Here is a 57,526-nt window from a genome sequence, read left to right as displayed (position 1 = left end):
GATGGTGCCATTGCGGATGATCAGGTCGTAGGTCATCTAAATAATCTACGACCGCGCCGGTGCGTCGTGCCAGGATCTCTTCCGTGATCGACCACATCGGAATCAACTGCGCCGACTACGCAAAATCGCAGGAGTTCTACGACACGGTCCTGGCCACGCTGGGCTTTTCGCGACAGCTGGACGTCGGTCCGGCCATCGGGTACGGGCGCGACGGCAAGCCGACATTTTGGATCGCGGATGGGGCCGGGATGGGGTCCAATCGGGAGGTCCACGTCGCCTTCGAGGCCGGCGACGAGAACGCCGTGCGCGCCTTCCATCGGGCGGCCGTGGAATGCGGCGCCGAGTCGTTGCACGAGCCGCGCCTGTGGCCCGAGTACCACCCGGGTTACTTCGGCGCGTTCGTGCGCGACCCGGACGGCAACAACGTCGAGGCGGTCTGGCACGGGCGCCCGTAATGTCGCGGGTATGCCAAACACCTCCAGCACCGACGCCGCCGCCCAGGAGCTGCTTCGCGACGCGTTCACCCGATTGATCGAACACGTCGACGATCTGACCGACGGGTTGACCGACGAGCTGTCCGCTTACCGGCCGACCCCGGACGCCAACAGCATCGCCTGGCTGATCTGGCACAGCGCCCGGGTGCAGGACATCCAGCTGGCCGATGTGGCCGGCGTCGAGCAGGTGTGGACCCGCGACGGCTGGGTGGACCGGTTCGGGCTCGACCTGCCCCGCAACGACACCGGTTACGGGCACGGACCCGACGAGGTCGCGAAGGTCCGGGCGCGCGCGGACCTGCTCTCCGGCTACTACCACGAGGTGCACAAGCTGACGCTGTCCTACGTCGCCGGGGTGACGGCCGCCGAGCTGTCCCGCGTGGTGGACACCAACTGGGATCCGCCGGTGACCGCCGGCGCGCGGCTGGTGAGCATCGTCGACGACTGCGCCCAGCACCTCGGGCAGGCGGCCTATGTGCGGGGGATCGCACCGATCGCGCAGTAGGTTCTGCATTTTGAGGACGCTCGGCAGGTGAATTGTCGCGCGGCAAGGGCTAACTCAGGGGCAGCTCGGCCAGTATCGGGGTGGTCGGCTGCGGCGACCCGGCGCCGGGTTCGACGGTGAACGCCAGCGCCGTCGACGACCCGAGGTTGGTCAGCGTCGCCTTCGTCGACGGCGACACGGCGGCGGCGCCCATCGTGCCCGCCGACGCCGGGCGGTTGGCCGAGATCAACCACATCTGATAGACGGTGCCCGGGGACGGCGGCGGCACGTTGTTCATCACCAGCACGCCGGCGTTGCGGTCGCGGGAGAACATCACTGTGGCCGTCCCGGTGGCGAGCGGGCGCGAGACCGTCCGCACGTCCGGGGCCGCCAGGACCTGTTCGGCGACGGTCGACGGCGCCGGCGGCCGCATCAGCACCCCGATGCCGAACGCGGCGGCACCCACCACGATGGCCGCCGCCGCGGACACCAAAGCGGCTGCCCGCCAACTCAATTGGCGCCAGTCGCGGGCTTTCACCGCCCCCAGCGTGGCGGCACGCAGGCGCGCCGGCGGTTCGGCGGCGGTCGCAGCGGAGACGACGGCCATCGTCTCGCGGACGGCGCGGACCTCGTCGGCGAAGGCGGCGGCCACCGGTGACGGCGCGGCCGCCACCCGCCGCTCGACGTCGTCGCGCTCCTCGTCCGACATGGCGTGCAGGGCGTACGGCGCGGCCAGCTCGAGCAGTTCGAAATCGGTCGGGTCGGTCATGACACGTCCAGGCAGTTGCGCAGGCCACGCAGCGCGTCTCGGATGCGCGACTTGATCGTCGACAAGTTGGCGGCCAGCCGCCGCGACACCTCGGTGTACGTCAGGCCGCCGTAGTAGGCCAGCTCGAGGCACTGCCGCTGCGCGTCGGTCAGCGCCTCCAGGCATTCGGTCACCCGGCGACGTTCGTCGCCGGCGATCGCGGAGTCGGCGACGACATCGGCGGCCGGGTCGACATTGGCTGCGCCATAACGTGATTCCCGACGGCTGCCGGCCTGCTCGGCGCGTACCCGGTCGATGGCGCGCCGGTGCGCCATCGTCATCAGCCAGGCGAGCGCGGAACCCTTGGCGGGGTCGTAGTCCGACGCGGTTCGCCACACCTCGAGATAGATGTCCTGGGTGGTTTCCTCGCTGTAGCCGGCATCACGGAGCACCCGTACCACCAGCCCGAACACCCGGCCCTTGGTGAGGTCGTAGACCGCGGCGAAGGCGTCGCGGTCCCCGCGCGCGACCCGGCGCAGCAGGCCGTCCAGGTCGTTGCTCATCGACGGGTAGCCTATCGCCCATCGTCGACCGATCTGGGTGGTCGAGGGAAGAAAAATGCCGTCCGTTGCCGGTATTCGTCGAAGCCCGGACGGCCGGCCATCAACTTCTCGGTGAGCCGGGCGCCGGTGACGAACACCAGGAAGTACGTCATGAGCAGCGGCGAGCCGACGGTGGCCAGCGACGCCCAGCCGTTGATGGTGATCAGCCACAGTCCCCACCAGACCGTGGCGTCGCCGAAGTAATTGGGGTGGCGCGTCCAGGCCCACAGGCCGCGGTCCATCACCACACCGCGGTTGGCCGGGTCGGACTTGAAGACCCTCAACTGCCGGTCGCCGACCGCCTCGAAGGTCACGCCGACCGCCCACACGGCCACGCCCAGCACCGTGACGACCGCCAGCGGCCCCGGGGTGGGACCGGTCACCGCCGACAGCTGCAGCGGGAACGAGACGAACCAGGTGATGAAGGCCTGCAGCACAAAGACTTTGCGGATGACGCCGAACAGCGACGCGCCCCGCAGCAGGGCGGTGTAGCGCGGATCCTCCCCCTTGCCCGCGGTCTTGCGCTGGATGTGCCAGCTCAGCCGCAGACCCCAGATCGCCACCAGCGCCAGCAGCAGCCAGCGCCGGGTCGCGTCGCCGCGCCCCAGCGTCGCCGCGACGGCGGCGATGGCCACGAAGCCCACGCCCCAGGCGACGTCGACGACGTTGTAGCGGCCGACCCGCCGGCCGATGGCGAACGCGACCGAGTGCACCACCGCGAGGGCCAACACCGAGGCGCCGGACACTTGGAGGAGGTTGGTCAGCTGAGCTGGATTCATCGGCGGCCCTCGCGTGTGAACGTCCACTGGTAGACGTCAAGATAGCCCGACCGGAACCCCGCCTCCGAGTACGCCAGGTACAGCTCCCACATCCGGGCGAACACCTCGTCGAAGCCCAACCGCGCCACCTCATCCCGGTGCCGCGCGAACCGCTCCCGCCACAGCCGCAGGGTTTCGGCGTAGTGCTGGCGCAGCGACGTCATGTCGACGGTGCGCAGGCCGGTGTGCCGCCGGTTGATGTCGGAAATGGCGCGGGTCGAGGGGAGCAGGCCGCCGGGAAAGATGTACTTCTGAATCCAGGTGTGGGTGTTGCGGGTGGCCAGCATCCGGTCGTGGTCCATGGTGATCGCCTGGATCGCCACCCGGCCGCCGGGGCGCACCAGGTTTTCGAGCGTGGTGAAATACCGCGGCCACGCGTGGTATCCCACGGCCTCGATCATCTCGACCGAGACCACGGCGTCATAACGCCCGTCGACGTCGCGGTAGTCGCAGAGGTCGATCCGCACCGCGTCGGACAGCCCCGCCGCGGCGACGCGACGCCGCGCCAGGCGCTGCTGCTCGGCCGACAGGGTCACCGACCGGACGTGCGCGCCGCGGGCGCCCGCGCGGATGCACAGCTCACCCCACCCGGTGCCGATCTCGAGAACCCGGCTGCCGGGCCCGACTTCGGCCGCATCGAGCAGCCGGTCGATTTTGCGCCGCTGCGCGGCGGCGAGATCGTCTGGGGCGGCGGGTAATTCGGCGAACAGGGCGCACGAGTAGGTCATGGTCTCGTCGAGGAACGCGGCGAACAGCTCGTTGGACAGGTCGTAGTGCGCGGCGACGTTGCGGCGCGCCCGATCCCGGCCGGTGGCCCGCCAGCGCGGCCGAAACGCCGGGGCGATCGGCCGCAGCCGCTGCAACGTGCGCGGCACCAGGTCGGTCACCGAGGCGGCGAGGACCGTCAGCAGCGCGGGCAGGTCGTCCGACGACCATTCGCCGGCCATGTAGGACTCGCCGAATCCGATCAGACCGTGTCGCCCGATGCGGCGGGCCAGCGCCTCGGGTTGATGGACGACCAGGGTCGGCGCCGCCGGGTCGGCCGCGCCGACGACGGTGCGGTCGGGGTATGCCAGTCGCAGCGGCAGGCGCGCGGCCGCGCGGCGCAGCAGCCGGTGCGCCACGACCGCCGACGCCGCGGCGATCGGGCCCGACGGCACCGCCGCGACCGCCGGCCAGCGCTCCGAATCGACTGCCGCCAAGGCTCTTTGGATGGTATCTAGCGTCATCGCGGCACCACCGGAACTCGACGTAACCACAACTTGATCCCCTGTACCCGAATCCGCGCGCCCACCACCAACGGCGCCAGCGGCGAAATGAAGTGCATGATCGCGACCTGTCTGGTGGTGGCCGGCCGGCGTGTGCCGCGTAGGTTTGCGAGAAACGTCGGTCGGTCGTCGCGGTGCAGCGCCACGCTGATCTTGACCTCGTTGCCCGGTCGCGGCGCTTGCACCAGGTAGTAGCCGTCCACCGGGTTGAACGGCGAGACGTAAAAGGTCTTTGCCGTCACGACGGGCAGATCGGCCGGGGGCAACAGGTAGGCGTGCCGCTCGCCGTAGGTGTTGTGCACCTCGGCGATCACATGGCACAGCCGCCCGTCGCGGTCGTGGCACCAGAAGACGCTCAGCGGATTGAAGACATAGCCGAAGACGCGCGCCTGCAGCAGGGCCGTGACGGGGCCGTCGGGGAGGGCCAGCCCGCGGTCGGCGAAGAAGACGGCGAGCCTCTCGCGCAGTGACCCGTGCGCCGGCTCGGCGAAGTGGTCGTCGGCGCGAAAGCGTGCGAACGGTCGCAGCCACCGGGGCAGGCGGGGGAGGTCGTCGACGTCGACATACCAGCTGTAGCTTCGGTATTCGAACGAGTGGCGCACCGGGACCCGCCGAGTGTGGGTGATCGTGGTGCGGTAGATCGCCGGCGTCAGCACGGGGCCACCTCCTCGCGCCGGGCGGCGACGGGCCAGTCGGCGCCGAGCCGGCGGGCCGCGCGCAGCCCCGACGCGGCGCCGTCCTCGTGGAACCCCCAGCCGTGGTAGGCGCCGGCGAACACCACTCGGTCGTCGTCGAGCGTGGGCAAAAGGCGTTGGGCCGCAACGGATTGCGGTGTGTACAGCGGGTGGCTGTAGGTCATCTCGGCGAGCACGGCATCCGGCGCCACCCGGTCGTGACCGCCCAGGGTGACCAGGTAGCGGCGCCTCGTGTCGAGGCGCATCAGCCTGCTGATGTCGTAGCTGACCACGACGTGGTCCCTGTCGGGTGTCACCAGGTAGTTCCACGAGGCACGGGCGCGACGATGCCGCGGCAGCAGCGAGGCGTCGGTGTGCAGCTGGGCGCGGTTGGTGGAGTAGGGAATCGCGCCCAGCACGGCGCGCTCCCGCGGGGCGGCGCCGTCGAGCAGCAGCAGCGCCTGGTCGGGGTGGACGGCGACGACGGCGGCGTCGAAGAGCCGCGCCGGGCGGCCCCCCGCCCGCACCAGCACCCCGTCGGGCACCCGCCGCAGCGTGTGCACCGGCGTCGCCGTGCACACCTCGTCGAGCCGGGACGCGATGGCCCGCACGTAGGTCGCCGAACCCCCGGTGACGGTGCGCCAGGTCGGGGAGCCGAACACCGACAGCATGCCGTGGTGGGCGAGGAAGACGAACAGGTAGCGGGCCGGATAGCGCAACGCGTCGTCGCCCGCGCAGGACCACACCGCCGCCACCAACGGGGTGATGAAGTAATCGACGAAGTACGACGAGAACCGGTGCCGGCTCAGGAAGGCGTCCAGCGTGTCGAGACCGTCGGCGCCGTCGTCGCGCAGCAGTCGGGTCGCGGCGCGGTGGAAGTGGACGATCTCGGCGAGCATCGCCAGATAGCGCGGCCGCAGCGACTGCCGGCACGCGAACAGACCCGAAACCCCAAGGGCCCCGGCGTATTCGAGGCCGATGTCGTCGGCGCGCACCGACATCGACATCTCGGATTCCTGGGTGGCCACCCCGAGAACGGCGAACAGCCGGCACAGTGTCGGATAGGTCCGGTCGTTGTGCACCAGGAAGGCCGAGTCGACGCCGACGACCCGCCCGTCGCCGTCGTCGACGAAGTGGGTGTGCGCGTGGCCGCCGAGCCGCGCGTCGGCCTCGTACAGGGTGACGCGGTCGCGCCCGGACAGGACGTAGGCGGCGGTGAGGCCGGCCACGCCGCTGCCGATCACCGCGACCGAGCGCTCGTATGGCTGATCCACACCCGCTATTCGGAGCCGTCGGCGCGGCGGACGGGGTCAGTCCGTATAGGCGAGGGAAGGGTGCGGCTCGACCGGCCGCGACGGAACCCGGGCGGGGCGGGAACGCACCCGCATCGGCCACCAGAACCAGCGGCCCAGCAGCGCGGCGATGGACGGCGTCATGAAGGCGCGCACGATCAGCGTGTCGAACAGCAGGCCCAGGCCGATCGTGGTGCCGACCTGCCCGATCATCCGCACGTCGCTGACGACCATGGACGCCATCGTGAACGCGAACACCAGGCCCGCGTTGGTCACCACCTTGCCGGTGCCGCCCATCGAACGGATGATTCCGGTGTTCAGGCCGGCGTGGATCTCCTGCTTGAACCGGGAGACCAACAGCAGGTTGTAGTCGGAGCCCACGGCCAACAAGACGATGACCGACATCGCGAGCACGATCCAGTGCAGTTGGATGCCCAGGATGTGCTGCCAGGCCAGCACGGACAGCCCGAAGGAGGCACCCAGCGAAATCGCCACCGTGCCCACGATGACCGCGGCGGCGACCAGGGCGCGGGTGAGGATCAGCATGATGATGAAGATCAGGCACAGCGACGAGATTCCGGCGATCACCAAATCCCATCTGGCGCCCTCGGAGATGTCCTTGAAGACGGCCCCGGTTCCGGCCAGATAGATCTTCGCGTCCTCCAAAGGCGTTCCCTTGGTTGACTCTTCGGCCGCGGTGCGGATCTTGTCGATGCTCGCGATGCCCTCCGCCGACGCGGGGTCCCCGCGATGCAGGATGATGAAGCGCGCCGCGTGTCCGTTCGGTGACAGGAAGCTGTTCATCGCGCGCTTGAAGTCCTTGTTCTTGAAGACCTCCGGCGGCAGGTAGAACGAGTCGTCGTTCTTCGACGCGTCGAAGGCGTGGCCCATCGCCGTCGCGTTGTCGCTCATCTCGTCCATCTGGGCGAAGATCCCGGACATGGTGCTGTGCATGTCGAGCATCATGGTCCGCATGTTCGCCATGGTCGCGATCATCGGCGGGAACTGGGCGATCATCTGCGGCATCAGCCGATCCAGATCCTTGATGTCGCCCACCAGCGTGTCGAGCTTGTCGGTGATCTCGTCGACGCCGTCGAGCGAGTCGAATATCTGCCGAATCGACCAGCAGACCGGAATGTCGAAACAGTGCTTCTCCCAATAGAAATAGCTGCGGATCGGACGCCAGAAATCGTCGAAGTCCGCGATGCGGTCGCGGAGCTCCTTGGTGATCTGCTGCATCTCTTCGGTGTCGCCGACCATGCGGTGCGTCGTTGCGACGAGCTGTGTCATCAGGTCGTACATCCGTTGCATGGTCGCGATCGTCTTGGTCATCTCGTCGGCCTGCTTGAGCATGTTGTCCATCTGGTCGCGCTGGTATTTCATGCTCTGCGTCTGAGCGGCGCTCTGCATGCTCAACTGGAACGGAATCGACGTGTGATCCATCGTGGTTCCGTCGGGCCGCGTTATCGCCTGCACGCGGGAGATTCCCGGCACCCGGAAGATGCCCTTGGCCAGCCTGTCGAGAACCAGGAAGTCCGTCGGATTGCGCATGTCGTGGTCCGCGTCGATCATCAGGATCTCCGGCTTCATCCGGGCCTGCGAGAAGTGGCGATCCGCGGCCATCAGGCCCGCGTTGGCGGGGATGAAGTCGGGCAGGTACCCGCGGTCGTTGTAGTTGGCCTTGTAGCCGGGCAGGGTCAGCAGGCCGACGAGGGCGATGGCGAACGTGACGGCCAGAATCGGCAGCGGCCAGCGGACCACCGCGGTGCCGACCCGCCGCCAGCCGCGAACCCCGAGCTTGCGCTTCGGGTCGAACACGCCGAACCGGCCGGCGACGATCAGCACCGCGGGGCCGAGCGTCAGCGCGCACGCCACCGCGGTCAGCATCCCGACCGCACACGGGACGCCGAGGGTGTGGAAATACGGCATCCGGGCGAAGCTGAGGCAGAACGTCGCCCCGGCGATGGTCAGGCCGGAGCCCAGGATGACGTGCGCGGTCCCGCGGTACATGGTGTAGAAGGCCGTTTCCCTGTCCTCGCCGGCCTGGCGGGCCTCCTGGTAGCGGCCGACGATGAAGATCCCGTAGTCCGTGCCGGCCGCGATCGCCAGCGAAGTGAGCAGGCTGACCGCGAAGGTGGACAGCCCCAACAGGCCGAAATGGCCCATCAGCGCGACGGCTCCTCGCGCCGCGGTCAATTCGAGTCCGACCGTGACCAACAGCAGAACCACGGTGGCGATCGATCGGTAGACGAGCAGCAACATGATGAGGATCACCGCGATCGACGTCGCGGTGATCCTGAGCATGGACTTGTCGCCGCTGTGGTGCAGGTCGGCGGCGAGCGCCGCCACCCCGGTCACGTAGACCTTGACCCCGGGCGGCGGCGGGATGCTGTTCACGATCGCGCGGACGGCGTCGACGGACTCGTTGGCCAACTGCTCGCCCTGATTGCCGGCGAGGTTCACCTGGACGGTGGCAGCCTTGCCGTCGTTGCTTTGCGCGCCCGCGGCCGTGAGCGGATCGCCCCAGAAGTCCTGGATGCTCAGCACGTGCGTTTTGTCGTCGCGCAACTTGCGGATCATCGCGTCGTAGAACTTGTGCGCGTCGTCACCCAGGGGCTGGCTGCCCTCCAGCACGATCACGGCCGAGCTGTCGGTCTCGCCCTCGTTGAACGCGTGGCCGATGCGCTGCAGCGCCACGAACGACGGCGCGTCCCTGGGGCTCAGCGACACGGACCGCTCCTGCCCGACGACTTCCAGCGACGGAACGAACAGGCTGAGGACGATCGCGATCCCCACCCAGAACAGGATGATCGGCACCGCGAGGCCGTGGAGCATCCTGGCAAGGAACGGACGTTCGGCGTGGGTGTCGGCGGCGCTGGCGAATGGCGTGGTCACGCGGACTTCACCAGGCAGAAGGTGTAGGCGTGGACCTCATTGGCGATTCTTTCGGCCTTGACCACGTCGTCGACGGTGATGCGGCAGCCGACGCTGTCGCCGCTGGCGCGCGCCACCAGGTTGCCCATGACGGCAGCCTTGTCGGTGGTGACGCGCAGCGACCAGGGCAGCGCGGCCCCGTCGACGCGTTGGGGGTCGCCGTTGACGTCGAAGTAGCTGATGTCCGCGGTCGTGCCGGGTGGGCCGAAGACCTCGTAGACGATGCGTTTCGGGTTGAACGGCTTGGGGGGCTGCAGGTTGCTGTCGGCGTAGGATTCCCGCTTCGCGGAGCCGAAGTAGCCATGCACCCGGAACACGATGAATCCCCCGATCACCAGTACCGCCACGATGACCAGTGGGATCCATGTCCGGGACAGCACCTTGAAAATTCGGAATCCCTTTCAACGGTCGGCCCGAGTGCGAAGCAGTAGCGGTGGGACCGTTGACTCCTTCCCCTCGCGCGCTGGAGTGTAACGCTTACCACGTGCGTAACAGAGGGCTCGGTGTGGGCTCGGTGTGGGCCAGCGCAAATCACACGATGTGCGTTATACAAATCACACGATGTGCGTTATCCTCACCCGGTGGCGCAACTCACATTTCAGCGCGCCCGCACCGAGGAGAACAAGCGTCAGCGTGCGGCGGCCCTCGTCGAGGCCGCGCGCTCGCTGGCGCTCGAGACCGGCGTCGCCTCAGTCACTTTGACCGCGGTCGCCGGCCGCGCCGGGATCCACTACTCCGCGGTGCGCCGCTACTTCACCTCGCACAAGGAGGTGCTGCTGCACCTCGCCGCCGAGGGGTGGGCGCGCTGGTCGGCCACCGTGTGCGAGGAGTTGGCCAAGCCGGGGCCGATGACGCCGGCGCGGGTGGCCGAGACGCTGGCCAACGGGCTGGCCGCCGACCCGCTGTTCTGCGACCTGTTGTCCAACCTCCACCTGCACCTCGAGCACGAGGTGGAGATCGACCGGGTGGTCGAGATCAGGCGCAACATCGCCGCCGCCGCGGTCGCGCTGGCCGACGCCATCGAGCGCGCGCTGCCCGCGCTGGGCCGTTCCGGCGCCTTCGACATCCTGATCGCCGCCTACTCGTTGGCATCGGCCTTCTGGCACATCGCCAACCCGCCGGAGCGGCTCACCGACGCCTACGCCGAGGAGCCCGACGCCCTTCCGCCGGAGTGGAACATCGACTTCGCGTCCGCCCTCACCCGAGTGCTGACGGCCACCTGCATCGGCCTCATCTCGGAGTCGGAGTCGGAGTCGTCATGAACAGGAAAGGTGACCAAGGTGCTGTGGCTTGGCGAATTGCAACCCGTGCGAACGATGCCGAGCTGTCCGAGCGCGACGCCCGGGTGGAGGAGGGCCGTCGAAGGTGGAGTGCGGTGGCCAACGCGTTCAAGAGGGTCATCGCTAGGGTTACGCTTAGGCCAACTAATGTTTCGGCCCGTGGGGGAGGACTTGAAGCGCCCATGACGACGACTGAGCCAAGGACCGAGCCGCTGAGGAAGCAGGACTCCGCCCGCGGCGAGGGCAACAAGGTCGCCCCGCAGCGCACCAAAAAGGGGTTGCTGAGCCGTTTCTGGCTGGTGCTCACGATCGCAGCTGTCGTCGCGGTATCGGGATTCGTGGTGTACCGGTTGCACGGCGTCTTCGGCGTTCACCGCGGTTCGTTCGGCGGCGGCACCTCGGGCGAGGTCCTCGACGAGTTCAACGCCAAGACGATCACGCTTCAGGTCTGGGGCCCACCGGGCAGCACGGCAACCATCAACTACCTCGACGAGAACTCCCACCCGCAGCAGGCCCTCAACGTGCCCCTGCCCTGGAGCAAGGTATTGAGTTCAACCAAGCCCGGCATCCCGGCAAACCTGGTGGCGCAAGGAGACGGCAGTTGGATCGCCTGCCAGTTCGTGGTGAACAAGCACGACGGGAGTGGTGACGTCATCAAGACCCCGAATCGCTCGGATCCCAGCCAAACCGTGAACGCCTTCGTCTACTGCCTGGACAAGTCCGCATGAGCGAGCCGGGCGAGGCTCCGCCGCGCGTCGATCAGCCGCTGATCCCGCCGTTCCTGCCGCGGATGATCCATCGGCTGGCCCTGCCGATCGTGCTGGTGTGGCTGGGCATCGTGTTCGTCACCAACACCGTGGCGCCGCAGCTGGAGGTCGTCGCCAAAACCCACTCGGTGTCGATGAGTCCGACCGACGCGGCATCCTTTCAGTCGATGATGAAGGTCGGATCGACGTTCAAAGAGTTCAACTCCGACAACTCGGCCATGATCCTGCTGGAGGGCGACAAGCCCCTCGGGCCCGAAGCGCACCGCTACTACGACGAGATCGTCAGGCGCGTCGAGCAAGACAAGAAACACGTTCAGCACGTCCAGGATTTCTGGAGCGATCCGCTGACGGCGGCGGGTTCCCAGAGCCACGATCAAAAGGCCGCGTACGTCCAGGTTTACCTCACCGGCAACATGGGCGGCGGGCAGGCGACCGAGTCCGCCTTGGCCGTCCGCAAGATCGTGGACTCGGTGCCCGCGCCGCCGGGAATCAAGGCCTACGTCACCGGGGCGGGTCCGCTGTTCGCCGATCAGTCCCACGCGGGTGAGAAGGGCGTCGCGACGGTCACGCTCGTCACCTTCCTCGTCATCGTGTTGATGCTGCTGTTCGTCTACCGCTCGTTCGTCACCATGCTGATCATGCTGACGATGGTGTTCATCGAGCTGGCGGCGGCCCGCGGTGTCGTCGCGACGCTCGGTAACTACGGCGTCATGGGGCTGTCGACCTTCGCCAACAACATGCTGGTGCTTATGGCGATCGCCGCCGGGACGGACTACGCGATCTTCGTGGTCGGGCGCTATCACGAGGCCCGTGGTCTGGGCGAGACCCGCGAACAAGCGTTCTACACCATGTTCCACAGCACCGCGCACGTAGTGCTGGGATCGGGCCTGACCATCGCCGGCGCGATGTATTGCCTGAGCTTCTGCCGGCTGCCGTACTTCCAGTCGCTGGGGGTGCCTTGTGCGGTCGGCATGCTGGTCGCGGTGCTCGCGGCCTTGACGCTGGCTCCGGCGATCCTGACGGTGGCGTCATTCTTCAAGCTCCTGGATCCGAAGCGAAAGCTGCAGACTCGGGGCTGGCGCCGGATCGGCACCGCGGTCGTCCGCTGGCCCGCACCGGTTCTCGCGGTGACCATCGGGGTCGCGCTGGTTGGTCTGCTCGCCCTGCCCGGTTACAAGACGGACTACGACAACCGCCACTTCCTGCCGGCGGACACCCCGGCCAATGTCGGTTATGCCGCCGCGGACCGGCACTTCGACCAGGCCCGGCTCAACCCCGAGCTGTTGATGATCGAGACCGATCACGACCTGCGTAACCCGGCCGATTTCCTGGTCCTGGACAAGGTTGCCAAGGCGGTGTTCCACATCCCCGGCATCGGCCGGGTGCAGACCATCACCCGGCCGTTGGGCACGCCGCTCGACCACAGCACCCTCGGTTTCCAGATGAGTGCACAAGCCGCAGGGCGGATCCAGACCCAGCACTATCAGGAGGAGCAGGCGGCAAACCTGCTCAAGCAGGCGGACGAGCTGCGCAAGACGATGGCAACGCTGCGTGAGCAGATGCAGGTGACCCAGGATCTCAGCAACACGACGCACGAAACCACCAGGCTCACCAAAGAAACCGTGCGGATCACCGAGGCGTTGCGCGACGACATCGCCAACTTCGACGACTTCTTCCGGCCGATCCGCAGCTACTTCTATTGGGAGAAGCACTGTTTCGACATTCCGGTCTGCTGGGCGCTACGGTCGGTCCTGAACGCGCTCGACGGCATCGACCAGGTGGCCGAGAACATCGTGGAGCTCAGCGCGAACCTGGACAAGCTGGATCGGATCCAGCCGCAGCTGGTGGCGCTGATCCCGCCGCAGATCGAGAGTCAGCAGCACAACCTCGACACCATCATGTCGAACTATGCGATCACACAGGGTCTCAACGACCAGGCGAAAGCGCAGGCCGACAACGCCACCGCCCAGGGCGATGCCTTCGACAAGGCGAAGAACGACGACACGTTCTACCTTCCGCCGGAGGCGTTCAAGAGCCCGGACTTCGCCCGGGGTCTTAAAAATTTCATCTCGCCCGACGGCCACGCCGTCCGGTTGATCATCTCCCATGAGGGCGACCCGGCGAGTCCTGAAGGCATCAAACACATCGAACCGATCAAGCAGGCCGTGCACGAGGCGATCAAGGGCACGCCCTGGGAGGGCGCCAAGGTCTACCTCGGCGGCACCGCCGCGACGTACAAGGACATGCACGACGGCTCCAACATCGACCTGCTGATCGCCGGAATTGCCGCAGCCACACTGATTTTCATCATCATGCTGGTGATCACCCGAAGCGCCGTGGCCGCCTTTGTGATCGTCGGTACGGTGTTGCTGTCGCTGGGCGCCTCGTTCGGACTCTCCGTGCTCCTATGGCAGTACATCCTGGGCATGAAGTTGCACTGGATGGTGCTGGCAATGGCGATCATCCTGCTGCTGGCGGTCGGCTCGGACTACAACCTGCTGCTGATATCGCGGTTCAAGGAGGAAATCCACGCCGGGCTCAGAACGGGGACGATCCGCGCGATGGCCGGTTCGGGCTCGGTGGTGACCTCCGCCGGTCTGGTGTTCGCCGCGACCATGGCCACGTTCATGTTCAGCCCGCTGCTGGTGATGGCCCAGGTGGGTACGACGATCGCGCTGGGTTTGTTGTTCGACACCTTGGTTGTGCGGGCGTTCATGACACCGTCGCTGGCCACCCTGCTCGGGCGCTGGTTCTGGTGGCCGCAGCATGTGCGTCCACGGCCGGCCAGCACCATGCTGCGACCGTACGGACCGCGTCCCGCGGTGCGCGATTTGCTCCTCAAGGACGTCGAGGAGCGCCCGGCGGGCGGGGTGGTACAGGCGCGCTGATCCTTGCATTGACAGCGTCGCCGGCATAGCAGAACGTAGACCACCATGGCGTGGGACTTCTCGACCGATCCGGACTTTCAGCGCAAGCTCGACTGGGTCGAGGAGTTCTGCCGCGAGGAGATCGAGCCGCTGGGGTTGGTGTTCCCCTACGCGGTCCGCTCGCCCGACCCCGCGGTGAAGGCCTACGTCCGCGGCCTGCAGCAGCAGATCAAGGACCAGGGGCTGTGGGCGATCTTCCTCGACAAGGAACTGGGCGGCCCCGGCTTCGGGCAACTGAAGCTGGCGCTGCTGAACGAGGTCATCGGCCGCTATCCGGCCGCCCCGCAGATGTTCGGCGCCGCCGCCCCCGACACCGGCAACATCGAGATGCTCGCCGCCTACGGCACCGAGGAGCAGAAACGGCGCTGGTTGCGGCCGCTGCTCGACCAGGAGATGTTCTCGGCCTACTCGATGACCGAGCCCCAGGGCGGGTCCGACCCCAACCTGTTCAAGACGCGCGCCGTGCGCGACGGCGACGAGTGGGTCATCACCGGGGAGAAGTGGTTCACGTCGGCGGGCCGCGTCGCCGACATCCTGTTCGTCATGTGCACCAACGGCATGTTCGTCGTGCCGCGCAAGACGCCGGGGGTGGAGATCCAGCCGGAGCCGCGCAACCACAACCACATCGTCTACCGGGACGTCCGGGTTCCGCTCGACCACCTGCTCGGCCCCGAGGACGGGGCGAAAACCCTGGCGCAGCGCCGCCTCGGCGGCGGGCGCATCCACCACGCAATGCGCACCATCGCCCAGTGCAAGCTGGCGTTCGACATGATGTGCGAGCGGGCGCTGTCGCGGGAGTCGCACGGCAAGGTGATCGCCGAGCACCAGATGGTGCAGGAGAGGATCGCCGACTCCTACGCCGCGATTCGCATGCTGCGGCTGCTGGTGCTCGAAACCGCTTGGAAGATCGACAATTCCAGCACCAAGGACGCCCGCACCGACATCGCGACCGTCAAGTTCACGATGGCGAGGGTGCTGCGCGAGGTGTCGTTCAACGCCCTGCACATCCTCGGGTCACTCGGCACCACCGACCTCACCCCGTTGCAGGCGATGTATGCGGGCGCACCGGCGATGGGCCTGGCCGACGGCGCCGACGAGGTGCACAAGGCCACCGTGGCCCGCCGCGTGCTTCGCGACTACCGGCCGCAGGAGCACCCGTACTGGCCCACCGAGTACCTCCCCGCCAAGCGCGCGGCGGCGTGGGCGAAGTTCGAGTCGAAGTTTGCGGCCGACCCCGAGTTGCGCGCGGCGGCCGAGACCTACCAGAAGTACTTCGCCGGCCGGCGCTGACGCGGGCGTCTCGCGGGATCGACTGTGAATGCTGGGCTTTGAGGGTGAACCGACGGCGGGATCCGGACGATTTTCCCGCCCTGGGCGCACGCCCGAAGCCCACGATTCACGCTCAACGGCTGCGGGATCGACTGTGAATGCTGGGCCTTGAGCGTGAGCTGACGGCGGGATCCGGGCGCCGTCACCGCATTACTGAGGAGGAGCCGCCAGACCCTTGGGAGGTCCAGGCCACCCAGGCGGACCGGTCGGCTCGGCCCAGTCCCAGACCGACATGTCGCCGGGCGGGTACTGGTTGCAGATGTCGGTGGCCTTGGCGACGACGCCCTTGTTGTTGAAGAAGATCTTCATGTGGTTGGGCCAGGCCAGCCACAGCGGATCGGACTGGGGCGCATAGAAGTTCTCGGAGTAGTTCCTGCGGTCCGCCGGCGACAGCGAGAGGAACCAGTGCGCCTTGTCGATCGTCGCCTGCTGGACGTTCGGGTGGTTGTCGAAGTCGATCATGTAGCGCTGGTAGTACACCGGGCTGGTGTCCCGCGCGGCCGCCAGGTATTGCTCGGCGTCGCAGGTGGTGTTGATCATCCGGCGCGGGATCGGGAAGTCTTCGGTGGAATCGGCCGTGGCGGTCGTCGGGAAAATCGCAGCGGCGACGCCCAGGGCGAGAAACATGGTGCCTGCACGCAGGCTGGTGCTGAGCCGAGACATAGAGGCTACGGTAGCACTTTCCAGGTGCCCGCGAACAGCGGATCGAAAATTCGTAACCTAGCTTACTAAGCACCGCTATCAGGGATGATGACGTGCGACGGGTCCGGCCGCAGCTCCGCGGGGGCCTGGCTGTAGTCGCCGAACGGGCCGTCGCGGCGCTCGACCGCGGCCCGCACACCACGCGTTTCGGCGGTGTTGATGAAGTCGAGCGCGTCGGGGGTGTTGCGCATCAGGCCGTCGAGGATGCCGCCCAGCGTCTGGGTCGACGCCAGGCCCATGTTCTCGTAGGCCTGGTTGACGATCAGCTTCTGCGCCTGCAGCTGGGACAGCGGGATCCGGGCCAGCTCGGCGGCGATCTCGGCGACCCGCGCCTCGAGGCGCTCGAACGGCACCGCCTCGTTGATCAGCTCCACCTCGGCGGCCTGCACCCCGGTCAGCGGCCGGCCCGTCAGCGAGTGCCATTTCGCTCTGGCCAGGCTCAACCGGTACAGCCACATCCCGGTCAGGTAGGCACCCCACATCCGGCTGTACGGGGTGCCGATCACGGCGTCCTCGCTGGCGACGACGATGTCGGCGCACAGCGCGTAGTCGCTGGCCCCGCCCACGCACCAGCCGTGGACCTGCGCGATCACGGGCTTGGACGCCCGCCAGATGGCCATGAACTTCTGCGTCGGCCCGGTCTCGCGGGCGGTGACCATCGCGAAATCCTTGCCCGGGTCCCACCGGCCGTCGGTCATCATGGCATCGCCCCAGTGCTGGAAGCCGCCGCCGAAGTCGTAGCCGCCGGAGAAGGCGCGGCCGGCGCCGCGCAGCACGATGACCTTGATGTCGGGGTCGCGCTCGGCGCGCCCCACCGCCGCCTCGATGTCGTCGGGCATCGGCGGGACGATCGTGTTGAGCTGGTCCGGGCGGTTCAGCGTGATGGTGGCGACCGGTCCGGCCGTGCTGTACAGCAGCGTCTCGAAGTCTGGCTGTTTCATAGCGCCAAGTGTGGGGTCAGGGCTCCGGGGCGGGCGGATCGGGTTCGCGGTTTTCCGGGTCCGACGCGTAAATCCGGTCACCGATCTTCAGGTAGGGCGTCGTCAGGTAGGCCGTCAGCACGACGATGGCGCCGAAGATCAGCGTCGTCATGACACCGTTCGGCCAGAGTTGGCCGGTGCCGAAGGCGAAAAAGAGGATGCCCAGGGCCGACACCCCCCAGTAGAAGTAGCGGCCCTTGCGGCGGTCGGCGATGAAGCGAAACCGCGACTGCGCCCAACCGGCGAGGATCAGGACCAGCCCGGCGACGATCAGGCCGAGTTCGATGACGTCGAGGATCTTCACGCTTGGCCTCCCAGCATCCGCCACAGGAACGAGAAACTCAGCGCCGACTTGAACGCGACCTGCTCGTTGTCGGCCGCGCCGGCGTGCCCGCCCTCGATGTTCTCGTAGTACCACGCCCGGTGGCCGGCGGCCTGCAACGCCGCCGCCATCTTGCGAGCATGGCCCGGGTGCACCCGGTCGTCGCGGGTGGACGTGGTGAACAGCACCGGCGGGTACCGCCGCGTCGGCGAAATGTTCTGGTACGGCGAGTATTTCGAGATGAACGCCCAATCGTCCGGGTTGTCCGGGTCGCCGTACTCGGCCACCCAGGAGGCGCCCGCGAGCAGCAGGTGGTAGCGCCTCATGTCCAGCAGCGGCACGTCGCACACCAGCGCGCCGAACTTCTCCGGGTACTGGGTGAGCATGATGCCCATCAGCAGCCCGCCGTTGCTGCCGCCGCGGGCGCCGAGCTGCTCGACGGTCGTGATGCCGCGGCTCACCAGATCGGTTGCCACCGCGGCGAAATCCTCGGCCACCTTGTGCCGGCCCTCGCGCATCGCCTGGGTGTGCCAGCCGGGCCCGTACTCGCCGCCGCCGCGGATGTTGGCCATCACGAAGGTTCCGCCGCGGGCCAGCCACAGCCGGCCCAGCACGCCGTCGTATCCGGGCGTCCTGGCCACCTCGAACCCGCCGTAGCCGCTCAGCAGGGTGGGGCCCGGGCCGTCGGCGTCGCGGGGCCGCACCACGAAGTAGGGGATGGACGTCCCGTCGTCCGACATCGCGAAATGCTGTGCCACGGACAGGTTTTCGGTGTCGAAGAACGCCGGCGCGGATTTGATCGGCTCCAGTTTCCCGTCGCCGGCGCCGCGCATCAGCCGCGACGGCGTGACGAACCCGCTGGAGTCGAGGAAGAACTCGTCGCCGGTGTGGTCGGCGGCGGCCACGACGGTGTTGGTGGCGGGAGGAATGCCCGGCACCGGCTCGCGCCGCCACTCGCCGGGCGTTGCGATCTCCACGCGGCTGGCCACGTCGGCCAGCGTGACGATCAGCAGCCGATCCTTGGTCCACGCGTAGTGGTTCAGCGCGGTGTGCTCGTCGGGCTCGAACACCACCCGCAATTGCACTGTGCCGGCGAGGAATTCGTCGTAATCAGCGGCCAGCAGCGAACCCGCGGCATACACCGCGTCGCGGAAGTACCAGTCGCTGCGCAGCTCGATCAAAATCCACTCGCGGTGCACCGACACGCCTGCGTCGGTGGGCGCGTCGATGCGGATCAGCTCCGGGCCCCGCAGCTCGTAGACCTCGTCGTTCCAGAAGTCGAGCGCGCGCAGCAGCAGGGTGCGCTCGAAGCCGGGTGTCCGGTCCACCGAGGCGGAGACCCGGACGTCGGAAGCGGTGCCCTCGAACACGGTCTGCGTCTCGGCCAGCGGCGTGCCCCGCCGCCACCGCTTGATCACCCGCGGGTAGCCCGATTCGGTGAGCGAGCCGGCGCCGAAATCGGTGCCCACCAGCACGGTGTCCGGGTCGGCCCAGGTGACCTGCGACTTGGCCTCGGGCAGCGCGAACCCGTCGTCAACGAATTGCCGTGTCGCCATGTCGAATTCGCGCACGACGGACGCGTCCGAGCCGCCCGGGGAAAGGCCGATCAGCGCGCGGGTGTATTCGGGTTCGATGACGCCGGCGCCGGCCCACACCCACTTCTCGCCGTCGGCGCGGCCCAGCTCGTCGACGTCGATCAACACATCCCACTCCGGGGAGTCGGTGCGGTAGCTGTCCAGGGTGGTGCGCCGCCACAGCCCGCGCGGGTTGGCCGCGTCGCGCCAGAAGTTGTACAGGTGCTCGCCGCGGCGCACGACGTAGGGGATTCGCGCGTCGGTGTCGAGCACCTCGAGGGCCTCGGCGCGCATCCGCTCGAAGGACGCGTCGCAGAATTCGGTCAGCGTCGGCTCGTTGCGGGCCCGGACCCAGTCCAGCGCCTCGGCGCCGGTGACGTCCTCGAGCCACAGGTACGGGTCCTCGGTCATGTCGCCGCCGGGGGCGGCCTCAGAAGTCATGGAGCCCATTGTGGCCCCGGCGGTAGTGTGAGTTACATCGCACAAGGACAGAACAGGAGTGAGAGCAGATGACTGTTTTCGCACGTCCGGGCGCCGCCGGGGCACTGATGTCATACGAATCCCGGTACGACAACTTCATCGGGGGCCAGTGGGTCGCGCCGACGGGCGGCCGCTACTTCGAGAACCCAACGCCGGTGACCGGCCAGACGTTCTGCGAGGTGGCCCGCTCCGACGAGGCCGACGTCGACAAGGCGCTCGACGCCGCGCACGCCGCGGCCCCGGCGTGGGGCAAGACCGCGCCCGCCGAGCGGGCGGCGATCCTGAACAAGATCGCCGACCGGATCGAGGAGAACACGGCCGCGCTGGCCGTCGCCGAGGTCTGGGACAACGGCAAGCCCATCCGCGAGGCGCTGGCCGCCGACATCCCGCTGGCCGCCGACCACTTCCGGTACTTCGCTTCGGCGATCCGCGCGCAGGAGGGCACACTGTCGCAGATCGACTCCGACACCGTCGCGTATCACTTCCACGAGCCGCTCGGGGTGGTGGGGCAGATCATCCCGTGGAACTTCCCCATCCTGATGGCCTCCTGGAAGATGGCGCCGGCGCTGGCGGCCGGCAACGCGGTGATACTCAAGCCCGCCGAGCAGACCCCGGTGTCGGTGCTCTACCTGATGTCGCTGATCGGCGACCTGTTGCCGGCGGGAGTGCTCAATGTCGTCAACGGGTTCGGCGCCGAGGCCGGCAGGCCGCTGGCGTCGAGCAACCGGATCGCCAAAGTGGCGTTCACCGGGGAGACCACCACCGGCCGGCTGATCATGCAGTACGCGTCGCAGAACCTGATCCCGGTCACCCTGGAACTCGGCGGCAAGAGCCCCAACATCTTCTTCTCCGACGTGATGGCTGCCCACGACGATTTCCAGGACAAGGCGCTGGAGGGGTTCACCATGTTCGCCCTCAACCAGGGCGAGGTGTGCACCTGTCCGTCGCGCAGCCTGGTCCAGGCCGACATCTACGACGAGTTCCTCGAGCTGGCGGCGATCCGCACCAAGGCCGTCCGGCAGGGCGACCCGCTGGACAGCGAGACGATGCTGGGCTCGCAGGCGTCGAACGATCAGATGGAAAAGATCCTGTCTTACATCGAGATCGGCAAAGAGGAAGGCGCGAGGGTCCTTTGCGGTGGGGAGCGCGCCGAGTTGGGCGGCGACCTGTCCGGCGGCTTCTACATGCAGCCGACGATCTTCGCGGGCAACAACAGGATGCGGATCTTCCAGGAGGAGATCTTCGGGCCGGTGGTGGCGGTGACGTCGTTCTCCGACTACGACGACGCGATCTCGATCGCCAACGACACCCTCTACGGCCTGGGCGCGGGGGTGTGGTCGAGGGACGGCAACACCGCCTACCGGGCCGGCCGCGACATCCAGGCCGGCCGGGTGTGGGTGAACTGCTACCACGTCTACCCCGCCCACGCCGCGTTCGGTGGCTACAAGATGTCCGGTTTCGGCCGGGAGAACCACAAGATGATGCTCGACCACTACCAGCAGACCAAGAACCTGATGGTGTCCTACTCGCAGAAGGCGCAGGGGTTCTTCTGATGGTGCCTGGTGCCGTTCTGACCGCGGCCGCCGCCGAACTGCTGGCGCGGCTGCAGGATCGGCACGGCCCGGTGATGTTCCACCAGTCCGGCGGCTGCTGCGACGGCTCCTCGCCGATGTGCTACCCGCGCGGGGACTTCATCGTCGGCGACCGCGACGTGCTGCTCGGCGTGCTCGACGTCGGCGACGGGGTTCCGGTGTGGATTTCCGGCCCGCAGTACGAGGCGCACTATCGGGGCGACAAGCGCACCCAGCTGGTCATCGACGTGGTGCCCGGCCGCGGCGGCGGCTTCAGCCTCGAAGCGCCCGAAGGGGTGCGGTTCCTGTCCCGCGGCCGGGTGCTGACCGACGACGAAAAGGCCGAATTGCAAGCAACTCCCGTGATCACCGGCGCGGCCTACGAGCGCGGCGAACGCCCGCCGGTGCGCGGCGCGGAGGTGGCCCTGGACTCGGCGGCGGCGCCGGAAACGTGCCCCGTTGGGAGTCGGGAATCGCAGTAAGGTCGTCACCGTGATCCCGCTTCCACGTCCCTGGCTGCTGGCCGGCGCCATGCTGGTCGGCAGCGCGGTCGGGCTGCTGGCGGGGGTGGCGTTCGCTGTGGCGGTCCACGCCAGCATCCGCCCGGACGTGGCCATCGCGCTGGTGGTCGGGGTGCCCAGCCTGATCGGGCTGGTGACGATCGTGCTGTCCGGGCGTCGCTGGGTCACGATGGTCGGCGCGTTCATCCTGGCGCTGGCGCCGGGTTGGTTCGGCGCGCTCGTCGCTCTGCGGGTGGCCGCCGGTGCCTGACCTGCCCGACGAGGACCGCGACACCCACCCGCGCACGGAGGCGTTCGTGCCGGATTTCAGCGACTCCGACGACGACACCGGCGCGCAGCCGATCGCCCAGTCGGACACCGAGGAACCCGGGCCGCCCGCGGAGGAGCCGTCGGCGCCCGAGGAGGGGGCGGAGCCCGAGGCGCCCGCGACGCCGGCGCCGCCGGTCACCGTGCCCGGCCGCTACCAATACCTCAAGTGGTGGAAGTTGGTGCTGGTGATCCTCGGCGTGTGGGTCGTCACCGGTGAGGTGGGGCTGAGCCTCTTCTACTGGTGGTATCACACCATCGACAAGACGTTGCCGGTCTTCATGGTGCTGGTCTACGTCGTCGCCTGCGTGGTCGGCGGCGTGCTGCTGGCGATGGTGCAGGGCAGGCCGTTGATCTCGGCGCTGTCGATCGCGGTGATGTCGGGGCCGTTCGCCTCCGTCGCGGCCGCCGCCCCGCTCTACGGCTATTACTACTGCGAGCGGGTGGGCCACTGCCTGATCGGCGTCATCCCGTACTGATCCGAGCCGCGACCGTGTGGCCTATGGACGAGTCGAAGGCAGTTCGCATACCTACGGCCCACACTCGGCGCCGCGGGGTTGGCGCGGCCCCACTAGTCTGGGGCCGTGACTCACTATGACGTCGTCGTGCTCGGGGCCGGCCCCGGCGGTTATGTCGCAGCGATTCGTGCCGCGCAGCTGGGCTTGAACACCGCAATCGTCGAACCGAAGTACTGGGGCGGCGTCTGCCTCAACGTCGGCTGCATCCCGTCCAAGGCGCTGCTGCGCAACGCTGAGCTCGCTCACATCTTCACCAAGGAGGCCAAGGCCTTCGGCATCGGCGGCGAGGCGACCTTCGACTACGGGGTCGCCTTCGACCGCAGCCGCAAGGTGGCCGAGGGCCGCGTCGCCGGCGTGCACTTCCTGATGAAGAAGAACAAGATCACCGAGATCCACGGGTACGGCCGGTTCACCGACCCCCGAACGCTGTCGGTGGATCTCAACGACGGCGGCACCGACACCGTCACGTTCGACAACGCCATCATCGCCACCGGCAGCAGCACCCGGCTGGTTCCCGGGACGTCGCTGTCGGCCAACGTGGTCACCTACGAGGAGCTGATCCTGACCCGCGAGCTGCCGGCGTCGATCATCATCGCCGGGGCCGGGGCCATCGGCATGGAGTTCGGCTACGTGCTGAAGAACTACGGCGTCGACGTCACCATCGTCGAGTTCCTGCCACGGGCGCTGCCCAACGAGGACGTCGAGGTGTCCAAGGAGATCGAGAAGCAGTTCAAGAAGCTGGGCGTCAAGGTGCTGACCGGAACCAAGGTCGAGTCCATCTCCGACGACGGCGCGGTGGTGCGGGTGACCGTCAGCAAGGATGGGAACGCCGAGGAGCTCAAGGCCGAAAAGGTGTTGCAGGCCATCGGTTTTGCGCCCAACGTCGAGGGCTACGGCCTGGAGGCGGCCGGCGTCGCGCTCACCGACAGCAAGGCCATCGGCGTCAACGACTATATGGTCACCAGCGTCCCGCACATCTACGCGATCGGCGACGTCACCGGAAAGCTGATGCTGGCCCACGTCGCCGAGGCCATGGGTGTGGTTGCGGCCGAAACCATCGCCGGCGCAGAGACTTTGGCCCTCGGCGACTACCGGATGCTGCCGCGCGCCACGTTCTGCCAGCCCAACGTCGCCAGCTTCGGGCTCACCGAGCAGCAGGCCCGCGATGAGGGCCACGACGTGGTGGTGGCCAAGTTCCCGTTCACCGCCAACGGCAAGGCCCACGGCGTCGGCGACCCCAGCGGCTTCGTCAAGCTAGTCGCCGACGCGAAGCACGGCGAGCTGCTCGGCGGCCACCTGATCGGCCACGACGTCTCCGAGCTGCTGCCGGAGCTGACCCTGGCGCAGAAGTGGGACCTGACCGCCACCGAGCTGGCCCGCAACGTGCACACCCATCCGACCATGTCGGAGGCACTGCAGGAGTGCTTCCACGGCCTGACCGGCCACATGATCAACTTCTGAGCATGACCGACATCACCAGCGAGACCATCGTCGGCGCGATCGGCGGGGTGGTCGTCGGGTATGTGCTGTGGCTGATCGCGATTTCGATCGGGGACAACGCGACGGCGGGCCGGTGGGGCCCGCTGGTGTTGCTGATCTCGGTGATGCTGGGAATCGGCGCGGCGCTGTGGGGGCTGTGGCTGCGCCGGCGCGGCAATCGGCTGTGGGCGGCGTTCGCCTTCGCGCTGCCGGTCCTTCCGGTGGCGCTGACGCTGGCCGTGCTGGCCGACGTCTACCTGTAGCTAGCTAGCTCGGCCTGTCCAACGGTATGTTCAGCGCCGCCATGGTCGCGGCCAGCCCGTCGTATTGGCTTGCGAGCAAGCAGAATTCGATCAGCTGGCGCCGATCCAGGTGAGCCGCCAGCCGCCGCCAGCTGGCGTCGGTGACCGTGCGGTCCTTGACGAACTCGTCCGTGGCCGCCAGCAGCGCCCGCTGCCGCTCGGTGAGTGCCTCGCCGCCGTCGGGCCAGGCGAAGATGGCGGCCTGCAGGTCGTCGTCCAGCCCCTGCTTGCGCGCCATCCCGCGATGGTGCTGCAGCTCGTATTCGCACCCGCGCACGTGCGCGACCCGCAGGATCACCAGCTCGGTGTCGACCGCCGGCAGCCGCCCCCGCAGCAGCCGCCCGCTGTACATCGACCAGGTCCAGAACAGCAGCTGGCGCTGCCCCAGGGTGGTGAACAGGTGCATCTCCGGCACCCGCATCCGGCGCGCGGCCAGCTTCGCCATCAGCCAGTTGATCGGGCCCAGCTCCCGGAACCGGCCCGGCCGGATGCGGCCGGTGTGATCGGCCTGACCGTCGTGCGCCGCGGTCACGGCTGCTTCACCAGGTAGGGCGACACGGTGCTGCGGTGCTCGTCGAGATCGAGCGCGCGGCCCAACGCGGGGAACGCCCGCTGCGGGCAGTTGTCGCGTTCGCACACCCGGCAACCCGCGCCGATCGGCGTCGCCACATCTCCCGACAAGTCGAGTCCTTCCGAGTAGACGAGCCGGTGCGCGTGCCGCAGTTCGCAGCCCAGCCCGATCGCGAAGGTTTTACCCGGCTGACCATACCGCGCGGCGCGGCGCTCCACGGTGCGTGCCACCCACATGTAGTTGCGGCCGTCGGGCATCTGGGCGATCTGCACCAGGATCTTGCCCGGGTTGGCGAACGTCTCGTAGACGTTCCACAGCGGGCAGGTGCCGCCGCTCGAGGAGAAGTGAAAACCCGTGGCGGACTGGCGCTTTGACATGTTGCCGGCCCGGTCGACCCGGATGAACGAAAACGGGACCCCCCGCATCGACGGCCGCTGCAGCGTCGAAAGCCGGTGCGCGATGGTCTCGTAGCTCACCGAGTAGAACGCCGACAGCCGTTCGACGTCGTAGCGGAAATTCTCGGCGACGTCGTGGAATTGGCGATACGGCAGCACCGCGGCCGCCGCGAAGTAGTTGGCCAGCCCCAGCCGGGCCAGCGTGCGCGACTCGTCGCTGGTGAACTTGCCCTGCTCGACCATGCTGTCGATCAGGTCGCCGAACTCGAGGTAGGCCAGCTCGGCGGCCATCTTGAACACCTGCTGCCCCGACGCCAGGTGACTGCTGATCTCCAGCGTCTTGGTCTGCGGGTCGTAGCGGTGCAGCACGGTGTCGCCGAGGTCGATGCGCCGGTTGATGTGCACGCCGTGCACCTCGGTCAGGCGGCGGGTCAGCTCGCTGGCCAGGTCGCCGTGGTGCAGGCGCATCTGGGTGGTCAGCTCCTCGGCGGCGGTGTCCAGCTCGTGCAGGTAGTTCTGCCGCTCGTAGAAGTAGTCGCGCACCTCCTCGTGCGGCATGGTGATCGACCCGGTGCCGCTGCCGTCGAAGAACCGCTCCTCGGTGGCCGCGGCCAGCTGCGCGGTGGTGATCCGGTAGCGCCGGTGCAGGTTGACCAGCGCGCGGGCCAGGGCGGGATGGGCGTTGACCATCTCGGCGACCTCGGGCGGTTCGACGTCGATGCCCAGGTCGCGGTCCATCGTCACCTCGCGCAGCTCGGCGACGAGCCGGGTGTCGTCCTGGGGCGCGAAGAAGGTCGCGTCCACCCCGAACACCTCGCTGATTCGGAGCAGCACGGCCACCGTCAGCGGCCGGACGTCGTGCTCGATCTGGTTGAGGTAGCTGGGCGAGATCTCCAGCATCTGGGCCAGCGCGGCCTGGCTGAACCCGCGCTCGCTGCGCAACTGGCGAACGCGCGAGCCGACGAATGTCTTGGGCACCCGACCGAGCGTACCCGCACCTGCGAAGACGCCGTTGGCAGAGTTGGCACGACGGCGCGATCCGATCGCGATTGGCGTTTTGAAGTTGCCATTTGGCATCATGCGCAGCGGCGCCCGGGGTTAACCTGGGATACCGATGCGGAGGGAACGGGGAGCGAAGCCGTGAGCCTGGACAAGACAATGATGCCGGTGCCCGACGGCCACCCGGATGTATTCGATCGCGAATGGCCGCTGCGGGTCGGCGACATCGACCGCACCGGCCGGCTGCGGCTGGACGCGGCCTGCCGGCACATCCAGGACATCGGCCAGGACCAGCTGCGCGAGATGGGTTTCGAGGAGACCCACCCGCTGTGGATCGTCCGGCGCACAATGGTGGACCTGATCCGCCCGATCGAATTCCAGGACATGCTGCGCTGCCGGCGCTGGTGCTCGGGCACCTCGAACCGGTGGTGCGAGATGCGGGTCCGCATCGACGGGCGCAAGGGCGGCCTGATCGAGTCCGAGGCGTTCTGGATCAACATCAACCGGGAGACCCAGATGCCCGCGCGCATCGCCGACGACTTCCTGGCGGGCCTGCACAAGACCACGTCCATCGATCGGCTGCGCTGGAAGGGCTACCTGAAGCCGGGCAGCCGCGACGACGCGACCGAGATCCACGAGTTCCCGGTCCGGGTCACCGACATCGACCTGTTCGACCACATGAACAACTCGGTGTACTGGAGCGTGGTCGAGGACTACCTGGCCTCGCATCCCGAGCTGCTGCAGGTGCCGCTGCGCACCACCATCGAGCACGAGGCGCCGGTCGCCCTGGGCGACAAGCTCGAGATCATCTCGCACATTCACCCGGCCGGCTCCACCGACCAGTTCGGCCCCGGGCTGACCGATCGCACTGTTACAACCCTCACATACGCCGTCGGCGACGAGACCAAAGCCGTCGCCGCGCTCTTCTCCCTGTAGGCGAAACGGGCCACTAAGCGGCTTGCTCAATTTTCCGGCTTGACCTGCGGCGTTGCGGTTACCGGCCGGTAGCTTCTGAAACGGTTAAGTTCTGGCGTGCCTTCGCAAGATTTGCAAAATCGGCGAAACCCGTTGCGGAAATTGGCAAATGAAATGGGTGGACCAGGGCGAACCCGCTGTGCCAAGGTCGAGTTAGCACGCCAGTGAAGTTGAGCCTCCAGCTACCGCCGGACGGCGGAGTGGCGTCAACCGTTCACCGTTTAGCTAAGGAGTCAAGCCCATGTCTGTCGTTGGCACCCCGAAGAGCGCCGAGCAGATCCAGCACGACTGGGACACCAACCCGCGCTGGAAGAACGTCAGCCGCACCTACACCGCCGAGGACGTCGTCGCCCTGCAGGGCAGCGTGGTCGAGGAGTACACCCTGGCCCGCCGCGGCGCCGAGGTGCTCTGGGAGCAGCTGCACGACCTGGAGTGGATCAACGCGCTGGGCGCGCTGACCGGCAACATGGCCGTCCAGCAGGTGCGCGCCGGCCTGAAGGCCATCTACCTGTCGGGCTGGCAGGTCGCCGGCGACGCCAACCTGTCCGGGCACACCTACCCCGACCAGAGCCTGTACCCGGCCAACTCGGTGCCGCAGGTCATCCGCCGAATCAACAACGCGCTGCTGCGCGCCGACGAGATCGCCAAGGTCGAGGGCGACCGGTCGGTGGAGAACTGGCTGGCGCCGATCGTCGCCGACGGCGAGGCCGGCTTCGGCGGCGCGCTCAACGTCTACGAGCTGCAGAAGGCGATGATCGCCGCGGGCGTCGCGGGCTCGCACTGGGAGGACCAGCTGGCCTCGGAGAAGAAGTGCGGCCACCTCGGTGGCAAGGTGCTGATCCCGACCCAGCAGCACATCCGCACGCTGACGTCGGCCCGGCTGGCGGCCGACGTGGCCGACGTGCCCACGGTGGTGATCGCCCGCACCGACGCCGAGGCCGCGACGCTGATCACCTCTGACGTCGACGAGCGCGACCAGCCGTTCATCACCGGCGAGCGGACCAAGGAGGGCTTCTACCGGGTGCGCAACGGCCTCGAGCCCTGCATCGCGCGGGCCCGGGCCTACGCCCCCTACTCCGACCTGATCTGGATGGAGACCGGCACGCCGGACCTGGAGCTGGCCGCGAAGTTCGCCGAGGGCGTCAAGGCGGAGTTCCCCGACCAGATGCTGGCCTACAACTGCTCGCCGTCGTTCAACTGGCGCAAGCACCTCGACGACGCCACCATCGCCAAGTTCCAAAAGGAGCTTGCCGCAATGGGATTCAAGTTCCAGTTCATCACGCTGGCCGGCTTCCACGCGCTGAACTACTCGATGTTCGACCTGGCCTACGGCTACGCCCGCAACCAGATGAGCGCGTACGTCGAGCTGCAGGAGCGCGAGTTCGCCGCCGAGGAGCGCGGTTACACCGCGACCAAGCACCAGCGCGAGGTGGGCGCCGGTTACTTCGACCGGATCGCCACCACGGTGGACCCGAGCTCGTCGACGACCGCCCTGACCGGCTCGACCGAAGAGGGCCAGTTCCACTGAGTTAGTCTGCCGAGCAGACGCAAAAGCACCCTTTTCCGCCCGAAATGAGGTGCTTTTGCGTCTGTTCGCGCATGTGAGGAGGCACAGTGATCCAGCGAGTGGGTGTGATCGGGGCCGGGCAGATGGGGTCCGGCATCGCCGAGGTCGCGGTCCGCGCCGGCGTCGCCGTGACGGTGTACGAGCCCAGCGAGGAGCTGATCACGGCCGGACGCAACCGCATCGTCAAGTCGCTGGAGCGCGGCGTCAGCGCGGGCAAGGTGACCGAGCGGGAGCGCGACCGCGCGCTGGACGGGCTGACCTTCACCACGGACCTGAGTGACCTGGCCGACCGGCAACTGGTGATCGAGGCCATCGTCGAGGACGAGGCGGTCAAGGCCAAGGTCTTCGCCGAGCTCGACCGGGTCATCACCGACCCCGACGCGGTGCTGGCGTCGAACACGTCGAGCATCCCGATCATGAAGATCGCCGCGGCCACCACGAACCCGAAACGCGTGCTGGGCCTGCATTTCTTCAACCCGGTCCCGGTGCTGCCGCTGGTCGAGCTGGTGAGCACGCTGGTCACCGACGACGCCGCGGCCACCCGCGCCGAGGAGTTCGCCAGCGCGGTCCTGGGCAAGCAGGTGGTGCGCTGCTCCGACCGGTCCGGCTTCGTGGTGAACGCGCTACTGGTGCCCTACCTGCTGTCTGCGATCCGGATGGTCGAGGCGCGTTTCGCCACCGTCGAGGACGTCGACAAGGCGGTCGTCGCCGGGCTCTCGCACCCGATGGGCCCGCTGCGGCTGTCCGACCTCGTCGGGCTGGACACCCTCAAGCTGATCGCGGACAAGATGTTCGAGGAATTCAAGGAGCCGCTTTACGGTCCGCCGCCGCTGCTGCTGCGCATGGTGGAGGCGGGTCTGCTGGGCAAGAAATCGGGCCAGGGATTCTATTCGTACTGACGCGGTCCGTCGGTTGGTTCGGCGTCGGGTAGCATACTCGCGACAACCAACGAGAGGTATTTCGCAGAGCATGGCTCAATTGAGGCCGTATTACGAAGAGTCCCAATCCATCTACGACGTTTCAGACGAATTTTTCGCATTATTCCTAGACCCGACGATGGGCTATACCTGCGCCTACTTCGAGCGCGACGACATGACGCTCGAGGAAGCCCAGAACGCCAAGTTCGACCTGGCGTTGGGAAAGCTGAACCTCGAGCCGGGGATGACGCTGCTCGACATCGGTTGCGGCTGGGGCGGGGCGCTGCAACGGGCGATCCAGGAGTATGACGTCAACGTCATCGGAATCACGTTGAGCCGCAACCAGTTCGAGTACAGCAAGGCAAAGCTGGCCGGGCTGTCGACCCGGCGCAACGTCGAGGTGCGGTTGCAGGGCTGGGAAGAGTTCGACGACAAGGTCGACCGCATCGTGTCGATCGGCGCCTTCGAGGCGTTCAAGTCGGAGCGTTGGCCCGCATTTTTCGAACGCGCCCACGACGTCCTGCCCGCCGACGGCAGAATGTTGTTGCACACCATTTTGACGTACACCCAAAAACAGCTGCACGAGCAAGGCGTCAAGCTCACGATGAGCGACGTGCGATTCATGCGATTCATCGGCGCGGAAATTTTCCCGGGCGGGCAGTTGCCGGCGCAGGAGGATATTTTCAAATGTGCGCAGGGTGCCGGGTTTTCGGTGGAAAAAGTGCAATTGCTGCGGGAGCATTACGCGCGCACGTTGAACATGTGGGCCGCCAATCTTGCGGCCAACGAGGACGAGGCGATCGCCACCCAGTCGCAAGAGGTCTACGACCGCTACATGCGCTACCTACAGGGATGCGAGGACTTCTTCCGCCGGGGCATCACCAGCGTGGGGCAATTCACCCTGGTGAAGTAGTCGCTACTTTTCGCAGGTGAACTGGGCGACGTCGGTGTAGCCGCCGCGGAACAGCTTGGCGCAGCCGGTCAGGTAGCGCATGTAGCGGTCGTAGACCTCCTGCGACTGCGTCGCGACGGCCTGAGCCCGGTTCGCCTCGAGCGCCGCGGCCCACGCGTCGAGGGTGCGCGCGTAGTGCAGCTGCAGCGAATGCACCCGGGTCACCTCGAAGCCGGCCGCGCCCGCGTGCTCTTCGACCGACGGGATGGTCGGCAGCCAGCCGCCGGGGAAGATCTCGGCCAGGATGAACTGGGTGAAGTGCACGATTTCGTGCGTCAACGTCATGCCGCGCGCCCGGGCGTCCTTGAAGGTGGGGCGGGTGATGGTGTGCAGCAGCATCACGCCCGCGGCGGGCAGGGCGCGGTAGGCCATCTCGAAGAAGCGCGTATACCGTTGGCGGCCAAAGTGTTCGAAGGCGCCGATCGACACGATGCGGTCGACGGGCTCGTCGAACTTCTCCCAGCCCTCCAGCAACACCCGCGCCGAGCGGGGCGTGTCCATCCGGTCGAACCCCTTCCGGACATGCTCGGCCTGGTTCTCCGACAACGTCAGGCCCACGACGTTGACGTCGTATGTCTCGATGGCGCGCCGCATGGTCGCGCCCCAGCCGCACCCGATGTCCAGCAGCGTCATCCCCGGCTCCAGGTCCAACTTGCACAGCGCCAGGTCGATCTTGGCCAGCTGGGCTTCCTCGAGCGTCATGTCGTCGCACTCGAAGTACGCGCAGCTGTAGGTCTGGGTGGGGTCGAGGAACAGCCGGAAGAAGTCGTCCGACAGGTCGTAATGGGCTTGCACGTTTCCGAAATGCGGCGTGAGTTGCACAGCCATATAGAGGCAGAGCCTTTCCGTTTCAGTGCATGCTAGCCGCCGCGGACGCGCGCGTCGCCTCAGCGCGCCGGGCTCACCAAACCCGCAGCACGGCGCCGATCGCGAGGCCGGCCACCAGCAGCGCGCCCGCCTGCCGCACGTGCACCCACGCCAGCGCGGCGTACCACAGCGGCCACACCGGGAAGTTCGGCGGCGGCTCGGCGGGCTTCGGCCGGCGGAAGAACGGCCACACCTTCGCCAGCCGGGGCAGCGCGGCGACGACCACCAGCGCGGGCCAGGGCATCGCGCCCGCCGCGACGGCCACCGCGACCAGCACATAGAAGCCGACCATCATGCCCAGCGTCGCGACGCGGGCGCGCGCCTCGCCGAGCAGCACCGGCAGCGTCCGGATCCCGAGCGGCTCGTCGTAGGGGATCTTGTCGATGTGCTTGCCCATCAACACCGTCGTGCACAACAAGCCGTAGGGCAGCGAGGCCAGCACGACGTCCCAGCCGACCGCCCCGACGGCGGAGTAGTACGTTCCGCACACCATCAGCGGACCCCAGACGACGAAGACGTCGGGCTCGCCCAGGCCGCGTTTCTTCAGCCGCAGCGGCGGGGCCGTGTAGGCGACGCTGAGGGCGAACCCGCCGAGCGCGAACGCGAGCACCGGCCAGCCGCGGGCCCACGTCAGCGTGACCAGGATCGCCAGGTCGGCGACGTTCACCAGCAGGATCGCCAGCCCCAGCGTGCGCCGGCTGATCAGCCCGGACAGCACCGGGTGCGGAGCGTAGAGCGCGCGCGGGTAGTTGGCGCTGTCGGTGCCGACCTGGGTGTCGTAGAGGTCGTTCATCAGGTTGTTTGCGGTGTGCGCCAAGGTGATTCCCAGCACCGCCAACGTCAGCCACCGCCAGTCCAGGCCGGGCTTGCCGACCGCGAGCAGCGCGGCCACCAGGCCGGACACCAGCGTCATCGGCAGCACCGCCGCGCGGGTGACGACCAGCCACCGCGTGACGGTGTCGACCGGCCCGTCCGGTGGCGGGTTGGTGGTGCGCAGCGCGTACGCCCACGACCTCAGCCGCGAGGCCACGCCCGGCTCAGTCATCGGCCGGGGGCGGGACGATCGGCGAGGGGTGCGGCTCCTCGCGGAACTTTTCCAGTGACCCGCCGACCTCGACGATGCCGCACAGCGCGCTCCAGCTGAGCATGGTCAGGTAGTCGATCAGCTCGTCGCGGCTCATCCGGGGATCCGACATCCACGAGTGGGTGGCCAGCTGCACGCCGCCGACGATCAGGTAGGCCCACGGCTCGGCGCCGCGGGTGTCCATGCCGGCCTGCTGCATGCGCCGGCGCATCATCACCGCGAGCATGCGGGCGATGATGCGCTCGGAGTCGGCGATCACCTTGCTGTGGCTGGCCGAGCTGTTCGCCATCACGAACCGGTAGGGCTCGGGCTCGTTCGCCACGGTGTCGACGTAGACCCGGATGACCTCGCGGGTCAGGTCGAAGCCGTCCAGGTTCGACGACAGCGCGGCCGCCATGTTGGGTATCAGCGTGGTCTGGGTGAACCGCATCATCACGGCCGTCGTCAGGTCGTTCTTGTCGACGAAGTAGCGGTAGAGCACGGTCTTGGAAACACCGATCTCGGCCGCGATGTCGTCCATGCTCAGGAAGCGCCCGCGCTGCCGAATCGCCTCGATCGTGCCGTCGACCAACTCATTGCGGCGGTCGACCTTGTGCTGATGCCAGCGCCGCTTGCGACCATCCATCTTGGCGGTCGCAGCCGGGATTTGCTCTGTCACTGTCGCCGAATTCCGTTCCCTAGACGCCCTCGATGATACGGCCTGTGGGCACCTGGCCAGTGCGGTCACATTAATCGCCCGCGGCATAGATGATGGTGTGGTGGCACACCGAGCCGATGCGCCGGGCCCGCCGACGCGGCGGCCGAACCCGAAACCGTCGCCGACCCCGGCGCACGCGTCCTTCGCGGAATCGTTCGCCGGGGCCGACCCGGTGGCCGACGACGAGCGGCGCGTGGCGCTGCGCCGGATGAAGATCGTCGCGCTGAGTTTCCTGATCGGTGCCACCGGGGTGTTCCTCGCGTGCCGGTGGGCGCAGGGCCACTACGCCGTCGGGGCGTGGATCGGCTACGTCGGCGCCGCCGCGGAGGCCGGCATGGTCGGCGCCCTGGCGGACTGGTTCGCCGTCACCGCGCTGTTCAAGCACCCGCTGGGCATACCGATCCCGCACACGGCGATCATCAAGCGGAAGAAGGACCAGCTCGGGGAGGGCCTGGGCACCTTCGTGCGGGAGAACTTCCTGTCGGCGCCCGTGGTGGAGACCAAGCTGCGCGACGCCCAGGTGCCCAGCCGGCTCGGCAAGTGGCTGTCGGAGCCGTCGCACGCCGAGCGGGTGGCCAGCGAGACCGCGACGGTACTGCGGGTGCTGGTGGAGCTGCTGCGCGACGAGGACGTCCAGCACGTCATCGACCGGATGATCGTGCGCCGCATCGCCGAGCCCCAGTGGGGCCCGCCGGTGGGCCGGGTGCTGGCCACCCTGCTGGCCGAGAACCGGCAGGAAGCGTTGATCCAGTTGCTCGCCGACCGGGCTTTTCAGTGGTCGCTGAACGCGGGGGAGATCATCCAGCGGGTGGTCGAGCGCGACTCGCCCAGCTGGTCGCCGCGGTTCATCGACCATCTCGTCGGGGACCGCATCCACCGCGAGCTGATGGATTTCACCGACAAGGTGCGCCGCAACCCCGACCACGAGTTGCGCCGTTCGGCGACGCGCTTCCTGTTCGAGTTCGCCGGCGACCTGCAGCACGACCCGGACACCATCGCGCGCGCCGAGGCCGTCAAGGAGCAGCTGATGGCCCGCGACGAGATCGCCGACGCCGCCGCGACGGCGTGGCGGACGGTGAAGCGGCTGGTGCTCGAGGGCGTCGACGACCCGTCCAGCGCGCTGCGGACCCGCATCGCCGACACCGTGGTTCTCGTCGGGGAATCGCTGCGCGACGACGCCGACCTGCGCGACAAGGTGGACAACTGGATAGTCCGGGCGGCCCAGCACCTGGTTTCGCAGTATGGGGTGGAGATCACAGCGATCATCACCGAGACGATCGAGCGCTGGGACGCCGAGGAGGCCAGCCGGCGCATCGAGCTGCACGTGGGCCGTGACCTGCAGTTCATCCGGATCAACGGGACCGTCGTCGGCTCGCTGGCGGGCCTGGCGATCTACACGGTGGTGCAGCTGCTTTTCTAGCGGTGCTAACAAGTGCTTGCAAAAGCAAGCACTTCTCCGTAGTCTGGTGGCCGTCACGACCGACCACCGACCCAGGAGCACGCAATGGCACCCGAGGAGAAGCTCTCCACCAAGGTGTCGACGGCGGCCTCCGAGGTGGCCTCCGACATCGGCAGCTTCATCCGCGACCTGCGGGAGAACGCCCAGGTCTCGGTGCGCCAACTCGCCGAACGGTCCGGTGTCAGCAATCCCTATCTCAGCCAGGTGGAGCGCGGCCTGCGCAAGCCGTCCGCCGACGTCCTGAACCAGATCGCCAAGGCGCTGCGCATCTCGGCCGAGGTGCTCTACGTGCGCGCCGGGATCCTCGAGCCCAGCGAGGCCAGCCAGGTCCGGGACGCCATCATCACCGACACCGCGATCACCGAGCGGCAAAAGCAAATCCTGCTCGACATCTACGCGTCATTCACCCAACAAAACGAATCCATCCAAGAGGAGTGTCCGACCGATTCCAACAGCGACTGATCGGGCCGAACCACCACGGCAAGGCCCCGCCACTCGCACCGATGACGCCGGTGACGTGTACACGGCGAGGCGTTCGGTTACCCAAAAGTAAGGGGCCAAACCGTTCCCGGCCAGTCGCGGACTGGAGGCATCTCGGTGCCAAAGACCCGACCAACCAGGAGGTTCCGCTCAACTTCCACACGTCTTCCAATACGTCAGCAATGCCGATAACGAAAAGAAATAACGAAAGGGAAAACAATGGCTGAAAACCCCAACATCGACGACTTGCGCGCCCCGTTGCTTGCCGCGCTCGGCGCCGCCGACCTGGCCCTGGCCACGGTCAACGACCTGATCGTCAACCTGCGTGAGCGTGCCGAGGAGACCCGCACCGAGACCCGCAGCCGGGTCGAGGAGCGGCGCGCCCGCCTGGCCAAGCTGCAGGAGGACCTGCCCGAGCAGCTCACCGAGCTGCGCGAGCGGTTCACCGCCGACGAGCTGCGCCGGGCCGCCGAGGGCTACGTGGAGGCCGCGACCAACCGGTACAACGAGCTGGTCGAGCGGGGCGAGGCCGCCCTGGAGCGGCTGCGCAGCCAGTCCGGCTTCGACGACGCGTCGGCGCGCGCACAGGGTCGCGTGGACCAGGCCGTCGAGCTGACCCAGGAGGCCCTGGGCACCGTCGCGTCGCAGACCCGCGCGGTCGGCGAGCGGGCGGCCAAGCTGGTCGGCATCGACCTGCCGGCGAAGAAGGCCCCGGCCAAGAAGGCGGCCAAGAAGGCGCCGGCGAAGAAGGCCCCGGCCAAGAAGGCCGCGGCCAAGAAGTCGACGGCCAAGAAGGTCACCCAGAAGTAGCGAGGCCCCGAGTTGCCCTGGGGGGGCAACTCGGATCCAGCTGCAGACTCGACTCCGAGTTGCCCCCGGGCAACTCGGAGTCGACGTTTTTGACGCCGCCCGCATACGCTTATGGCGTGAACCACCTCGTGGGTACCATCATGTTGGTCTTGCAGGTCGCCGTCTTGGTTACGACGGTGTACGCGTTTGTGCACGCAGCGCTACAGCGACCCGACGCCTACACCGCCGCCGAGAAGCTGACCAAGCCGGTGTGGCTGGTGATCCTCGGCCTGGCTGTCGCGCTGACATCGATCCTGAGCTTCGTTTTCGGCGTGCTCGGCATGGCGATCGCAGCCTGCGCGGCCGGTGTCTATCTGGTCGACGTTCGGCCCAAACTCCTTGAGATTCAGGGCAAGTCGCGCTGACGGGATGAAGACCCTGCTGGCATTGCCGGCGGCGGCGCTCGTCGCACCGGCCTGCTGGCTGACCGCGGCGTCCCCCGCCGCGGCGGACCCCGGCGCCGGCGCGGCGAGTTCGTCGTACGCGCCGCCGTTCATCGATCACACCGAGTGGACGCAGTGGGCGGGCCTGGCCAGCTTGCGCGTTTACCCGACGCCGTCCGGCCGCGCGGCCGCCCGCCAGCCCGCGGCGCCGGCGGCGGCCGACGAGGCGTGGGCCGAGGTGCTGGCGCTGGCGCCGGGCGCCGACACCCCCGGCATGCGGGCGCAGTTCCTCTGCCACTGGGAGTTCGCCGAGACCGCGGAGCCGGGCAAGCCCAGCTGGAACCTCGAGCCGTGGCGGCCGGTCGTCGACGACGACCAAATGGTCGCCGCCGGCTGCAACCCCGGCGCCCCGGAAGGGGCGTTCTAGTGGCGGGCCGACCCACCCGGGCGCAGCTGGCCGCGCTGGTCGACCACACCCTGCTCAAGCCCGAGGCCACCGCGGCCGACGTGGCCGCGCTGGTCGCCGAGGCCGCCGAACTGGGCGTCTACGCGGTGTGCGTGTCGCCGTCGATGGTGCCGGCCGCGATCGACGCCGGCGGCGTGCGCGTCGCCACGGTGGCGGGTTTCCCGTCGGGCAAGCACGTGTCGGCGGTCAAGGCGCAGGAGGCCGCGCAGGCGGTGGCGTCGGGCGCCGGTGAGGTCGACATGGTCATCGACGTCGGCGCCGCGCTGGCCGGCGAGTTCGGCGCGGTGCGCTCCGACATCGAGGCGGTCCGTTCGGCCGCCGCCGGGGCCGTGCTCAAGGTGATCGTGGAGTCGGCGGTGCTACTGGGCCGCGACGAGCGCACGCTGGTGGCCGCGTGCCGCGCCGCCGAGGCCGCCGGCGCGGACTTCGTCAAGACGTCGACGGGCTTTCATCCCGCGGGCGGGGCGTCGGTGCGCGCGGTCGCGCTGATGGCCGAGACCGTCGGCGGCCGGCTGGGCGTCAAGGCCAGCGGCGGCATCCGCACCGCGGCCGACGCCGTGGCGATGCTGGACGCGGGCGCGACCCGGCTGGGCCTGTCGGGCACCCGGGCCGTGCTCGACGGGCTGGGCTGACGGCTGTGCTCGACCGACTGGGCTGACTGTCAGAGGTTGGCGAAGCAGGGGTTCGTGTTGCCGGGCGGGATGTTCGCGTTCTGACTCGAAAAGTGGCTCACCACAGCGGAATCCGTCACCTGCACGCTGTCGGCGTGAATCCCCAGCGGGAAGTTCTTGGTCTGGTCGGAGGTGAACTTGTCCAGCGTCGACTGGACGCTTTCCTTCGGCATGGTGAAGCCGAGCGCATTGAAGCTGACGATCTGCAACTGCAGCCCGTTGCCCGACACCATCGGCTTCGCCGTGATGTTGTCCAGCATCCCCTTCAGCTCGACGGTGCCGTCGGCGGGATGGGTGGTCACGCTGTTGGTGACGAACGGCCCCAGCACCGGGATCGCGTTTTGCACCGACTGCTTGATGCCGTCGGTGGTCCAGGTGATGGTGGCGTCGAGCGATCCGATGGTGCCCTTGGAATCGGGGCTGGACCTGAGCCGAACATCCCTGATGTTGATTTGGATCTTCATGCCCTTGGCATCTTTGATCTGGTTGCCGGCGGTCGACACCGAGATGTTGCTGTAGTGATGGGTCAGCTGCTGCCACAGCATCAGCGGCGTCACCCCGAACGACGCCGTGGCCTGGTCCTTGGTCTCGCACGCCACCGCCTCGGCGACCTTGTTGTTGGCGACGTGGCGCACGTACAGCTCGGCGCCGATCAGCCCGGCGATGACGAGCGAGACCACGATGATGCAGACCAGCAGGATGGACAGCGGGTCGCGAAGGAAGCGTCGTTTTCTTTTCACCGGTGCCGGCTCTTCGTTCGGGGTGGCGATTCGTTCCGTCGCGCCCGCCGGCGCAGCGGGCGGGGGTCGGTGGCCGGGGCCCTGCATGCCGGCGCGGGGCGCGCCCAGCTGCTCGGTTCGCGGCTCCTGGGGCCGCGGCGGCCCCGGTGGCGGTTGCGGCGCCGGGCCGGGCCCGGGCTGCTGCGGTGGTTGGCCGGGGCCGCCGGTCGGGAACCGCTCGGTCGGCCGCTCGGTCGGCCGGTCAGGTGGCCGCTGACCGAAGGGCCCCTGATTGCCGGGACGGCCCCACGGCGACGGGCCCTCGTTCGGTGGTCCTGGCGGGCGGGTAGGGCCTGGTGGGTTCGTCACCCAACCGATTCTGCCCTATCGATGCGAGCAAAGCTCGACTGGTTTCGCAGCACCGCGATGCTCTCGCGGGCCTTGGCCACGGCGTCGACGTCGACGTCGACGACCACGAGTTCCGGCCGGGCACCCGCCGACGCGACCACCTCACCCAGCGGCGAGACCACCAGGCTGCCACCCACACCGGTCGGCGCGCCGGAACCTGAACCCGGGCCGTCGCCCGGGTCGGCCTGACCGGCCGCGACGACGTAGCTCATCGAGTCCAGCGCCCGGGCCCGGGCCAGCAGCGTCCACTGCTCGAGCTTGCCCGGGCCCGAACCCCAGGACGCGCAGACGGCGATCACCTGCGCGCCGCGCCGGGCCAGCTCGGTGTAGAGCTCCGGGAAACGGATGTCGTAGCAAACGGTCAACCCGACCCGCACGCCGTCGACCGCGACCACCACCGGCTCCTGCCCGGGCGCGACGGTGCGCGACTCGGTGAAGCCGAACGCGTCGTACAGATGGATCTTGTCGTAATGGGCGTCCGGCTCGTTGGGTCTGCCCGGCCCGGCCGCGATCAGCGTGTTCTTCACCCGCCCGTCGCCGGACGGGGTGAACATGCCGGCGATCACCGTGATGCCGGCGTCGGCGGCGATCCGCCGCACGCCGCTCGCCCAGGGCCCGTCGACGGGCTCGGCGACCGGTCCCAGCGGGACCCCGAACCGGCACATGGTCGCCTCGGGGAACACCACCAGCCGCGCGCCGGCGTCCGCGGCCCGGCCGGCGTACTCGCGGACCAGCTGCAGGTTTTGCGCCGGATCGGTGCCACTGAGGATCTGGGCCAACGCGATTCGCATGTGCGCCAGCTTAAGAGCCGCGGGTGCTGATCCACTCCGTGGTGAATCGCTGTTCGGCGACCACCAGGTCGGCCAGCCGGGTGCCGACGAAGTTCTCCAGCTTGCCCCCGATCAGCGGGACCCGCACGTGGACGGTGATCCGGCACTCCAGGCGGGAGCCCACCGACGGGCCCGTCGGGGCCAACTCGGCGGTGCCCGACACGTTCGCCGGGGCGTCCACGATGGATCCCGCGACGGTTGCCAGCGCGACGCCACCGGACACCGGGCCCCAGGTCTCCTCGCGCCTGATGCACAGATCGCCGCGGTGTAGCTGGGTGACCAGGGCCGGCAGCTTGTCGCTGCGGATCACCTGCAGGGTGACCACGTCGATGGTGTCGTCGGTTCCGGACTCGCCGCCGAGCCGCAGCGACTCGAGCCTCGCCTCGTCGACGCCGGAGGCCGCCAGCCGCGCCAGCCAGTAGTCCTCCTCGCGGTAAGCCCGCAGTACCGCTTCGACGTCCCGTTCATAGTCAGCCGATATGTCGAATGAACGCGGCATAGCAGGCCAGGCTACCGTTACGGGCCATGAAACGGAGCTTATGAAACGGGGGGTCGGTTCGCTCTTCGCCGGTGCGCACGTCGCCGAGGAGGTGCCGCTGGCGCCGCTGACCACGCTGCGGGTCGGGCCCGTGGCGCGCCGGCTGATCACCTGCTCCAGCACGGAACAGGTGATCGCCGTTGTGCGGCAACTGGATTCGGAATCCGCCGACGGGAACGGTGGCCCGCCCCTGGTGTTCGCCGGCGGCTCCAACCTGGTGATCGACGACGGCCTGACCGGGCTCACCGCGGTGCGACTTGCCAACGGCCGCATCAGCATCGACGGCAACATGGTGCGCGCGGAGGCCGGTGCGGTGTGGGACGACGTGGTGCTCGCGGCCATCGAGCGCGGCCTGGGCGGGCTGGAATGCCTGTCCGGCATCCCCGGCTCGGCCGGCGCTACGCCGGTGCAGAACGTCGGGGCCTACGGCGCCGAGGTGTCCGACACCATCACCCGCGTCCGGCTGCTGGACCGGCGCAGCGGCGCGGTGCGCTGGGTGCCGGGCGGCGAGCTCGGCTTCGGTTACCGCACCAGCGTGTTCAAGCGGGCCGACGGCCTCGAAATCCCTTGCGTGGTACTGGAAGTCGAGTTCGCGTTGGACGCGTCGGGGCGCAGCGCGCCGCTGCGCTACGGCGAGCTGACGGCCGCGCTGAACGCCGGCAGCGGCGAGCGCGCGGACCCGCGGGACGTGCGCGAGGCGGTGCTGGCGCTGCGCGCCCGCAAGGGCATGGTGCTCGACGCGGCCGACCACGACACCTGGAGCGTGGGTTCGTTCTTCACCAACCCCGTCGTCGCGCCCGAGGTCTACGAGCGGTTGGCGCGGCACTTTGGCGAGTCGATTCCGCACTGGCCGGCCCCGAATGGGGTCAAGCTGGCCGCCGGCTGGCTGGTGGAGCACGCCGGCTTCGGCAAGGGCTATCCGGACGACGAGCGGGCCCCGTGCCGGCTGTCCACCAAGCATGCGCTTGCTTTGACGAACCGCGGCGCCGCCCGCGCCGAGGACGTCATCGCCCTGGCCCGCACCATCCGTGACGGAGTCCGCGACGTGTTTGGCATCACACTGCAACCCGAACCCGTCCTGCTGGGGTGCAGGCTGTAGCGGTCGAATACGGGTGAGGCCACCCCGTCGGCGACTTGTGGTGGCGGGGCGAATGCCGTTCGGCCGGTATCTTTACTTGTCGTGAGCACATCCGGTTCCCCTCCGCCGATCAACCGGCGCTTGGCCTTGGCGGCCTTGGGGCTTGGTGTGTTCGCGCCCAACGTCCTGGCCGCGTGCGGGGGCACCGTGGCCAAGCAGGGCCAGAAGAAAGAGGCCGCGGCGCCGCACCTGAAATTCGAGCCGGCCGACGCCGCCTCGGACGTGGTTCCGACCGCGCCGGTGAGCGTTCACGTGGGCGACGGCTGGTTCCAGAAGGTGGCGCTGACGAACTCGTCGGGCAAGGCCGTCGCCGGAGCCTTCAACCCCGACCGCACCGTCTACACGGTCACCGAGCCGCTGGGCTACGACGCCACCTACACGTGGAGCGGTTCGGTCGTCGGCCACGACGGCAAGACCGTTCCGGTGTCGGGCAAGTTCACCACGGTGGCCCCCACCAAGAAGATCGGTGGCTCGTTCCAGCTGGCCGACGGCCAGACCGTCGGGGTGGCGGCGCCGATCATCATCCAGTTCGACGCGCTGATCGCCGACAAGGCCTCCGTCGAGAAGGCCCTCACCGTCACCACCAACCCGCCCGTGGAGGGCAGCTGGGCCTGGCTGCCCGACGAGGCGCAGGGCGCGCGCGTGCACTGGCGCCCCCGCGAGTACTACCCGGCGGGCACAACGGTCAACGTCGACGCCAGGCTCTACGGGCGGCCGTTCGGCGAGGGCGCCTACGGCGCCGACGACATCTCGCTGCACTTTCAGATCGGCCGGCGCCAGGTGGTCAAGGCCGAGGTCTCGTCGCACCGCATCCAGGTGATCCGGGACGAGGGCGTGATCATGGACTTCCCATGCAGCTACGGCGAGGCCGACAAGGCCCGCAACGTCACCCGCAACGGCATCCACGTGGTCACCGAGAAGTACGCCGACTTCTACATGTCCAACCCGGCGGCCGGCTACAGCCACGTGCACGAACGCTGGGCGGTGCGGATCTCGAACAACGGCGAGTTCATCCACGCCAACCCGGCCAGCTCCGGCGCCCAGGGCAACACCAACGTCACCAACGGCTGTATCAACCTGTCCACCGCCGACGCCGAGCAGTACTACGGCAGCGCGATCTACGGCGACCCCGTCGAGGTGACCGGGAGCTCGATCCAGCTGTCCTACTCCGACGGCGACATCTGGGACTGGGCGGTGGACTGGGACACCTGGGTGGCGATGTCGGCGCTGCCGCCACCCAACGCGCACCCGCCGGCGACGCAGATCCCGGTCACCGCGCCGGTGACGCCGACGGACGCGCCCACCCTGTCGGGGACCCCGACCACCACGACGACCACGACGACGTCTAGACCCGGCGGTTGAACCGCGACGCGCTGGCCTGGTCGCGCGGCCGGATGATGATCTGGTCGAGGTTGACGTGCGACGGCCGGGAGGCCACGAACCCGATCACCTCGGCGACGTCGGCGGCCGACAACGGCGTGATGCCGGAGTAGACGGCGTCCGCGCGCCGCTCGTCGCCGTCAAACCGGACCAGCGAGAACTCGGTTTCGACCGCGCCCGGCGCGATCTCGGTGAGCCGCACCGGCTTGCCCAGCAGCTCGCCGCGCAGCGTCCGGTGCAGCGCGCCCTGGGCGTGCTTGGCCGCGGTGTAGCCGGCTCCGCCGTCGTAGGTCTCCATCGCCGCGATCGAGGTGACGGTGACGATCAGGCCGTCGCCGGACTCGATCAGCTTGGGCAGCAGCGCGCGGGTGACCCGCAGGGTGCCCATCACGTTGGTCTCCCACATCCACCGCCAGTGCTCCAGGTCGGCGTCGGCGACGGGCTCGAGTCCCCGGGCGCCGCCGGCGTTGTTGACGAGCACGTCGACCCGGCCCAGGCCGCGCGCCAGCGCCGCGACGGCCGCGTCGTCTGTGACGTCGGCCACAACGGGCGTGCCGCCGACCTTGTTTGCCAGGGCGTTGATCCGGTCGGCCCGGCGCGCCACCGGCACCACGTGAAAGCCAAGGGCCGCAAGGGTTATCGCGGTCGCCTCGCCGATCCCGGAGCTCGCACCGGTGACGACCGCGACCCGCTCGTTAGCTGAATCCACCGAGACAACTCTAGTAACCGTGATAAATTTTCCGTGTGCAGTACAGCGCCTTGGTCGACACCACCGCCGCGTGTCTCTACGCGGCGGGTGCGTGTTGTTGCCGCGCACTTCGCCGCGCCTGACTTCCGGGTGTGGCCGAAGACCGGCCATCGGTAATCAAACAAAGGACGCTCGTGCGCTCGACCAGTCTCACCCACCATTCCCCCGGCCGCCAGGGTCGCCCGCGGTCGCACCGCCAGATCATGCCGCCGGCCCTGCACATCTCCGACTCGGCGGCCGCGTCCGTGTTCCGCGCGGTGCGGCTGCGCGGTCCGGTCGGGCGTGACGTCATCGCCGGGGTCACGTCCCTGAGCATTGCGACGGTCAACCGGCAGGTGATCGCGCTGCTCGAGGCCGGCCTGCTGCGGGAGCGCGCCGACCTGGCGGTGTCCGGTGCCATCGGGCGCCCGCGGGTGCCCGTCGAGGTCAACCACGAGCCGTTCGTCACGCTGGGCATCCACATCGGCGCGCGAACCACCAGCATCGTGGCCACCGACCTGTTCGGCCGCACGCTGGACACCGTCGAGACCCCGACCCCGCTGAGCCCCGCCGGGGCCGCGCTGGCGTCGCTGGCCGACAGCGCGTCCCGCTATCTGAGGCGCTGGCACCGGCGCCGCCTGCTGTGGGTGGGCGTGGCGATCGGCGGCACCGTCGACGGCGCCACCGGCCACGTCGACCACCCGAGGCTGGGCTGGCGGCAGGCGCCGGTCGGATCGGTGCTGGCCGACGCGCTGGGCCTGCCGGTCTCGGTGGCCTCCCACGTCGACGCCATGGCCGGCGCCGAGCTGCTGCTCGGCATGCGGCGCTTCGCGCCGAGCTCGCCCACCAGCCTCTACGTCTACGCCCGCGAGACCGTGGGCTATGCGCTGGTGATCGGCGGGCGCGTGCACTGCCCGGCCAGCGGCCCCGGCACCATCGCCGGCCTGCCCGCGCACTCGGAGCTGCTCGGCGGCACCGGGCAGCTGGAATCCACCGTCAGCGACGAGGCGGTGCTGGCCGCCGCGCGCCGGCTGCGGATCCTGCCGGCGGCCCCGCCGGGCCGCGCCGCCGGCTCCGCCACCGCCATGACCGACCTGCTGCGCGTCGCCCGGGCCGGAAACGAGCAGGCCAAGGAGCTGCTGGCGGAACGCGCCAGGGTGCTCGGCGAGGCCGTCGCGCTGCTGCGCGACGTGCTCAATCCCGACGAGCTGGTGGTCGGCGGCCAGGGGTTCACCGAGTATCCCGAGGCGATGGGCCAGGTGGAGGAGGCGTTCGCCGCGCGTTCGGTGCTGCCGCCGCGCGACATCCGCGTGACCGCGTTCGGCAACCGGGTCCAGGAGGCCGGGGCCGGCATCGTGTCGCTGGGCGGGCTGTACGCCGATCCGCTGGGCGCGATGCGGCGGGCCGGCGCGCTGGTAGCGCGGGTGCCCGACGCCGACCCGGACGAGTCCTCGGCCTGAGCCCAGGTCTGTGCCGCCCCGTGCTGTAAACATGAGAGGGTGCGGCACGACGACGTCTTCCGGCTGAACGACCCGCGCCGCATCGCGGTGCTGGCGGTGCACACCTCACCCCTGGCCCAGCCCGGAACCGGCGACGCCGGCGGCATGAACGTCTACGTCCTGCAGACCGCGCTGCACCTGGCCCGGCGGGGCATCGAGGTGGAGATCTTCACCCGGGCCACCGCGTCCGCCGATCCGCCGGTCGAGCGGGTGGCACCCGGCGTGCTGGTGCGCAACGTGGTGGCCGGTCCGTTCGAGGGCCTGGACAAATACGATCTGCCTACCCAGTTGTGCGCGTTCGCGGCCGGGGTGTTGCGCGCCGAGGCGTCCCACGACCCGGGCCACTACGACATCGTGCACTCGCACTACTGGCTGTCCGGTCAGGTCGGCTGGCTGGCCCGCGACCGCTGGTCGGTGCCGCTGGTGCACACCGCGCACACGCTGGCCGCGGTGAAGAACGCCGCACTGGCCGACGGGGACGCGCCCGAGCCGCCGCTGCGCACGGTGGGCGAGCAGCAGGTGGTCGACGAGGCGGACCGGCTGATCGTCAACACCGATGATGAAGCGAGACAACTGATTTCGATTCACCGCGCCGATCCGGCGAGCATCGACGTCGTGCATCCGGGGGTGGACCTCGACGTGTTCCGCCCGGGTGGTCGCCGGGCGGCCCGGGCCGCGCTGGGGCTGCCGCCCGACGAGGACATCGTGGCGTTCGTCGGGCGGATCCAGCCGCTGAAGGCGCCCGACATCGTGTTGCGCGCCGCGGCGAAGCTGCCGGGTGTGCGCATCGTGGTGGCCGGCGGGCCGTCGGGCAGCGGCCTGGCCGCCCCGGACGGGCTGGTCCGGCTCGCCGACGAACTGGGCATCACCGAGCGGGTGACGTTCCTGCCGCCGCAGTCCCGGGCGAACCTGGCCACCCTGTTCCGGGCCGCCGATCTGGTTGCGGTGCCGAGCTATTCGGAGTCGTTCGGTCTGGTCGCCGTCGAGGCGCAGGCCTGCGGGACGCCGGTGGTGGCGGCCGCCGTCGGCGGGCTGCCGGTGGCGGTGCGCGACGGGATCACCGGCACCCTGGTGGCCGGGCACGACGTCGACCGGTGGGCGGCGGCCATCGACGGCCTGCTGCGCCTGCGCGGCGAGCCGGCCGGCGCCGCGATGAGCCGGGCGGCGGCGGCCCACGCCGCGACGTTCTCCTGGGACAACACCACCGACGCGCTGCTGGCCAGCTACCGGCGCGCGATCGGCGATTTCGCCGCGGAACGCCAGCGCCGGGTCGGGGTGAGGGTGGACCGGGCGGCGGCGCGCAAGCCCCGTCGCTGGGCGTCGCGGCGCGGGGTGGGCGCATGAATTCCCGCGCCGGCGACGATGCAGAGCGCAGCGATGAGGAGGAGCGGCGCACGACGTCGGTGCAGGCGGTCATCGAGCGCGCGCTGCGAGCCAGCCACCTGACCTACTCGGAATTCCCTGGGGCGCATGGCGGATTGCCGGGACTGGTGGTCGAACTGCCCGGCGAGCGCAAGCTGAAGACCAACACCATCCTGAGCATCGGTGAGCATTCGGTGCGCGTCGAGGCGTTCGTGTGCCGCAAGCCCGACGAGAACCACGAGGGCGTCTACCGCTTCCTGCTCAGGCGCAACCGCCGGCTCTACGGGGTCGCCTACACGCTCGACAACGTCGGCGACATCTACCTGGTGGGCCGGATGTCGCTGGCGTCGGTCGACGCCGACGAGATCGACCGGGTGCTCGGCCAGGTGCTCGAGGCGGTGGATTCGGACTTCAACACGTTGCTGGAGTTGGGTTTTCGCTCGTCGATCCAGAAGGAGTGGGAGTGGCGGGTGTCTCGCGGCGAGTCGCTGAAGAACCTGCAGGCGTTCGCCCATCTCATCGACGACGAGGACGATTCGGACGCGTGAGAGACTTGCCGGCATGGGTGACACTGCCACGCTGGTACTGCTGCGCCACGGCGAGAGCGACTGGAACGCCCTCAACCTGTTCACCGGCTGGGTCGACGTCGGCCTGACCGACAAGGGCCGGGCCGAGGCGGTTCGCAGTGGCGAGTTGCTGGCCGAACAGGATCTGCTTCCCGACGTGTTGTACACGTCGCTGCTGCGGCGCGCGATCATCACCGCGGACCTGGCCCTGGACCGCGCCGACCGGCTGTGGATCCCCGTGCGGCGCAGCTGGCGGCTCAACGAGCGCCACTACGGGGCGCTGCAGGGTTTGGACAAGGCCGAGACCCAGGCCCGCTACGGCGAGGAGCAGTTCATGGCCTGGCGGCGCAGCTACGACACGCCGCCCCCGCCGATCGAGCGCGGCAGCGAGTTCAGCCAGGACGCCGACCCGCGGTACGCCGACATCGGCGGCGGCCCGCTGACCGAATGCCTGAAGGACGTGGTGGCGCGCTTCCTGCCGTACTTCACCGACGTCGTCGTCCCCGATCTGCGGTCGGGCAAGACGGTGCTGATCGTGGCGCACGGCAACTCGCTGCGGGCGCTGGTCAAGCACCTGGACCGGATGTCCGACGAGGAGATCGTCGGCCTGAACATCCCGACCGGCGTCCCGCTGCGCTACGACCTGGACGACCGGCTGCGGCCGGTGTTGCCGGGCGGCACCTACCTGGACCCCGAGGCGGCCGCGGCCGGCGCCGCCGCGGTGGCCAGCCAGGGCCGGGGCTGACGTGCCTCGGTGTTTTCGCGTGTATTGGGGCCCCGTTTGCCAAACATCGCGTAAACGGCAGCCGAACACCTGTAGCGCAGGATGTGACTTGTCCGATTTTGGCCTCGCTGCGCTAGGGCAGTGTTCAGGAAGATTTGTAGGATTTTCTATGTGACTGTGTTCTCGGCGCTGTTGCTGGCCGGGGTTTTGTCCGTGCTGGCGGTCGCCGCAGGCGTTGCGATCGGGACCCGGCTGTCGCCGCGGGTGGTCCAACGCCGGCAACGCGTCTCCAGCGAGTGGACCGGGATCACCGTCGCGCAGATGCTGCAGCGCATCGCGGCGCTGATGCCGGTGGGCGTCGCGGTGGTGGATTCCCATCGCGACGTGGTCTACCTCAACGATCGAGCCAGGGAGTTGGGCCTGGTGCGCGACCGGCAGCTCGACGACCAGGCCTGGCAGGCCGCGCAGCAGGCGCTGACCGGCGTCGACGTCGAGTTCGACCTGCACCCGGCCAAGCGCGCGGGGGGCCGGTCGGGGTTGTCGGTGCACGGGCAGGCCCGGCTGCTCAGCGAGGAGGACCGCCGGTTCGCGGTGGTGTTCGCCCACGACCAGTCCGACTACGCCCGCATGGAGGCCACGCGGCGCGACTTCGTCGCCAACGTCAGCCACGAGCTCAAGACCCCGGTCGGCGCCATGGCCCTGCTCGCCGAGGCGCTGCTGGCGTCGGCGGACGACTCCGAGACCGTGCGCCGGTTCGCCGAGAAGGTGCTCGTCGAGGCCAACCGGCTGGGCGACATGGTCGGCGAGCTGATCGAGCTGTCCCGGCTGCAGGGCGCCGAGCGGTTGCCCAACGTCACCGACGTCGACGTGGATACCGTTGTCTCCGAAGCGATTTCACGCCACAAGGTGGCCGCCGACACCGCGAACATCCAGATCCGCACCGACGCGCCCAGCGGGTTGCGGGTGCTTGGCGACGAAACGCTGTTGGTGACCGCGCTGGCCAACCTGGTCTCCAATGCGATCGCCTATTCGCCGCCGGGCACGCCGGTGTCGATCAGCCGTCGTCGCCGCGGGGACAACGTCGAGATCGCCGTCACCGACCGGGGCATCGGGATCGCGCTCGAGGACCAGGAACGGGTCTTCGAGCGTTTCTTCCGGGGCGACAAGGCGCGTTCGCGGGCCACCGGCGGCAGTGGGCTGGGGCTGGCCATCGTCAAGCACGTCGCGGCCAACCACAACGGCACCATCGGCGTGTGGAGCAAACCGGGAACCGGATCGACGTTCACCCTGTCCATCCCGGCCTCCCCGGACAACGACGGACAACCCGAGCAACCCCGGGGCCGCGAGGTGCGGCCCCACTCGGCCCAACGAGAGGAAGAGCTGAGCAGATGACCCGCGCTTACGACGTTGCAGAGCGCAGCGATGAGGAGGAGTGGCGCGCATGACCAGTGTGCTGATCATCGAGGACGAGGAATCGCTGGCCGACCCGCTGGCATTCCTCCTGCGCAAAGAGGGCTTCGAGGCCACGGTGGTGACTGATGGGCAAGCGGCGCTCGCCGAGTTCGACCGGGCCGGCGCCGACATCGTGCTGCTCGATTTGATGCTGCCGGGGATGTCCGGCACCGACGTCTGCAAGCAGTTGCGCGCCCGATCCAGCGTGCCCGTGATCATGGTGACCGCCCGCGACAGCGAGATCGACAAGGTCGTCGGTCTGGAACTGGGCGCGGACGACTATGTGACCAAGCCGTATTCCGCCCGCGAGTTGATCGCGCGGATCCGGGCCGTGTTGCGCCGCGGTGGCGACGACGACTCCGAGATCAGCGACGGCGTGCTGGAGTCCGGGCCGGTCCGCATGGACGTCGAACGCCACGTCGTGTCGGTCAACGGGGACACGATCACGTTGCCGCTCAAGGAATTCGACTTGCTGGAATACCTGATGCGCAACAGCGGCCGCGTGCTCACGCGCGGGCAGCTGATCGATCGGGTGTGGGGCGCGGACTACGTCGGTGACACCAAGACGCTCGACGTCCACGTCAAGCGGCTGCGGTCCAAGATCGAGGCCGACCCGGCCAATCCGGTGCACCTGGTGACCGTGCGGGGGCTGGGTTACAAGCTCGAGGGCTGAGCGCTAGCTGATCAATTCGTCGTAATGGTCACGCCCGTCTGCCCGACCAGTCGGTAATGCAGACGGCGCAGGACGGTGTCGTCGACGCTGATGGTGAAGACGTATGTGCCCAGCTTCTCCAACCGCAGCACGGGAATGTTGATAGCGAAAGCGACGGATTGGGTCTCGCCGGGCTCGAGGTGGCGCGGTCGGCCGACGTTGAATCGGAATTGGGTGCGGAACGGTTCGTGTTCGTCCGATCCCGTCTCGACCTCGACCGGGTGCCCGTCTGCGTCCTCCAGTCGTACGTCGACCGCGTGCTCCTGGTTGGTCGCCGTCCACGGCACCTCGATGATGATCCCGAGACCCACCGAGACCGTATAGGGTTCCGAGCGCCCGGCAGGGATGATGGCCCGGTCTATGCCGCCACCGGCGACGTACAGCAAGTTGTTCTGCGCCTCGGCATGGTTACACAGAATTGCCGTTAATTCCATGGGTTGCTCCCGTTACGACGGCTGCTAGCAGGGCGGTCACACCATATCCGATGCGGCGCGACGGCCGCCATAAGGCGCGCTGGCTCGTCAATAAATGCCCGCGGCGCGGCGCGTGAGGCTGGAGGTCTGCGGTCAGGCCGAAACATGTTGCGCGCCAATGCAAGCCACCATTGGTCGTCCGGACCGAAACAAGATGCGGCCCAAGGGCGTCGCTGACAGGCCGGGCCCAGCCTTGCCACACGGCAGACGGTTGCTGTTGCCAAGCCTGGTGCGCCGTGGCGCTTGAGGGGGCCGCTGGTCCTCGGGCGTTCTCGCCGCGCCTTCGACGATCCACCGATCACCCATCTGGCGGACGACGGCGGGGCAGTGATCCGCATCCGGCGGCCCTCCGCGACCTGCGGTGGTCAGTGGCCGCCGCAGGGCTGGTCCCGGACCCATCGCGGGTCGGAATGAGTCCCAAAGAAATGGCCAAAACCCTGCATGCCTGCAGTAACATAACTTGTTCAACACTGGTCCAATGGTTTGGTTTATGCGGAATTAACATGACCGTCAGTTTCAAACAGGCCGCGCGGCGCTGACCTGGGCACCGGAAAGCCATGGAATTCGCGTCGCTGCCCCCGGAGGTCAACTCCGGGCGCATGTATAGCGGCCCCGGGGCGGGGCCGCTATTGGCGGCGGCGGCGGGTTGGGACGCGCTGGCCGCCGCGCTGGAGTCCGCCGCCAGCGGCTATTCCGCGGTAATTGCGGGGCTGATCAGCCAGGGGTGGTCGGGCCCGACGTCGCTGCTAATGGCGGCGGCGGTGGCCCCCTATGCGGAGTGGCTGGCTGCCACGGGCGCCCAGGCCGCGCAATCGGCTGCCCAGGCCTACGCGGCGGCGGCGGCCTACGAGGCGGCGTTTGCGATGACGGTGCCGCCGCCGGTGATCGCGGAAAACCGGGCGCGGCTGGCGGCGTTGGTGGCGACCAATATTTTGGGACAGAACACCCCGGCGATCATGGCCACCGAAGCCCAGTACATGGAGATGTGGGCCCAAGACGCCGCCGCGATGTATGCCTATGAGGCTGCGTCGGCGGTCGCGAGCGTCCTGTCCCCATTCAGCGAGCCGCCGCAGACCACGAACCCGGCCGGGCAGGCCGCCCAGGCCGGCGCGGTGGCCCGGGCCGCCGGCGACGCCACCAGCACCCGCACCCAATCCCTGACGCAGCTCGGCTCGCCCACGCAGCTCGGCTCGCCCGGCGTCACCCAACAGCTGACCTCGGCCGCGGAGACGGAGCAACTGACCTCGACCGCCGGCACCCAGCAGCTCGGCTCGACCGCCGAGGCGCAGCAGCTCGGCTCGACCGCCGCCACCCAGCAGCTCGGCTCGACCGCGGTGCCGCAGCAGCTCGGCTCGACCGCGGTGCCGCAGCAGCTGATCTCGCCTACGGTGTCTCAGCAGCTCGGCTCGCCCGCGGTGTCTCAGCAGCTGACGACGCCCGCGGTGTCCCAGCAGCTGACCTCGCCCGCCGTCTCTCAGCAGCTCAGCACGCCCGCCGCGTCCCCTCAGCCGACCTCGACCGCCGCCTACCAGCTGGCCTCGCCCGCAGCCTCCAACCAGCCGGCCGCGACGGCCACCACCCCGCAGTCGGCTGCGCCGGCGGCGTCCCAGCAGGTGGCCGCGACGGCCGCCACCCCGCAGTCGGCCGCCCCGGCGGCGTCCCAGCAGGCGGCGGCGACGGCCGCCACCCCGCAGTCGGCCGCCCCGGCGGCGTCTCAGCAGGCCGCCTCGACTGCAGCCTCCCAGCCGTTCTCGGTGACTCACGTAATCGTCAACGGCGCCGATTCGATAGACCTCCAAGGCACCATCGGCAGCGGCCAAACCGTCGAAATCACCACGGGCCAACAAGCCGTCACCTTGTCCGGCCAGACCCTCACCGTCGCGAACGGCGGCACCCTTCTCATCGACTCCGGCGGCACCTACACCAACAGCGGCGCCTTCGCCATCAACGCCGGCGGCGTGGTCACCAACAGCGGCGCCCTGACCGTGAGCTCGGGCGGCGTCTTGACCGACGGCGGCACCCTGACCGTGGGCTCGGGCGGCGTGCTCACCGATAGCGGCACCCTGACCGTGAGTTCCGGCGGCGTGCTCACCGATAGCGGCACCCTGACCGTGAGTTCCGGCGGCGTGCTCACCGATAGCGGCACCCTCACCGTGAGCTCCGGCGGCGTCCTCACCGACAACGGAGCCCTCACCGTGAGCTCCGGCGGCAGTCTGACGGACAGCGGCACCCTCACAGTGAGCTCCGGCCAGACCCTGACCGTCAACTCCGGCGGCGTGCTCACCGACAACGGCACCCTGACCGTGAGCTCCGGCGGCACCCTGACCGACAACGGCACCGTGACCGTCACCGGCGGCGGCACCCTGACTGACGTCGGCACCGTCAATGTCGGGGGCACCCTTACCGACACCGGCACCCTCAACGTCGGCACCAGCACCACCACGGGCACACTCACCGTCGACTCCGGCGGCACCCTCGACGCCACCGGCGGCACCGTCAACATCAACGTCACGAACAACAGCACGCTCACCGCCAGCGCCGGCGGAACCATCATCGGCGCTGACCCCACCGTCACCATCAACGGCGTCACCTACATCGACCCGTTGCTCCCCTCCGTCATCAACAGCGGCAACTCCGTCACCGTCGGGAACCTCCAGATCTATACGGTCCCAGTTGGCGGAACCACAATCCAAAGCGGCGGCTCAATCACCGTCCAATCCGGCGGCATACTCACCGTCGACAACGCCATCACCGTCCAATCCGGCGGGACCATCACCGTCCAATCCGGCGGCTCCATGACGGTCAACGCCGGCGTCACCCTGTCCGATAGCGGTGCCGTCACCGTCAACTCCGGGGGAACTGTCACCAACCTCGGCACCATCACCGTTGGCTCGGGAGGCCTCTTCACCGACAGCGGCACCCTCACCGTCAACACCGGCACGATCACCGTCAACAGCGGCGGGACGCTGACCGTCAGCGGCTCCACCGTCAATCTGACCATCAACGGGACTCTCACCAACAACGGCACCGTGACCCTCACCAGTGGCGGCAGCCTGACCGTGGGCAGCAATAACGTCACCAACACCGGCGGCGCCATCAACGTCGGCACGGCCACCGCCAACAGCGGCACGTTCACCATCAACGCCGGCCAAACCTTCACCGACACCGGCAGCGTCACCGTCAACGCCGGCGGCACCCTCAATGTCAGCGGCACCCTGAACGTCACCACCGGTACCCTCACGGACAGCGGCACGGTGACTATCAATTCCACCGGCGTCCTCACCGACAGCAGCACCACCAGCGGTGCGGTCACCATCAACTCCGGTGGCCTGCTCACCGAAAGCGGCACTCTCAACCTCAACACCACCACCGGTGCCGTCACCCTCGTCGACAATGGCACCCTCACCCTCAACCACGCCGTCACCCTGCCCTCCAGCGGCACCAGCACCGGCACCATCCAGGTTGGCTCCACCGGCACCCTCAACATCAACAGCGGCTTCACTCTGAGCGTCGCGAACCATGGCGCGGTCACCGTTAGCTCCGGTGGCAGCGTTTCCGACAGCGGCACCATCACCATCAGCACCGGCGGCACGCTCACGGACAGCGGCACGGTGACTATCAATTCCACCGGCGTCCTCACCGACAGCAGCACCACCAGCGGTGCGGTCACCATCAACTCCGGTGGCCTGCTCACCGAAAGCGGCACCCTCAACCTCAACACCAGCGGCGGTGCCGTCACCCTCGTCGACAATGGCACCCTCACCCTCAACCACGCCGTCACCCTGCCCTCCAGTGGCACCAGCACCGGCACCATCCAGGTGGGCTCCACCGGCACCCTCAACGTCAATAGCGGCTTCACTCTGAGCGTCGCGAATCATGGCGCCGTCACAGTGAGCTCCGGCGGCAGCGTTTCCGACAGCGGCACCATCACCATCAGCACCGGTGGCAGCCTTTCCGACAGCGGCACCGTCACCATCAACGCTGGCGGCACCCTCACCGATAGCAGCACCACCGCCGGTGCGGTGACCATCAACTCCGGGGGCTTGCTCACCGACAGCGGCACCCTGAACCTCAACACCGCCGGCGGTGCCGTCACCCTCGTCGACAACGGCACCCTGACCATCAACTCCAGCACTGCCGTGACCTTGCCCGCCAGCGGCACCAGCACCGGCACCATCCAGGTCGGCTCCACCGGCATTCTCAACGTCACCAGTGGCGACACGCTCGCCATCGCGAATCATGGCGCGGTCACCGTTAGCTCCGGGGGCAGCGTTTCCGACAGTGGCACCATCACCATCAGCACCGGTGGCACCCTGACCGACAGCGGCACCGTCACCATCAACGCCGGCGGCACTCTCACCGACAGCAGCACCACCAGCGGCGCCCTCACCATCAATGCCGGCGGCTTGCTCACCGACAGCGGCAACCTCACCATTAGCGCCGGCGCCAACCTCGTCGACAACGGCACCTTGACCGTCACTGGCGGCGGCAGCGTGTCTGACGGCGGCACCTTGACTGTGGGGACCGGCACCGCCGGCAGCGGCACTCTGAACATCAGCACGGGCGGCGCCGACACCGGCAACCTTGTCACCGTCACCGGCACGCTGACCGACAACGGCACGGTCACCATCAATACCGGTGGCACTCTGACCGACTCCGGCACCTTGACCATCGGCTCCGGGCTCACCCTCACCGATAACGGCACCCTGACCATCAGCTCTCCCCAGGCCGTCACCCTTACCGGCAGCACCATCACGGTCGGCTCCACCGGCAACCTCAATGTCAACGGCACCCTGACCGTCAGCACCGGCACCCTTTCCGACAGCGGCACCGTCACCATCAACGCTGGCGGCACCCTCACCGACAGCAGCACCACTGCCGGTGCGGTGACCATCAACTCCGGTGGCTTGCTCACCGACAGCGGCACCCTCAACCTCAACACCGCCGGCGGTGCTGTCACCCTCGTCGACAACGGCACCCTGACCATCAACTCCAGCACTGCCGTGACCTTGCCCGCCAGCGGCACCAGCACCGGCACCATCCAGGTCGGCTCCACCGGCATTCTCAACGTCACCAGTGGCGACACGCTCGCCATCGCGAATCATGGCGCGGTCACCGTTAGCTCCGGGGGCAGCGTTTCCGACAGTGGCACCATCACCATCAGCACCGGTGGCACCCTGACCGACAGCGGCACCGTCACCATCAACGCCGGCGGCACTCTCACCGACAGCAGCACCACCAGCGGCGCCCTCACCATCAATGCCGGCGGCTTGCTCACCGACAGCGGCAACCTCACCATTAGCGCCGGCGCCAACCTCGTCGACAACGGCACCTTGACCGTCACTGGCGGCGGCAGCGTGTCTGACGGCGGCACCTTGACTGTGGGGACCGGCACCGCCGGCAGCGGCACTCTGAACATCAGCACGGGCGGCGCCGACACCGGCAACCTTGTCACCGTCACCGGCACGCTGACCGACAACGGCACGGTCACCATCAATACCGGTGGCACTCTGACCGACTCCGGCACCTTGACCATCGGCTCCGGGCTCACCCTCACCGATAACGGCACCCTGACCATCAGCTCTCCCCAGGCCGTCACCCTTACCGGCAGCACCATCACGGTCGGCTCCACCGGCAACCTCAATGTCAATGGCACCCTGACCGTCAGCACCGGCACCCTTTCCGATAGCGGCACCGTCACCATCAACTCCGGCGGCACCCTCGCAGATAGCAGCACCACCAGTGGTGCGGTCACCATCAACTCCGGTGGTCTGCTCACCGATAGCGGCACCCTCACCCTCACCTCCGGCGCCACCCTCATCGACAACGGAACCCTCACCCTCAACAGCGGTGTGACCCTGACCGGCAGCACCATCAACGTCGGCTCCACCGGCGCTTTGAATGTCAACTCCGGGGTCACCTTGGCGGTGAACGCCGGGGGGACGTTGACCGATACGGGCACGGTGACGGTGTCGGGCACGTTGACCGATTCCGGCACCGTGACGGTGGGCACGGCGAGTGCCAATAGTGGGACGTTGACGGTGGGTAGCACGGGCCCGGGCAGTGGCACGGTGAATGTCAGCTCCGGGGTGACCCTGACGGTCAACGCCGGGGGCACGTTGACCGATACCGGCAGTGTGACGGTGTCGGGCACGTTGACGGATTCGGGCACCGTGACGCTGGGCACGGCCAGCGCGAACAGTGGGACGTTGACGGTGGGTAGCACCGGTCCCGGTAGCGGCAGCCTGGCGGTCAATGGTGGGCTGACCGTCAACGCCGGCGGCACGCTGACTGATACCGGCAGCGTGAGCGTATCGGGCACCTTGACCGATTCGGGCACGGTGACGGTGGGTACCGCGAGCGCCAATAGTGGCACGTTGACGGTGGGGAGCACCGGTCCGGGTAGTGGCACTTTGGCGGTCAATGGTGGTTTGACCGTCAATGCTGGTGGCACGTTGACTGATACCGGCACCGTGAGTGTGTCGGGCACGTTGACCGATTCGGGCACCGTGACGGTGGGGACCGCGAGTGCCAATAGCGGCACATTGACCGTGGGTAGCACCGGTCCGGGTAGCGGGACGGTGAATGTCAGCTCCGGGGTGACATTAACGGTGAACTCCGGGGGCACGTTGACCGACACCGGCACGGTGAGCGTCTCGGGCACGTTGACGGACTCGGGCACCGTGACGGTGGGGACCGCGACCGCCAATAGTGGCACGTTGACGGTGGGTAGCACGGGGCCCGGTAGCGGCGCCCTGGCGGTCAACGGTGGCCTGACGGTCAATGCCGGCGGGACGTTGACCGACACCGGCACGGTGAGCGTCTCAGGCACGTTGACGGACTCGGGCACCCTGACCGTGGGGACCGCGAGCGCCAATAGCGGCACGTTGACCGTGGGTAGCACCGGCCCGGGCAGCGGCACCCTGGCGGTCAATGGCGGCCTGACTGTCAACGCCGGCGGCACCCTGACCGACACCGGCACGGTCACGGTGTCGGGCACATTGACCGATTCGGGCACCGTGACGGTGGGGACCGCGACTGCCAATAGTGGCACGTTGACGGTGGGTAGCACCGGGCCGGGCAGTGGCACGCTGGCGGTCAATGGGGGTCTGACCGTCAACGCCGGCGGGACGCTGACCGATACCGGGACGGTGACTGTCTCGGGCACGTTGACCGATGGCGGCACTGTGACGGTGGGCACCGGCAGCGCGAATAGTGGGACGTTGACGGTGGGGAGCACCGGCCCGGGTAGCGGCACGTTGAATGTCGGCTCCGGGGTGACGTTGACGGTGAA

General features: G+C 68.5%; 53 protein-coding genes and 1 pseudogene (1 of these 54 cut by a window edge). 31 read left to right on the top strand and 23 right to left on the bottom strand.

Features of this window, described 5'->3' with window-relative positions:
• Positions 1–36, bottom strand: the start of a protein-coding gene (locus OQ968_RS23960) for an N-acyl-D-amino-acid deacylase family protein (RefSeq protein WP_324682055.1). The gene continues 1,707 nt to the left of window position 1, outside the view; 36 of the gene's 1,743 nt are visible here — the first part of the coding sequence; the start codon lies at positions 34–36; its stop codon lies beyond the left edge, outside the window.
• Positions 37–83: 47 nt separating this feature from the next.
• Here OQ968_RS23960 and OQ968_RS23955 point away from each other — a divergent pair, with 47 nt between their 5' ends.
• Together OQ968_RS23955 and OQ968_RS23950 are read left to right on the top strand one after the other, a co-directional pair.
• Positions 84–455, top strand: a complete 372-nt coding sequence (locus tag OQ968_RS23955) for a VOC family protein (protein WP_324682054.1) — start codon at positions 84–86, stop codon at positions 453–455.
• Between the two features lie 10 nt (positions 456–465).
• A complete protein-coding gene (locus tag OQ968_RS23950) occupies positions 466–999 on the top strand; it encodes a mycothiol transferase (RefSeq protein ID WP_324682053.1) in 534 nt (177 codons plus the stop codon).
• A 49-nt stretch (positions 1,000–1,048) separates the two neighbouring features.
• Here the strand turns inward: OQ968_RS23950 and OQ968_RS23945 are convergent, their stop codons facing one another.
• The 8 genes from OQ968_RS23945 to OQ968_RS23910 are packed head-to-tail and all read right to left on the bottom strand — an operon-like array spanning position 1,049 to position 9,694.
• Positions 1,049–1,747 carry an anti-sigma factor gene (locus OQ968_RS23945; RefSeq protein ID WP_324682051.1) on the bottom strand — a complete coding sequence of 233 codons (699 nt, stop codon included), beginning with the start codon at positions 1,745–1,747 and terminating at the stop codon, positions 1,049–1,051.
• On the bottom strand, positions 1,744–2,289 hold the full coding sequence (locus OQ968_RS23940) for a sigma-70 family RNA polymerase sigma factor (protein ID WP_324682049.1): 546 nt from the start codon (positions 2,287–2,289) through the stop codon (positions 1,744–1,746). Before OQ968_RS23940 ends, OQ968_RS23945 begins: the two co-directional genes overlap by 4 nt.
• Positions 2,290–2,300: 11 nt before the next feature.
• Positions 2,301–3,107 (bottom strand): DUF1295 domain-containing protein, encoded by an 807-nt coding sequence (locus OQ968_RS23935; RefSeq protein ID WP_324682048.1) that lies wholly within the window; start codon positions 3,105–3,107, stop codon positions 2,301–2,303.
• The gene (locus tag OQ968_RS23930; protein ID WP_324682047.1) at positions 3,104–4,375 is read right to left on the bottom strand and encodes a class I SAM-dependent methyltransferase; all 1,272 of its coding nucleotides are present in this window, start codon (positions 4,373–4,375) and stop codon (positions 3,104–3,106) included. The genes OQ968_RS23935 and OQ968_RS23930 overlap by 4 nt, the downstream gene beginning before the upstream one ends.
• Complete coding sequence (locus tag OQ968_RS23925; protein WP_324682046.1) at positions 4,372–5,070, bottom strand: DUF1365 domain-containing protein; 699 nt, start codon at positions 5,068–5,070, stop codon at positions 4,372–4,374. The genes OQ968_RS23930 and OQ968_RS23925 overlap by 4 nt, the downstream gene beginning before the upstream one ends.
• The gene (locus OQ968_RS23920; RefSeq protein WP_324682045.1) at positions 5,064–6,362 is read right to left on the bottom strand and encodes an NAD(P)/FAD-dependent oxidoreductase; all 1,299 of its coding nucleotides are present in this window, start codon (positions 6,360–6,362) and stop codon (positions 5,064–5,066) included. The genes OQ968_RS23925 and OQ968_RS23920 overlap by 7 nt, the downstream gene beginning before the upstream one ends.
• A gap of 36 nt (positions 6,363–6,398) precedes the next feature.
• Entirely contained in the window at positions 6,399–9,215 is a 2,817-nt protein-coding gene (locus tag OQ968_RS23915) for an RND family transporter (RefSeq protein ID WP_420715998.1), read from the bottom strand.
• Between the two features lie 56 nt (positions 9,216–9,271).
• On the bottom strand, positions 9,272–9,694 hold the full coding sequence (locus OQ968_RS23910; protein WP_324682042.1) for an MmpS family protein: 423 nt from the start codon (positions 9,692–9,694) through the stop codon (positions 9,272–9,274).
• Positions 9,695–9,877: 183 nt separating this feature from the next.
• Between OQ968_RS23910 and OQ968_RS23905 the strand changes: the two genes are divergently transcribed.
• From OQ968_RS23905 to OQ968_RS23890, 4 genes are all read left to right on the top strand, one after another.
• Entirely contained in the window at positions 9,878–10,576 is a 699-nt protein-coding gene (locus tag OQ968_RS23905; RefSeq protein WP_324682041.1) for a TetR family transcriptional regulator, read from the top strand.
• 200 nt (positions 10,577–10,776) lie between these two features.
• Positions 10,777–11,322 (top strand): MmpS family transport accessory protein, encoded by a 546-nt coding sequence (locus OQ968_RS23900; RefSeq protein ID WP_324682039.1) that lies wholly within the window; start codon positions 10,777–10,779, stop codon positions 11,320–11,322.
• Positions 11,319–14,249, top strand: coding sequence for an MMPL family transporter (locus OQ968_RS23895; RefSeq protein WP_324682038.1), 2,931 nt, complete (start codon positions 11,319–11,321; stop codon positions 14,247–14,249). The genes OQ968_RS23900 and OQ968_RS23895 overlap by 4 nt, the downstream gene beginning before the upstream one ends.
• Positions 14,250–14,294: 45 nt before the next feature.
• Positions 14,295–15,578 (top strand): acyl-CoA dehydrogenase family protein, encoded by a 1,284-nt coding sequence (locus OQ968_RS23890; protein ID WP_324682036.1) that lies wholly within the window; start codon positions 14,295–14,297, stop codon positions 15,576–15,578.
• A 189-nt stretch (positions 15,579–15,767) separates the two neighbouring features.
• Here the strand turns inward: OQ968_RS23890 and OQ968_RS23885 are convergent, their stop codons facing one another.
• The 4 genes from OQ968_RS23885 to OQ968_RS23870 form a co-directional block, all read right to left on the bottom strand.
• Positions 15,768–16,280 carry a DUF5078 domain-containing protein gene (locus OQ968_RS23885; protein WP_324682034.1) on the bottom strand — a complete coding sequence of 171 codons (513 nt, stop codon included), beginning with the start codon at positions 16,278–16,280 and terminating at the stop codon, positions 15,768–15,770.
• Positions 16,281–16,345: 65 nt separating this feature from the next.
• Positions 16,346–17,260, bottom strand: a complete 915-nt coding sequence (locus OQ968_RS23880) for a crotonase/enoyl-CoA hydratase family protein (RefSeq protein ID WP_324682033.1) — start codon at positions 17,258–17,260, stop codon at positions 16,346–16,348.
• A gap of 16 nt (positions 17,261–17,276) precedes the next feature.
• Positions 17,277–17,597 (bottom strand): hypothetical protein, encoded by a 321-nt coding sequence (locus OQ968_RS23875; RefSeq protein WP_324682065.1) that lies wholly within the window; start codon positions 17,595–17,597, stop codon positions 17,277–17,279.
• Between the two features lie 2 nt (positions 17,598–17,599).
• Positions 17,600–19,636: a prolyl oligopeptidase family protein gene (locus OQ968_RS23870; RefSeq protein WP_324682031.1), complete on the bottom strand. Its 2,037-nt coding sequence runs from the start codon at positions 19,634–19,636 to the stop codon at positions 17,600–17,602.
• A 68-nt stretch (positions 19,637–19,704) separates the two neighbouring features.
• On the opposite strand from OQ968_RS23870, the gene OQ968_RS23865 reads away from it, so the two are divergent.
• The 6 genes from OQ968_RS23865 to OQ968_RS23840 all read left to right on the top strand — a co-directional run bounded on the left by OQ968_RS23865 (position 19,705) and on the right by OQ968_RS23840 (position 24,333).
• On the top strand, positions 19,705–21,228 hold the full coding sequence (locus tag OQ968_RS23865) for an aldehyde dehydrogenase family protein (protein WP_324682029.1): 1,524 nt from the start codon (positions 19,705–19,707) through the stop codon (positions 21,226–21,228).
• Complete coding sequence (locus tag OQ968_RS23860) at positions 21,228–21,728, top strand: DUF779 domain-containing protein (RefSeq protein WP_324682027.1); 501 nt, start codon at positions 21,228–21,230, stop codon at positions 21,726–21,728. Before OQ968_RS23865 ends, OQ968_RS23860 begins: the two co-directional genes overlap by 1 nt.
• Positions 21,729–21,738: 10 nt before the next feature.
• Entirely contained in the window at positions 21,739–22,017 is a 279-nt protein-coding gene (locus OQ968_RS23855; protein WP_324682025.1) for a putative holin, read from the top strand.
• Between the two features lies 1 nt (position 22,018).
• Complete coding sequence (locus OQ968_RS23850) at positions 22,019–22,552, top strand: hypothetical protein (protein WP_324682063.1); 534 nt, start codon at positions 22,019–22,021, stop codon at positions 22,550–22,552.
• Positions 22,553–22,657: 105 nt separating this feature from the next.
• Positions 22,658–24,052: a dihydrolipoyl dehydrogenase gene (lpdA, locus tag OQ968_RS23845; protein ID WP_324682023.1), complete on the top strand. Its 1,395-nt coding sequence runs from the start codon at positions 22,658–22,660 to the stop codon at positions 24,050–24,052.
• A 2-nt stretch (positions 24,053–24,054) separates the two neighbouring features.
• Positions 24,055–24,333: a hypothetical protein gene (locus OQ968_RS23840; RefSeq protein WP_324682021.1), complete on the top strand. Its 279-nt coding sequence runs from the start codon at positions 24,055–24,057 to the stop codon at positions 24,331–24,333.
• 4 nt (positions 24,334–24,337) lie between these two features.
• On the opposite strand, the gene OQ968_RS23835 is transcribed toward OQ968_RS23840, so the two are convergent.
• Both OQ968_RS23835 and ramB read right to left on the bottom strand, forming a co-directional pair.
• Positions 24,338–24,817: a carboxymuconolactone decarboxylase family protein gene (locus OQ968_RS23835; RefSeq protein ID WP_324682062.1), complete on the bottom strand. Its 480-nt coding sequence runs from the start codon at positions 24,815–24,817 to the stop codon at positions 24,338–24,340.
• Positions 24,818–24,900: 83 nt separating this feature from the next.
• Complete coding sequence (ramB, locus tag OQ968_RS23830; RefSeq protein ID WP_324682020.1) at positions 24,901–26,316, bottom strand: acetate metabolism transcriptional regulator RamB; 1,416 nt, start codon at positions 26,314–26,316, stop codon at positions 24,901–24,903.
• A gap of 162 nt (positions 26,317–26,478) precedes the next feature.
• Here ramB and OQ968_RS23825 point away from each other — a divergent pair, with 162 nt between their 5' ends.
• The 4 genes from OQ968_RS23825 (at position 26,479) to OQ968_RS23810 (ending at position 30,709) form a co-directional block, all read left to right on the top strand.
• The gene (locus OQ968_RS23825; RefSeq protein ID WP_324682019.1) at positions 26,479–27,273 is read left to right on the top strand and encodes an acyl-[acyl-carrier-protein] thioesterase; all 795 of its coding nucleotides are present in this window, start codon (positions 26,479–26,481) and stop codon (positions 27,271–27,273) included.
• Between the two features lie 280 nt (positions 27,274–27,553).
• Complete coding sequence (aceA, locus tag OQ968_RS23820; RefSeq protein WP_324682018.1) at positions 27,554–28,840, top strand: isocitrate lyase; 1,287 nt, start codon at positions 27,554–27,556, stop codon at positions 28,838–28,840.
• A gap of 86 nt (positions 28,841–28,926) precedes the next feature.
• The gene (locus tag OQ968_RS23815) at positions 28,927–29,778 is read left to right on the top strand and encodes a 3-hydroxybutyryl-CoA dehydrogenase (protein ID WP_324682016.1); all 852 of its coding nucleotides are present in this window, start codon (positions 28,927–28,929) and stop codon (positions 29,776–29,778) included.
• A gap of 70 nt (positions 29,779–29,848) precedes the next feature.
• Positions 29,849–30,709, top strand: a complete 861-nt coding sequence (locus tag OQ968_RS23810) for a cyclopropane mycolic acid synthase family methyltransferase (RefSeq protein ID WP_324682015.1) — start codon at positions 29,849–29,851, stop codon at positions 30,707–30,709.
• A 3-nt stretch (positions 30,710–30,712) separates the two neighbouring features.
• On the opposite strand, the gene pcaA is transcribed toward OQ968_RS23810, so the two are convergent.
• From pcaA to OQ968_RS23795, 3 genes are all read right to left on the bottom strand, one after another.
• On the bottom strand, positions 30,713–31,576 hold the full coding sequence (gene pcaA, locus OQ968_RS23805; protein ID WP_324682014.1) for a cyclopropane mycolic acid synthase PcaA: 864 nt from the start codon (positions 31,574–31,576) through the stop codon (positions 30,713–30,715).
• Between the two features lie 73 nt (positions 31,577–31,649).
• Positions 31,650–32,660, bottom strand: a complete 1,011-nt coding sequence (locus OQ968_RS23800) for a prenyltransferase (protein ID WP_324682012.1) — start codon at positions 32,658–32,660, stop codon at positions 31,650–31,652.
• Positions 32,653–33,357, bottom strand: coding sequence for a TetR/AcrR family transcriptional regulator (locus OQ968_RS23795; RefSeq protein ID WP_324682011.1), 705 nt, complete (start codon positions 33,355–33,357; stop codon positions 32,653–32,655). The genes OQ968_RS23800 and OQ968_RS23795 overlap by 8 nt, the downstream gene beginning before the upstream one ends.
• 97 nt (positions 33,358–33,454) lie before the next feature.
• On the opposite strand from OQ968_RS23795, the gene OQ968_RS23790 reads away from it, so the two are divergent.
• The 6 genes and pseudogenes from OQ968_RS23790 (at position 33,455) to deoC (ending at position 37,665) form a co-directional block, all read left to right on the top strand.
• Positions 33,455–34,816, top strand: coding sequence for a DUF445 domain-containing protein (locus OQ968_RS23790; protein ID WP_420715996.1), 1,362 nt, complete (start codon positions 33,455–33,457; stop codon positions 34,814–34,816).
• A gap of 84 nt (positions 34,817–34,900) precedes the next feature.
• A pseudogene (locus OQ968_RS23785) lies at positions 34,901–35,321 on the top strand (helix-turn-helix domain-containing protein); the annotation flags it as partial.
• Positions 35,322–35,554: 233 nt separating this feature from the next.
• Positions 35,555–36,145: a heparin-binding hemagglutinin gene (locus OQ968_RS23780; RefSeq protein WP_324682008.1), complete on the top strand. Its 591-nt coding sequence runs from the start codon at positions 35,555–35,557 to the stop codon at positions 36,143–36,145.
• Between the two features lie 116 nt (positions 36,146–36,261).
• Positions 36,262–36,549 carry a DUF2516 family protein gene (locus OQ968_RS23775; protein ID WP_324682006.1) on the top strand — a complete coding sequence of 96 codons (288 nt, stop codon included), beginning with the start codon at positions 36,262–36,264 and terminating at the stop codon, positions 36,547–36,549.
• Positions 36,550–36,553: 4 nt separating this feature from the next.
• Positions 36,554–36,994, top strand: a complete 441-nt coding sequence (locus OQ968_RS23770) for a DUF2599 domain-containing protein (RefSeq protein ID WP_324682005.1) — start codon at positions 36,554–36,556, stop codon at positions 36,992–36,994.
• Positions 36,994–37,665: a deoxyribose-phosphate aldolase gene (deoC, locus tag OQ968_RS23765; protein WP_324682004.1), complete on the top strand. Its 672-nt coding sequence runs from the start codon at positions 36,994–36,996 to the stop codon at positions 37,663–37,665. The genes OQ968_RS23770 and deoC overlap by 1 nt, the downstream gene beginning before the upstream one ends.
• A gap of 29 nt (positions 37,666–37,694) precedes the next feature.
• On the opposite strand, the gene OQ968_RS23760 is transcribed toward deoC, so the two are convergent.
• From OQ968_RS23760 to OQ968_RS23750, 3 genes are read right to left on the bottom strand one after another with little or no spacing between them, the layout of a single operon-like run.
• On the bottom strand, positions 37,695–38,792 hold the full coding sequence (locus tag OQ968_RS23760) for a DUF2993 domain-containing protein (RefSeq protein ID WP_324682003.1): 1,098 nt from the start codon (positions 38,790–38,792) through the stop codon (positions 37,695–37,697).
• Complete coding sequence (locus OQ968_RS23755; protein WP_324682001.1) at positions 38,789–39,622, bottom strand: carbon-nitrogen hydrolase family protein; 834 nt, start codon at positions 39,620–39,622, stop codon at positions 38,789–38,791. The genes OQ968_RS23760 and OQ968_RS23755 overlap by 4 nt, the downstream gene beginning before the upstream one ends.
• Before the next feature lie 10 nt (positions 39,623–39,632).
• A complete protein-coding gene (locus OQ968_RS23750; protein WP_324682000.1) occupies positions 39,633–40,160 on the bottom strand; it encodes a DUF2505 domain-containing protein in 528 nt (175 codons plus the stop codon).
• A 40-nt stretch (positions 40,161–40,200) separates the two neighbouring features.
• Between OQ968_RS23750 and OQ968_RS23745 the strand changes: the two genes are divergently transcribed.
• Entirely contained in the window at positions 40,201–41,298 is a 1,098-nt protein-coding gene (locus tag OQ968_RS23745; protein WP_324681999.1) for a UDP-N-acetylmuramate dehydrogenase, read from the top strand.
• Between the two features lie 81 nt (positions 41,299–41,379).
• Positions 41,380–42,699: a L,D-transpeptidase gene (locus OQ968_RS23740; protein WP_324681998.1), complete on the top strand. Its 1,320-nt coding sequence runs from the start codon at positions 41,380–41,382 to the stop codon at positions 42,697–42,699.
• Here the strand turns inward: OQ968_RS23740 and OQ968_RS23735 are convergent.
• Positions 42,683–43,426 (bottom strand): SDR family oxidoreductase, encoded by a 744-nt coding sequence (locus tag OQ968_RS23735; protein ID WP_324681997.1) that lies wholly within the window; start codon positions 43,424–43,426, stop codon positions 42,683–42,685. The two genes, OQ968_RS23740 and OQ968_RS23735, sit on opposite strands and share 17 nt — an antisense overlap.
• Positions 43,427–43,668: 242 nt before the next feature.
• Between OQ968_RS23735 and OQ968_RS23730 the strand changes: the two genes are divergently transcribed.
• The 6 genes from OQ968_RS23730 to regX all read left to right on the top strand — a co-directional run bounded on the left by OQ968_RS23730 (position 43,669) and on the right by regX (position 49,720).
• Complete coding sequence (locus tag OQ968_RS23730; RefSeq protein WP_324682058.1) at positions 43,669–44,904, top strand: ROK family protein; 1,236 nt, start codon at positions 43,669–43,671, stop codon at positions 44,902–44,904.
• Positions 44,905–44,943: 39 nt separating this feature from the next.
• A complete protein-coding gene (gene mshA / locus OQ968_RS23725) occupies positions 44,944–46,287 on the top strand; it encodes a D-inositol-3-phosphate glycosyltransferase (protein WP_324681995.1) in 1,344 nt (447 codons plus the stop codon).
• Positions 46,284–46,853 carry a YbjN domain-containing protein gene (locus tag OQ968_RS23720; RefSeq protein ID WP_324681994.1) on the top strand — a complete coding sequence of 190 codons (570 nt, stop codon included), beginning with the start codon at positions 46,284–46,286 and terminating at the stop codon, positions 46,851–46,853. Before mshA ends, OQ968_RS23720 begins: the two co-directional genes overlap by 4 nt.
• 13 nt (positions 46,854–46,866) lie before the next feature.
• The gene (locus OQ968_RS23715) at positions 46,867–47,616 is read left to right on the top strand and encodes a phosphoglyceromutase (protein ID WP_324681993.1); all 750 of its coding nucleotides are present in this window, start codon (positions 46,867–46,869) and stop codon (positions 47,614–47,616) included.
• Between the two features lie 150 nt (positions 47,617–47,766).
• Complete coding sequence (locus OQ968_RS23710; RefSeq protein ID WP_324681991.1) at positions 47,767–48,987, top strand: sensor histidine kinase; 1,221 nt, start codon at positions 47,767–47,769, stop codon at positions 48,985–48,987.
• 49 nt (positions 48,988–49,036) lie between these two features.
• Positions 49,037–49,720 carry a two-component sensory transduction protein RegX gene (gene regX, locus OQ968_RS23705; protein WP_324681990.1) on the top strand — a complete coding sequence of 228 codons (684 nt, stop codon included), beginning with the start codon at positions 49,037–49,039 and terminating at the stop codon, positions 49,718–49,720.
• 11 nt (positions 49,721–49,731) lie between these two features.
• Here the strand turns inward: regX and OQ968_RS23700 are convergent, their stop codons facing one another.
• Positions 49,732–50,193: a DUF6941 family protein gene (locus OQ968_RS23700; protein WP_324681988.1), complete on the bottom strand. Its 462-nt coding sequence runs from the start codon at positions 50,191–50,193 to the stop codon at positions 49,732–49,734.
• Between the two features lie 596 nt (positions 50,194–50,789).
• On the opposite strand from OQ968_RS23700, the gene OQ968_RS23695 reads away from it, so the two are divergent.
• A partial coding sequence (locus OQ968_RS23695) for a PPE family protein (RefSeq protein WP_324681986.1) occupies positions 50,790–57,526 on the top strand: 6,737 nt, incomplete at its 3' end.

The sequence above is a fragment of the Mycobacterium sp. 663a-19 genome, from assembly GCF_035616495.1.
In the GTDB taxonomy this organism is placed as follows: domain Bacteria; phylum Actinomycetota; class Actinomycetes; order Mycobacteriales; family Mycobacteriaceae; genus Mycobacterium.
Note: the sequence above shows the minus strand (reverse complement) of the source record. Positions and strands in the feature narration are given on the sequence as shown.

What these genes read in the sequence shown, in the direction of transcription:
- OQ968_RS23950 (WP_324682053.1), top strand. Translation starts at nt 466, where the DNA reads ATGCCAAACACCTCCAGCACCGACGCCGCCGCCCAGGAGCTGCTTCGC.
- OQ968_RS23945 (WP_324682051.1), bottom strand. Translation starts at nt 1,747, where the DNA reads ATGACCGACCCGACCGATTTCGAACTGCTCGAGCTGGCCGCGCCGTAC.
- OQ968_RS23940 (WP_324682049.1), bottom strand. Translation starts at nt 2,289, where the DNA reads ATGAGCAACGACCTGGACGGCCTGCTGCGCCGGGTCGCGCGCGGGGAC.
- OQ968_RS23935 (WP_324682048.1), bottom strand. Translation starts at nt 3,107, where the DNA reads ATGAATCCAGCTCAGCTGACCAACCTCCTCCAAGTGTCCGGCGCCTCG.
- OQ968_RS23930 (WP_324682047.1), bottom strand. Translation starts at nt 4,375, where the DNA reads ATGACGCTAGATACCATCCAAAGAGCCTTGGCGGCAGTCGATTCGGAG.
- OQ968_RS23915 (WP_420715998.1), bottom strand. Translation starts at nt 9,215, where the DNA reads ATGCTCCACGGCCTCGCGGTGCCGATCATCCTGTTCTGGGTGGGGATC.
- OQ968_RS23900 (WP_324682039.1), top strand. Translation starts at nt 10,777, where the DNA reads ATGACGACGACTGAGCCAAGGACCGAGCCGCTGAGGAAGCAGGACTCC.
- OQ968_RS23895 (WP_324682038.1), top strand. Translation starts at nt 11,319, where the DNA reads ATGAGCGAGCCGGGCGAGGCTCCGCCGCGCGTCGATCAGCCGCTGATC.
- OQ968_RS23890 (WP_324682036.1), top strand. Translation starts at nt 14,295, where the DNA reads ATGGCGTGGGACTTCTCGACCGATCCGGACTTTCAGCGCAAGCTCGAC.
- OQ968_RS23885 (WP_324682034.1), bottom strand. Translation starts at nt 16,280, where the DNA reads ATGTCTCGGCTCAGCACCAGCCTGCGTGCAGGCACCATGTTTCTCGCC.
- OQ968_RS23880 (WP_324682033.1), bottom strand. Translation starts at nt 17,260, where the DNA reads ATGAAACAGCCAGACTTCGAGACGCTGCTGTACAGCACGGCCGGACCG.
- OQ968_RS23870 (WP_324682031.1), bottom strand. Translation starts at nt 19,636, where the DNA reads ATGACTTCTGAGGCCGCCCCCGGCGGCGACATGACCGAGGACCCGTAC.
- OQ968_RS23865 (WP_324682029.1), top strand. Translation starts at nt 19,705, where the DNA reads ATGACTGTTTTCGCACGTCCGGGCGCCGCCGGGGCACTGATGTCATAC.
- OQ968_RS23860 (WP_324682027.1), top strand. Translation starts at nt 21,228, where the DNA reads ATGGTGCCTGGTGCCGTTCTGACCGCGGCCGCCGCCGAACTGCTGGCG.
- OQ968_RS23840 (WP_324682021.1), top strand. Translation starts at nt 24,055, where the DNA reads ATGACCGACATCACCAGCGAGACCATCGTCGGCGCGATCGGCGGGGTG.
- OQ968_RS23835 (WP_324682062.1), bottom strand. Translation starts at nt 24,817, where the DNA reads ATGGCGAAGCTGGCCGCGCGCCGGATGCGGGTGCCGGAGATGCACCTG.
- aceA (WP_324682018.1), top strand. Translation starts at nt 27,554, where the DNA reads ATGTCTGTCGTTGGCACCCCGAAGAGCGCCGAGCAGATCCAGCACGAC.
- OQ968_RS23810 (WP_324682015.1), top strand. Translation starts at nt 29,849, where the DNA reads ATGGCTCAATTGAGGCCGTATTACGAAGAGTCCCAATCCATCTACGAC.
- pcaA (WP_324682014.1), bottom strand. Translation starts at nt 31,576, where the DNA reads ATGGCTGTGCAACTCACGCCGCATTTCGGAAACGTGCAAGCCCATTAC.
- OQ968_RS23800 (WP_324682012.1), bottom strand. Translation starts at nt 32,660, where the DNA reads ATGACTGAGCCGGGCGTGGCCTCGCGGCTGAGGTCGTGGGCGTACGCG.
- OQ968_RS23780 (WP_324682008.1), top strand. Translation starts at nt 35,555, where the DNA reads ATGGCTGAAAACCCCAACATCGACGACTTGCGCGCCCCGTTGCTTGCC.
- OQ968_RS23770 (WP_324682005.1), top strand. Translation starts at nt 36,554, where the DNA reads ATGAAGACCCTGCTGGCATTGCCGGCGGCGGCGCTCGTCGCACCGGCC.
- OQ968_RS23755 (WP_324682001.1), bottom strand. Translation starts at nt 39,622, where the DNA reads ATGCGAATCGCGTTGGCCCAGATCCTCAGTGGCACCGATCCGGCGCAA.
- OQ968_RS23750 (WP_324682000.1), bottom strand. Translation starts at nt 40,160, where the DNA reads ATGCCGCGTTCATTCGACATATCGGCTGACTATGAACGGGACGTCGAA.
- OQ968_RS23745 (WP_324681999.1), top strand. Translation starts at nt 40,201, where the DNA reads ATGAAACGGGGGGTCGGTTCGCTCTTCGCCGGTGCGCACGTCGCCGAG.
- OQ968_RS23730 (WP_324682058.1), top strand. Translation starts at nt 43,669, where the DNA reads ATGCCGCCGGCCCTGCACATCTCCGACTCGGCGGCCGCGTCCGTGTTC.
- OQ968_RS23720 (WP_324681994.1), top strand. Translation starts at nt 46,284, where the DNA reads ATGAATTCCCGCGCCGGCGACGATGCAGAGCGCAGCGATGAGGAGGAG.
- OQ968_RS23715 (WP_324681993.1), top strand. Translation starts at nt 46,867, where the DNA reads ATGGGTGACACTGCCACGCTGGTACTGCTGCGCCACGGCGAGAGCGAC.
- regX (WP_324681990.1), top strand. Translation starts at nt 49,037, where the DNA reads ATGACCAGTGTGCTGATCATCGAGGACGAGGAATCGCTGGCCGACCCG.
- OQ968_RS23700 (WP_324681988.1), bottom strand. Translation starts at nt 50,193, where the DNA reads ATGGAATTAACGGCAATTCTGTGTAACCATGCCGAGGCGCAGAACAAC.